The sequence below is a fragment of the Gemmatimonadota bacterium genome, from assembly GCA_022560615.1.
In the GTDB taxonomy this organism is placed as follows: Bacteria; Gemmatimonadota; Gemmatimonadetes; order Longimicrobiales; family Gaopeijiaceae; genus UBA1138.
On the sequence record JADFSR010000028.1, the window covers coordinates 1 to 57,671 of the forward strand.

Annotated in this window: 48 protein-coding genes, 1 tRNA gene and 2 pseudogenes (1 of these 51 running past the window's edge); 25 read left to right on the top strand and 26 right to left on the bottom strand. The window is 64.3% G+C overall.

Features of this window, described 5'->3' with window-relative positions:
- Together IIB36_14505 and IIB36_14510 are read left to right on the top strand one after the other, a co-directional pair.
- Nucleotides 1–137: hypothetical protein (locus IIB36_14505; GenBank protein MCH7532951.1), on the top strand; the 137-nt coding region annotated here is incomplete at its 5' end.
- 16 nt (nucleotides 138–153) lie between these two features.
- Nucleotides 154–456, top strand: coding sequence for a hypothetical protein (locus IIB36_14510; protein MCH7532952.1), 303 nt, complete (start codon nucleotides 154–156; stop codon nucleotides 454–456).
- 47 nt (nucleotides 457–503) lie between these two features.
- On the opposite strand, the gene IIB36_14515 is transcribed toward IIB36_14510, so the two are convergent.
- From IIB36_14515 to IIB36_14525, 3 genes are all read right to left on the bottom strand, one after another.
- On the bottom strand, nucleotides 504–3,221 hold the full coding sequence (locus tag IIB36_14515) for an ABC transporter permease (protein MCH7532953.1): 2,718 nt from the start codon (nucleotides 3,219–3,221) through the stop codon (nucleotides 504–506).
- Nucleotides 3,218–3,589, bottom strand: coding sequence for a PadR family transcriptional regulator (locus IIB36_14520; GenBank protein ID MCH7532954.1), 372 nt, complete (start codon nucleotides 3,587–3,589; stop codon nucleotides 3,218–3,220). The genes IIB36_14515 and IIB36_14520 overlap by 4 nt, the downstream gene beginning before the upstream one ends.
- Before the next feature lie 65 nt (nucleotides 3,590–3,654).
- Nucleotides 3,655–3,909 (bottom strand): hypothetical protein, encoded by a 255-nt coding sequence (locus IIB36_14525; GenBank protein ID MCH7532955.1) that lies wholly within the window; start codon nucleotides 3,907–3,909, stop codon nucleotides 3,655–3,657.
- A gap of 39 nt (nucleotides 3,910–3,948) precedes the next feature.
- Here IIB36_14525 and IIB36_14530 point away from each other — a divergent pair, with 39 nt between their 5' ends.
- From IIB36_14530 to IIB36_14540, 3 genes are all read left to right on the top strand, one after another.
- Nucleotides 3,949–4,272 carry a hypothetical protein gene (locus tag IIB36_14530; protein MCH7532956.1) on the top strand — a complete coding sequence of 108 codons (324 nt, stop codon included), beginning with the start codon at nucleotides 3,949–3,951 and terminating at the stop codon, nucleotides 4,270–4,272.
- A 347-nt stretch (nucleotides 4,273–4,619) separates the two neighbouring features.
- A complete protein-coding gene (locus IIB36_14535) occupies nucleotides 4,620–5,528 on the top strand; it encodes an alpha/beta hydrolase (GenBank protein ID MCH7532957.1) in 909 nt (302 codons plus the stop codon).
- A 118-nt stretch (nucleotides 5,529–5,646) separates the two neighbouring features.
- On the top strand, nucleotides 5,647–6,147 hold the full coding sequence (locus IIB36_14540) for a DinB family protein (GenBank protein ID MCH7532958.1): 501 nt from the start codon (nucleotides 5,647–5,649) through the stop codon (nucleotides 6,145–6,147).
- Nucleotides 6,148–6,297: 150 nt separating this feature from the next.
- On the opposite strand, the gene IIB36_14545 is transcribed toward IIB36_14540, so the two are convergent.
- Nucleotides 6,298–6,651: an energy transducer TonB gene (locus tag IIB36_14545; protein MCH7532959.1), complete on the bottom strand. Its 354-nt coding sequence runs from the start codon at nucleotides 6,649–6,651 to the stop codon at nucleotides 6,298–6,300.
- A 42-nt stretch (nucleotides 6,652–6,693) separates the two neighbouring features.
- Between IIB36_14545 and IIB36_14550 the strand changes: the two genes are divergently transcribed.
- Nucleotides 6,694–7,221 carry a hypothetical protein gene (locus tag IIB36_14550; protein MCH7532960.1) on the top strand — a complete coding sequence of 176 codons (528 nt, stop codon included), beginning with the start codon at nucleotides 6,694–6,696 and terminating at the stop codon, nucleotides 7,219–7,221.
- A gap of 1,621 nt (nucleotides 7,222–8,842) precedes the next feature.
- Complete coding sequence (locus IIB36_14555) at nucleotides 8,843–9,142, top strand: transposase (protein ID MCH7532961.1); 300 nt, start codon at nucleotides 8,843–8,845, stop codon at nucleotides 9,140–9,142.
- A 301-nt stretch (nucleotides 9,143–9,443) separates the two neighbouring features.
- Here IIB36_14555 and IIB36_14560 read toward each other — a convergent pair whose 3' ends face one another.
- Nucleotides 9,444–10,748: a hypothetical protein gene (locus IIB36_14560; GenBank protein ID MCH7532962.1), complete on the bottom strand. Its 1,305-nt coding sequence runs from the start codon at nucleotides 10,746–10,748 to the stop codon at nucleotides 9,444–9,446.
- A 370-nt stretch (nucleotides 10,749–11,118) separates the two neighbouring features.
- Here IIB36_14560 and IIB36_14565 point away from each other — a divergent pair, with 370 nt between their 5' ends.
- The 3 genes and pseudogenes from IIB36_14565 (at nucleotide 11,119) to IIB36_14575 (ending at nucleotide 14,047) form a co-directional block, all read left to right on the top strand.
- Nucleotides 11,119–12,159 carry a hypothetical protein gene (locus IIB36_14565; GenBank protein MCH7532963.1) on the top strand — a complete coding sequence of 347 codons (1,041 nt, stop codon included), beginning with the start codon at nucleotides 11,119–11,121 and terminating at the stop codon, nucleotides 12,157–12,159.
- 161 nt (nucleotides 12,160–12,320) lie between these two features.
- Entirely contained in the window at nucleotides 12,321–13,370 is a 1,050-nt protein-coding gene (locus IIB36_14570; GenBank protein MCH7532964.1) for a hypothetical protein, read from the top strand.
- Nucleotides 13,371–13,746: 376 nt separating this feature from the next.
- Nucleotides 13,747–14,047 (top strand): annotated as a pseudogene (locus tag IIB36_14575) (transposase).
- A gap of 749 nt (nucleotides 14,048–14,796) precedes the next feature.
- On the opposite strand, the gene IIB36_14580 reads toward IIB36_14575, so the two are convergent.
- Nucleotides 14,797–14,880: transfer RNA gene (locus tag IIB36_14580), tRNA-Leu, on the bottom strand.
- A 300-nt stretch (nucleotides 14,881–15,180) separates the two neighbouring features.
- Between IIB36_14580 and IIB36_14585 the strand changes: the two genes are divergently transcribed.
- The 3 genes from IIB36_14585 (at nucleotide 15,181) to IIB36_14595 (ending at nucleotide 16,434) form a co-directional block, all read left to right on the top strand.
- A complete protein-coding gene (locus IIB36_14585) occupies nucleotides 15,181–15,468 on the top strand; it encodes a hypothetical protein (GenBank protein ID MCH7532965.1) in 288 nt (95 codons plus the stop codon).
- A gap of 289 nt (nucleotides 15,469–15,757) precedes the next feature.
- On the top strand, nucleotides 15,758–16,180 hold the full coding sequence (locus IIB36_14590; GenBank protein MCH7532966.1) for a hypothetical protein: 423 nt from the start codon (nucleotides 15,758–15,760) through the stop codon (nucleotides 16,178–16,180).
- A 113-nt stretch (nucleotides 16,181–16,293) separates the two neighbouring features.
- Nucleotides 16,294–16,434 carry a helix-turn-helix domain-containing protein gene (locus tag IIB36_14595; protein ID MCH7532967.1) on the top strand — a complete coding sequence of 47 codons (141 nt, stop codon included), beginning with the start codon at nucleotides 16,294–16,296 and terminating at the stop codon, nucleotides 16,432–16,434.
- Between the two features lie 158 nt (nucleotides 16,435–16,592).
- On the opposite strand, the gene IIB36_14600 is transcribed toward IIB36_14595, so the two are convergent.
- Together IIB36_14600 and IIB36_14605 are read right to left on the bottom strand one after the other, a co-directional pair.
- Nucleotides 16,593–17,591 carry an ISAzo13 family transposase gene (locus tag IIB36_14600; GenBank protein MCH7532968.1) on the bottom strand — a complete coding sequence of 333 codons (999 nt, stop codon included), beginning with the start codon at nucleotides 17,589–17,591 and terminating at the stop codon, nucleotides 16,593–16,595.
- Nucleotides 17,488–18,285: a hypothetical protein gene (locus IIB36_14605; GenBank protein MCH7532969.1), complete on the bottom strand. Its 798-nt coding sequence runs from the start codon at nucleotides 18,283–18,285 to the stop codon at nucleotides 17,488–17,490. Before IIB36_14605 ends, IIB36_14600 begins: the two co-directional genes overlap by 104 nt.
- Before the next feature lie 394 nt (nucleotides 18,286–18,679).
- On the opposite strand from IIB36_14605, the gene IIB36_14610 reads away from it, so the two are divergent.
- From IIB36_14610 to IIB36_14630, 5 genes and pseudogenes are all read left to right on the top strand, one after another.
- Complete coding sequence (locus IIB36_14610; protein MCH7532970.1) at nucleotides 18,680–18,844, top strand: hypothetical protein; 165 nt, start codon at nucleotides 18,680–18,682, stop codon at nucleotides 18,842–18,844.
- Between the two features lie 270 nt (nucleotides 18,845–19,114).
- Nucleotides 19,115–19,429 (top strand): helix-turn-helix transcriptional regulator, encoded by a 315-nt coding sequence (locus IIB36_14615; protein ID MCH7532971.1) that lies wholly within the window; start codon nucleotides 19,115–19,117, stop codon nucleotides 19,427–19,429.
- 121 nt (nucleotides 19,430–19,550) lie between these two features.
- On the top strand, nucleotides 19,551–20,264 hold the full coding sequence (locus IIB36_14620; protein MCH7532972.1) for an ABC transporter permease: 714 nt from the start codon (nucleotides 19,551–19,553) through the stop codon (nucleotides 20,262–20,264).
- Between the two features lie 29 nt (nucleotides 20,265–20,293).
- The gene (locus tag IIB36_14625) at nucleotides 20,294–22,171 is read left to right on the top strand and encodes an FtsX-like permease family protein (GenBank protein MCH7532973.1); all 1,878 of its coding nucleotides are present in this window, start codon (nucleotides 20,294–20,296) and stop codon (nucleotides 22,169–22,171) included.
- A 94-nt stretch (nucleotides 22,172–22,265) separates the two neighbouring features.
- Nucleotides 22,266–23,238, top strand: a pseudogene (locus IIB36_14630) (IS1595 family transposase).
- 302 nt (nucleotides 23,239–23,540) lie between these two features.
- Here the strand turns inward: IIB36_14630 and IIB36_14635 are convergent.
- The 17 genes from IIB36_14635 to IIB36_14715 all read right to left on the bottom strand — a co-directional run bounded on the left by IIB36_14635 (nucleotide 23,541) and on the right by IIB36_14715 (nucleotide 47,164).
- The gene (locus IIB36_14635; GenBank protein ID MCH7532974.1) at nucleotides 23,541–23,909 is read right to left on the bottom strand and encodes a type II toxin-antitoxin system death-on-curing family toxin; all 369 of its coding nucleotides are present in this window, start codon (nucleotides 23,907–23,909) and stop codon (nucleotides 23,541–23,543) included.
- Nucleotides 23,910–23,947: 38 nt separating this feature from the next.
- Nucleotides 23,948–24,181, bottom strand: a complete 234-nt coding sequence (locus tag IIB36_14640) for a hypothetical protein (GenBank protein ID MCH7532975.1) — start codon at nucleotides 24,179–24,181, stop codon at nucleotides 23,948–23,950.
- Between the two features lie 265 nt (nucleotides 24,182–24,446).
- The gene (locus IIB36_14645) at nucleotides 24,447–27,497 is read right to left on the bottom strand and encodes an aminotransferase class III-fold pyridoxal phosphate-dependent enzyme (protein ID MCH7532976.1); all 3,051 of its coding nucleotides are present in this window, start codon (nucleotides 27,495–27,497) and stop codon (nucleotides 24,447–24,449) included.
- Between the two features lie 80 nt (nucleotides 27,498–27,577).
- Entirely contained in the window at nucleotides 27,578–28,093 is a 516-nt protein-coding gene (locus IIB36_14650; GenBank protein MCH7532977.1) for a hypothetical protein, read from the bottom strand.
- A complete protein-coding gene (locus tag IIB36_14655; protein MCH7532978.1) occupies nucleotides 28,090–28,623 on the bottom strand; it encodes a hypothetical protein in 534 nt (177 codons plus the stop codon). Before IIB36_14655 ends, IIB36_14650 begins: the two co-directional genes overlap by 4 nt.
- 1 nt (nucleotide 28,624) lies before the next feature.
- Entirely contained in the window at nucleotides 28,625–29,125 is a 501-nt protein-coding gene (locus IIB36_14660) for a hypothetical protein (GenBank protein ID MCH7532979.1), read from the bottom strand.
- A 38-nt stretch (nucleotides 29,126–29,163) separates the two neighbouring features.
- Nucleotides 29,164–29,679 carry a hypothetical protein gene (locus IIB36_14665; protein ID MCH7532980.1) on the bottom strand — a complete coding sequence of 172 codons (516 nt, stop codon included), beginning with the start codon at nucleotides 29,677–29,679 and terminating at the stop codon, nucleotides 29,164–29,166.
- 68 nt (nucleotides 29,680–29,747) lie between these two features.
- The gene (gene ettA, locus IIB36_14670) at nucleotides 29,748–31,430 is read right to left on the bottom strand and encodes an energy-dependent translational throttle protein EttA (protein ID MCH7532981.1); all 1,683 of its coding nucleotides are present in this window, start codon (nucleotides 31,428–31,430) and stop codon (nucleotides 29,748–29,750) included.
- A gap of 358 nt (nucleotides 31,431–31,788) precedes the next feature.
- A complete protein-coding gene (locus tag IIB36_14675) occupies nucleotides 31,789–35,310 on the bottom strand; it encodes a DUF4175 family protein (protein MCH7532982.1) in 3,522 nt (1,173 codons plus the stop codon).
- Between the two features lie 53 nt (nucleotides 35,311–35,363).
- Nucleotides 35,364–37,487 carry a BatA and WFA domain-containing protein gene (locus tag IIB36_14680; protein ID MCH7532983.1) on the bottom strand — a complete coding sequence of 708 codons (2,124 nt, stop codon included), beginning with the start codon at nucleotides 37,485–37,487 and terminating at the stop codon, nucleotides 35,364–35,366.
- Nucleotides 37,484–38,410 (bottom strand): DUF58 domain-containing protein, encoded by a 927-nt coding sequence (locus IIB36_14685; GenBank protein MCH7532984.1) that lies wholly within the window; start codon nucleotides 38,408–38,410, stop codon nucleotides 37,484–37,486. The genes IIB36_14680 and IIB36_14685 overlap by 4 nt, the downstream gene beginning before the upstream one ends.
- A 9-nt stretch (nucleotides 38,411–38,419) precedes the next feature.
- Entirely contained in the window at nucleotides 38,420–39,394 is a 975-nt protein-coding gene (locus tag IIB36_14690) for a MoxR family ATPase (protein ID MCH7532985.1), read from the bottom strand.
- Nucleotides 39,395–39,541: 147 nt separating this feature from the next.
- Nucleotides 39,542–40,351 (bottom strand): DUF4159 domain-containing protein, encoded by an 810-nt coding sequence (locus IIB36_14695; GenBank protein ID MCH7532986.1) that lies wholly within the window; start codon nucleotides 40,349–40,351, stop codon nucleotides 39,542–39,544.
- Nucleotides 40,348–42,969, bottom strand: a complete 2,622-nt coding sequence (locus tag IIB36_14700) for a tetratricopeptide repeat protein (GenBank protein MCH7532987.1) — start codon at nucleotides 42,967–42,969, stop codon at nucleotides 40,348–40,350. The genes IIB36_14695 and IIB36_14700 overlap by 4 nt, the downstream gene beginning before the upstream one ends.
- Nucleotides 42,966–43,994 carry a caspase family protein gene (locus IIB36_14705; protein MCH7532988.1) on the bottom strand — a complete coding sequence of 343 codons (1,029 nt, stop codon included), beginning with the start codon at nucleotides 43,992–43,994 and terminating at the stop codon, nucleotides 42,966–42,968. The genes IIB36_14700 and IIB36_14705 overlap by 4 nt, the downstream gene beginning before the upstream one ends.
- On the bottom strand, nucleotides 43,991–46,270 hold the full coding sequence (locus tag IIB36_14710; protein MCH7532989.1) for a hypothetical protein: 2,280 nt from the start codon (nucleotides 46,268–46,270) through the stop codon (nucleotides 43,991–43,993). The genes IIB36_14705 and IIB36_14710 overlap by 4 nt, the downstream gene beginning before the upstream one ends.
- Before the next feature lie 15 nt (nucleotides 46,271–46,285).
- Nucleotides 46,286–47,164: a DUF4159 domain-containing protein gene (locus IIB36_14715; protein MCH7532990.1), complete on the bottom strand. Its 879-nt coding sequence runs from the start codon at nucleotides 47,162–47,164 to the stop codon at nucleotides 46,286–46,288.
- A 187-nt stretch (nucleotides 47,165–47,351) separates the two neighbouring features.
- Here IIB36_14715 and IIB36_14720 point away from each other — a divergent pair, with 187 nt between their 5' ends.
- From IIB36_14720 to IIB36_14730, 3 genes are all read left to right on the top strand, one after another.
- Nucleotides 47,352–47,738, top strand: coding sequence for a hypothetical protein (locus IIB36_14720; protein ID MCH7532991.1), 387 nt, complete (start codon nucleotides 47,352–47,354; stop codon nucleotides 47,736–47,738).
- 239 nt (nucleotides 47,739–47,977) lie between these two features.
- Complete coding sequence (locus IIB36_14725) at nucleotides 47,978–48,406, top strand: hypothetical protein (GenBank protein ID MCH7532992.1); 429 nt, start codon at nucleotides 47,978–47,980, stop codon at nucleotides 48,404–48,406.
- Between the two features lie 145 nt (nucleotides 48,407–48,551).
- A complete protein-coding gene (locus IIB36_14730; protein ID MCH7532993.1) occupies nucleotides 48,552–50,861 on the top strand; it encodes a DPP IV N-terminal domain-containing protein in 2,310 nt (769 codons plus the stop codon).
- A 562-nt stretch (nucleotides 50,862–51,423) separates the two neighbouring features.
- Here the strand turns inward: IIB36_14730 and IIB36_14735 are convergent.
- Entirely contained in the window at nucleotides 51,424–51,912 is a 489-nt protein-coding gene (locus tag IIB36_14735; protein MCH7532994.1) for a peptidylprolyl isomerase, read from the bottom strand.
- A gap of 103 nt (nucleotides 51,913–52,015) precedes the next feature.
- Here IIB36_14735 and IIB36_14740 point away from each other — a divergent pair, with 103 nt between their 5' ends.
- The 4 genes in view from IIB36_14740 to IIB36_14755 are tightly spaced (at most 2 nt apart) and all read left to right on the top strand, a layout consistent with a single transcriptional unit that may run on beyond the window.
- Nucleotides 52,016–53,962: a hypothetical protein gene (locus tag IIB36_14740; GenBank protein ID MCH7532995.1), complete on the top strand. Its 1,947-nt coding sequence runs from the start codon at nucleotides 52,016–52,018 to the stop codon at nucleotides 53,960–53,962.
- Nucleotides 53,963–53,964: 2 nt separating this feature from the next.
- Nucleotides 53,965–55,299, top strand: a complete 1,335-nt coding sequence (locus IIB36_14745) for an asparagine synthetase B family protein (protein ID MCH7532996.1) — start codon at nucleotides 53,965–53,967, stop codon at nucleotides 55,297–55,299.
- Complete coding sequence (locus tag IIB36_14750) at nucleotides 55,299–56,255, top strand: radical SAM protein (GenBank protein ID MCH7532997.1); 957 nt, start codon at nucleotides 55,299–55,301, stop codon at nucleotides 56,253–56,255. Before IIB36_14745 ends, IIB36_14750 begins: the two co-directional genes overlap by 1 nt.
- On the top strand, nucleotides 56,227–57,671 hold the 5' portion of the coding sequence (locus IIB36_14755; protein MCH7532998.1) for an FAD-dependent oxidoreductase. Its footprint extends 70 nt past the window's final position; 1,445 of the gene's 1,515 nt are visible here — the first part of the coding sequence; it begins with the start codon at nucleotides 56,227–56,229; its stop codon lies beyond the right edge, outside the window. The genes IIB36_14750 and IIB36_14755 overlap by 29 nt, the downstream gene beginning before the upstream one ends.

The following is a 57,671-nucleotide window of genomic DNA, read 5'->3' on the forward strand; positions in this document are numbered from 1 at the left end:
CGAGCAGCCGAGCGCTGGACGACGAAGGAGGCCTGAATACCGGGGCCCCCGCCCACTTCATCGTGGCCGAGGACTCCGAGGGCCGCCGCATCCGCTTCCGCTTCGAGGGGGGGCCGCCGAAGCGGGAGGAGTCGTGACTTCTACTCGGACCTGATGGGCTGGGAGGTTCGCAACGACAACGGAGAAAACCAGGCGTCGCTCCGGATCGGTGACGTGGGCAACATCATCATCCGCAATAGCCGTCGACCCATCAGCGAGAGCCGACCCAACCGGCCTCCACTCACGGGCGTCATCAACCACATTTCATGGCGCATCGACAACTTCGACACCGACGAGGTGCGGGCCGAGCTCGAAGGTCGTGGCCTCAATCCTCGCCGCGATCAGGCCGGTGGGGCCGACTACGACAGCTACCACGTCCTCGACCCCGACGGCTGGGACCTGCAAATCGCCAAGTAGGGAGATGCTCCGCGCGGAGCACCCACACCTAGTCGGGAATCAGGTCTTCACTGCGCCCTCAGTGCTTCCGTCGGGTCGCCCCGAACCGCCCTTCTCGCGGGAATCCAACACGCCACGAGCGCGACGCTGACGAGCAGGAGAGGCACTGTCGTGAACGTGAGCGGGTCGAGCGGACGCACTCCGAAGAGAATCGTGTCGAGCACCTGCATGACCACGGTCGATGCGGCGAGCCCCACGATCGCGCCTGCCAGGACGGGGCGCATGCCGCTCGCCACGACCATGCCGACGACCCCTGCGCGCGGCGCGCCAAGCGCCACGCGGATGCCGATCTCGGGAATGCGGCGGCTCACGGAGTGGGACACGACACCGTAGATGCCTACGCTCGCCAGGAGGAGCGCGAGGACTGCGAAACTGGTGAGCAACAGGGAGAAGAACCGAGGCTGGGCGGTCGAGGAATACACCACGTCGTCCATGACGGCGAGGTGCTCGATGGGCTGGTCGGGGTCGATGGCATGGACCGCCGCACGCACTCGAGGGAGGAGCGACTCAGGATCGGACTCAGCCCGCACGATGAAAGCCATTCCTCGCCGGGGGTTCTGCGCTTGAGCAAGATAGAGCGTGGGACGTGGGTCCTCGGCCAGGCTCTGCTGGTGGATATCCCCGACGACTCCAACGATCTCGGCCGGCGTGCCCCCGAAGAGCAGGAAGCGGCCGACGGCCGTTCCACCGGGCCAGTATCGCCTCCGCAATGCGTCATTGATGATTACGACCGGCGCCACATCCATTCTGTCTTGCCTGGTGAAGTCCCTTCCGGCCACCAAAGGCACACCGGCTGCCCGGAAGAAGCCCGGGCTCACCTGGAGCAGGTCCGCTCGCTGTGGACCGCCGGCGATCGGCTCGGACCGGTCGGCTATGGAGAACTCCGTCGACTCCCCCGAGCGACGAAGAGGTAGATACCGAATCGAGCCTACGGACTCGACGCCAGGCAGACTCTCGAGACGCTCCATGAGGGCCTCATAGGCCGCCAGATAATCAGAGCGCTCAGGATAACGCGCGTCGTTGATCGTCAGGCTCAGAGCTACCAGCCGGTCGGACTCCATGCCCACGTCTACGCTCTGGAGCGCCCAAAGGCTGCGCAAGAGGAGACCGGAAGCGATCACGATGAGCATCGCGAGGCTCACCTGGCTCGCGACCAACACTGCCCATGTGCGTGACGCACCGGGTCGGCTGGCGCCCGCCCGCCCAGCCGCGCCACGGAGACGATCCGTACCGACGTGACGTGTGAGGTTCAGCGCCGGGAGCAAGCCGAATGCCAGCGCGGTGCCCACCGTCAGGGCGAGCGAAAACATCAGCACGGGGGCGTCGATTCCAATCTCACCCGACCTTGGCAGGAGACCTGCGCTCCGGCTCAGGAGCGCCTCCGTGCCCCAGAAGGCGAGGGCCACGCCTGACGCTCCACCGGCCACACTGAGGAGTACGCTCTCCGTCATCAGTTGGCGGATGAGGCGGCCCCTGCTCGCACCCAACGCCTGCCGGATAACCAGCTCGCCGCGGCGCTCGACGCCACGAGAGAGGAGGAGGTTGGCCACGTTGGCGCACGCGATGAGGAGGATGAGACCCACGGCACCCAGTAGGACGAACAGGGTCGGTTCGACCCCAGCGGTCATGCTCTCACGGAGCGGTACCAGCTCGGCTTCTTCCAGACCCTCGTTCTCATCCGGCAGCTCGGCCACCAGCGCGGCCGAGACCGCCGAAAGCTCCTGGGTCGCCTGCTCGAGCGTCGTGCCGGTCTCGATACGGCCGATCGCCTCGAGAAACCGAACCTCCCGGACGTCCAGCGGAATCGAGCTCGGTGGGATGATCGTGAGAAACACCCATACCTCCACATCCCTCGTCGGGTAGACGAAGTCGGGAGGCATGACCCCGGCCACCAGGAAGGCGGAGTCGTCGAGCCGGATGACGCCCCCGACGACGGTCTCGTCGGCCCCGAAACGTCTGACCCAGAAGTCGTGACTCAGAACTACGACGCGATTCTGGCCGCGCTCCTCAGAGTCGAGGAGCACGCGACCCAGATAAGCGTCGCGACCCAAGACGTCGAAGAAACCAGCCGAGACATACGCCGTTCTCACCTCGACCGCCTCGTCACCCCCGGTGAGCAAGAGCCCACTCGGCGAAGTGGAGTAAACGGCCACCGCGCTGAGCGGCGTGGTACGTGCCGCCCAGTCCTCACGATCGGGCAGGGAAAACGACCCGCGCCTGTTTCCGGTGCGTGCATTGACGTGGTAGAGCCGCACGAGTTGTTGCGACTCCTGAAAGGGCAGCGGGCGGAGCAACACCCCGTTCACCACGGAAAAGATGGCCGCGTTGGCGCCGATCCCCAGCGCCAGAGTTCCCACGGCCACGCTCGTGAAGACTGGTCGCGCGGCGAGCATGCGTATGCCCACCAGTGTGTCTCGAATCAACGTCCCCATCGCCTCACCACCTCCCTCTCGTTCATCGACGCGCCATCCGTGTTCGCCGGAGCCCACTCGGGCCTGCAGCGTTCCTCTCTCCGAGACCGCGGTCATCACATTGTCCAGCAGTGCTCGGGCCAGAAGAGCCATCACCCCGAAACGTCCTCGGGTACGAAACGCCTCCTCGGCGCGCAGAGTAAACGCCTCGACCAACTCGGCCCCGAACTCCCGTCGAAATTCGGAGGGATGCACGATCAGCGAAGCGCGGTGCAGGCCCCGCGCGATGCGAACGGCGCTCGGCAGGGCCGTCACGAGCCCAGATCGGCAACCGCTGAGTCGCGCGGCGCCGGGTTGGCCCGCGCCATGTCCAGGAGCGCAGCCATCCGCTCGGCCTCCAGAGCGGCGAGCTCCCGGCCCCGGTCGGTCATGCGATAGAGTCTACGTGGCCGTCCCGGCGCCGCATCCGATGCCTGGTCTCGCACCTCCTCGATCCAGCCCTCCATGAGCATCCGTTTGATGGTCGCGTAGAGCGAACTCGGTAGGAGAGACACCCTACCCGCGGTCCGCTCCTCCACTCTCTTCATGATCCCGTACCCGTGGAGCGTCTCGTCGCCGAGGGCAAACAGCATGCTGAGCACAGCGATGCTGGGGGGTCCTGATCGGTCGGCTCTGGTTCTCATGGCGTCCCGCTTGTATCAGTTATCCGATTATACGTTATAACATGATATATGGCCGAGCGGAACCTTCACGCCTCGAGCGCACGTCGCATGATCTCCATATCGCCGTCGAAGGAGCCGGGCTCGAGAGGCCCGAAGGAGAAACGGAAGAAGCGGTCGAGCGGAGACGCCGACCCACGGCGAGCCATGTCGCAGTCGGTACCCATCAGAACCGCCGCACCCTCGGGGAACAGTCGGTCGTTGAGATCGGCGGCGCTCTGCCCGCGGGGCAGCCTGCACCAGTGGTAAAACCCGCCTCCTCCTGAAAAGAGCTTCAGTCCCATCCGTTCGAAGGCCGCTCTTTGGCGCCCGGAAGCTTCCTCATGGGCCAGTTGCCGCTGTGGGGGTCGATCCTACTCGGCCTGTTGGGCGCGCTCGTCTGGCTTTTCTGTTTGCTAGAACTCGTGAGCGAGCGGCTCACCACGTTTTTCATTGTCGGACTCGTTTTGTTCGGCGGTTCCATTACCGGCTACTTTGCGAGTCGCGGCTACCTTGAAGAAGGGCTGTACATGGCGACCGCGTTTGACCTACGTGATGACCCCGATTCCGACTTTGTGCGTGGGACGAAGTTGATCGACACCTTCAGTCCCATCGTTAACTCGAGCCTTTATGGGCTCGTCCTCTCGGTCCTCGCTTCGTCTCCGTGATCATTGTGAGCGCGCTGTTCGCGCTGGGGCTGCCGTTGGTGGTGCTGTAGGAGGATCTGCTCGCGGTCTGGAGGAGGGTCAGGGCTCAGATCGAGCACGACCCCGCCCAACGCATCGGCGCGGCTCTAGGAAGCCCTCAGATTCTCGACCGCCGCTTCCTTGTGCGCCCAGCGTGCGCATCGGATGTTGACCCTCAGTGTTGACCCTCCCGTGCCGAGGACATCCCGATGTCTGCTCTCAGCTCGTGCCTCGATTTCACCCGTTGTCTCGGTCGGCCCTGGGTAGGCGCTTTGGTCGTGCCGCTGTTGTTGTCCGCTTGCATAGGGGACACGAACAGTGAGGCCAGGGTGAGTCAGTCACAGTTGCTGAGATCCATCCGGTCTCAGACCTACGCGTACAAGACCGTCGAAGGGCTCCAGATCAAGGCAGATGTTCATCGGTTCGACGACGATGTGACTCGTCCCGTGGTCATATGGATTCACGGTGGTGCATTGATCATGGGCAATCGCGGAGGGGTGTTTGGCGTCACCGAGATGATGCTGGAGGCCGGGTATGTGGTCGTATCGATCGATTATCGTCTCGCGCCGGAGACGAGGCTCCCCTCCATCATAGAAGACCTTGAGGACGCGTTCGCTTGGGTGCGCACACAGGGGCGTGAGCTATTCAATGCGGAAACGAGCAAGATCGCGGTAATGGGATCGTCGGCGGGTGGGTATCTGACGCTCGCCTCCGGGTTCCGCGTCGAGCCCCGACCAACGGTATTGGTCTCTTTCTGGGGCTATGGCGACCTCGTCGGGGACTGGTACAGCCAACCAAGCGAACATCCTCGACACAATCGGAGAGCGATCTCAGCGGAAGAAGCCTATGTGCAGGTCGGCGGGCCGCCGATCTCCGATGCCCGTGATCGAGACGGGAATGGAGGGATCTTCTACAACTACACGCGCCAGAAGGGGCTTTGGCCGAGAGAGGTGTCCGGGTGGGACCCGCACACGGAGACTGAGAAATTCTACCCGTTCATGGCTGTAAGGAACGTGACGGGTGACTATCCACCGACGATGCTCATTCACGGGACCGACGACACTGATGTGCCGTACGAACAATCGCTGATGATGGCCTCGGAGCTTGAAGAGCACGGTGTGTCCTACGAACTCGTCACGATTCAGGAAGCCGAGCACGGATTGGCAGGTGCGGACCCAGAACGCGTGGCCAGGACCTACGACCAGGCGTTGGCCTGGGTGAACCGATACATGCGCTAAGCAGACCGAGTGCCGAACTGATGGACCCCGTCACCCGCCTGAACGCAGCCCTAGAGGGCCGCTACCGCATCGAGCGTGAACTCGGTGAAGGTGGCATGACGACGGTCTACTTGGCCGGATGACCACCGAGGCGGCCCTTCGCGAGCACCTTGTGAAGCTCCTCACGAGCGCATGGGCGCACGTCACGGCGGAAGACGGCATTGCCGGTGTGCCCCCCGATCAGCGTGGCGCCCGCCCACCAGACCACCCGCACACCATCTGGCAGCTTCTGGAGCACCTTCGGATCTGTCAGGACGACCTGGTGGGGTACAGCCGAGATCCGAACCATGTCTCGCGGGACTTCCCGGAGGGATACTGGCCCGAGTCGGACGTGCCCGAGGATGAGGAAGCGTGGGAGGCGAGCGTGGTGGCCTTCATGAATGGTCTCCAGGAGATGGTCGCGCTCGTGTCCGATCCCTCGAGGGACCTCTTCGAGCCACTTGCGTGGAGCGACGAAGGCCACACGTTGCTCCGCGAGGCGTTGATCCTGGCGGACCACAACGCATACCACCTTGGACAGATCGTGCAGTTGAAGAAGGCGCTGGGGGTCGGCCAGAGCAATCCCTGGGAGATGCCCTGAGGCGTTCTCCGCGTCACCGACGTTGAGCGCCAGCCCTTCCGCTCGATGGGCTTCGTGAGCGTGATCATCGTGAGCGTGCTGTTCGCGCTGGGGCTGCCGTTGGTGGTGCTTGGAACAGAGGTCGAAACTAGGAAGCCTGTGCGGGACCCTCTAGCCGTTAATACGACGACGATAACGCAGGCAATGCGAAGTGAGTTGTCCCCGTTCGGTCGGGGCGTCAACCTCGTCGGGCGCTAACCGGAGCCCGCACCCCTGGACCGAGAAAGTGATCGGGAAGCTCGTCCACACAGGAACCGGTTCCCCACGGAGCATCACGGGGCTGAAGCGGAACACCTCCGCGAGCCTCATCGCCGCCTCGTCGAGCGGCGCGTGGCCGGACGACTGATAGACGCCCCAGACCACGACATCACCCTCGGTGTCGATGAAGAAGTGGACGAATACCGTGCCCTCGATCTCGGCGTCGCGAAGGAGCGGCGGATAGGCGGCCCCCATCGCCGTGACCACTTCTTGTCGGTAACCACCAAGGGCCCGAAGGAGAAACTACTCATGAGATTAACCCGAACCCTCATCGGCATCGCGGTGGCGGCGTGCTTGTTCGGGCAAAGCGCGGACGGTCAAGTCTTCGCGGCCGATGAAACCGCCCTGGCCGGTATTTCGGCAGTGGACCCAAAGCTCCTAGTGACTTGGGATGCACAGATTACCGCTAATGGTGGCAGGGAGTCGCAGTACACGATGAACGTCATGGATGCGTTCGAGTTGGGATTGCTGCGTGCCGGCGTGACAGTGAGCGGGGACGGCAGATTCCTTCGGTGCTCCGTTCAACTTCAGTACCGGGAAATAAGCACGTCGAGTAGCATAGTCGCATACAGTGTTAGCACCAACTTGCACGAGCTTATCGGAGCACCGGAGCAGATGCAGTGGGCCATCACATGGGATGTTAATGCGCTGGGAACTGTCGGTATCGACGAACTCGACGGCGCAAGCGTCGGACGGTGGTGCGCGGAGACGTTCGAGCTTGACTGGCGGCGGGCGAACCAGGGCGGAAGGGGACTCGCCGTGGAGCCAGTCCAGTAGGAGCGCCCGCACCGATCTCGGGACCGACCCTCGGGTCATGGGCACTAGTCAACAACGCTGCCAACTACCTGACATCGAGCGAGGCGACGGCATCTACCGCTTCGATGCTCGTCGCGTCTGGGCGGCGGAATATTGTGCAGCGTGATACGCCTTTATGTCCGACACTGAAACGCGTGGCTCCCACGGCTTCCTGCACAGATTGCGGGTCACGATATCTCCCCACATTTCTAAGGTCGCCTCCCACTCGTCATCAAGTGCCGGTTTCTGTTCGCGTCGTATCTCGCCCACCGTCACCTCTCCCGTTGTCGGGCTCCAGAGCACGAGCGCGTCGGGTAGCTCGGCTAGGGTCATCGGCGCTGCGTCTCTGCGGTTCATACCGTGGGCCCTCGCGGTGACGGGATTCGTGCCTTGGGCGAGTCCTAACCGCCACCAAAGATACGGCCGCGCGCAAGGATGTGCAGCTTGTACGCTAAACCGTACAATGTTGTACGCAATACCGTACAATCCGCGCAGGGAGAGCGTCGGGTCAAATGGGCAGGGCGCCGGAGCCGCCGAGTTGGGTCCGAGGTCGCCCGCCACTACTGAAGGCGTCCCGGGGAGACCGTTAGATTAGGGTCATGGACTTGACGTCTGAGGAGCAACCTGTCGTCCGTCGTGCCGTGGCCGCGTACAACGCGAAGAAAGGGTACGAGGGTCCATTCAAAGGGACGACTGCTGACGAGGTTCTCGAAGAATTGAAGCCGTCTCCCGTGCGTTGGACTGAACTCGCCGCGTACGTGATAGGAATGGCAGAAGGACCCGCACGAAGGAGTCGTTAACGTCGCTGTGGGTGGCGAAAACCTCATCTGCCGCGAAATTACTGGCCTTTCACGGTTCAGTGAAAGCAGGCGTCGATGTTGGATTGGGTACGTATCGTGTGGTGGAGTGTCGTTTCCGCGCTGAAGGGTCAACGGGATCTCACGCTTGAGAACGTAGCGCTCCGGCACCAACTGATGGTGCTCCAGCGGCAGTCTGGGAGGCCACGGCTCAGGGACCGTGACCGGCTCTTCTGGATCTGTCTGCGCCGTCGCTGGCCCGGTTGGCACCGGGCCCTCGTCCTGGTCCAGCCTGCCACAGTCGTGAACTGGCACCGCAACGGGTTCAGAGCCTATTGGCGTTGGAAGAGCCGGTCCAACGGTGGCCGTCCGAGAATCGATCGCGAAGTGCGAGAGTTGATCCGCGACATGTGGCGCTCGAATCCTACCTGGGGCAAGCCGCGCATCCAGGCCGAGTTGAACAAGATCGGCATCGAAGTCAGCGACTCCACGGTCTCGAAATATCGGCCGAGTCAAGACAGGCCACCCTCTCAAAGCTGGCGTGCGTTCTTGGACAACCACCTCAGGGACGTCGTAGCGATCGACGTCTTCGTGGTTCCAACGTTGACGTTTCGTGTCCTGTCGTTTTCCTCGTCATGTCCCACGACCGGCGTCGCATCCTGCACTTCAACGTCACGACCTCGCCTTCGGCTCGGTGGTCCGCCCAGCAGATGCGTGACGCCTTTCCCTACGATACCGCACCTCGCTATTTGCTTCGTGACCGTGACGGTATCTTCGGTACTGAGTTCGTCAGGTGTGTCGAGTCGATGGGCATCAAGGAAGTCGTCACGGCCCCCGCCTCGCCGTGGCAGAATCCTTTTTATGAACGTTTGATCGGATCGATCCGGCGAGAGTGCCTCGACCATGTCATCGTCCTGAACGAACGCCACCTCATGCGGGTTCTTCGCAGCTACGCGTGCTACTACCACTCGTCGCGAACTCATCGGTCATTGGACGACGACTGCCCTGATCCGCGTCCTGTGGAGCCGCCCGAGATGGGCGATGTCATAGCAATCGCCCAGGTTGGCGGGCTTCATCACCGCTACACCCGCCGGCTCGCTGCCTGATCCCTCGCCTCCCCGAGGCTGATTGATCCCACCGTCGCGTGCACATAGCGGGGGGAGGGCCATCCTTGCGTGCTCAAAGCCGGGTCATCATGTGCTCAAGTCTGAAAAGGCCCAGCCTGATGCCTACTCTACCTGACACCACCAACCGAATCGCCGGTTGATCCATCCGTGTGCCACTCTTGAGTCACCCGTCGTCCCTCGGATGAGGTTTTCGCCACCCACAGGATGAGGGTCGACGGGCGACCATGAGAGGGCCGCAACACAACCTGTATCAACGCTCGCCAGCGCTGGTCGGGCCCAATCAGCCCGGCAAATGCTTCCTGAGCGCCTGGATGGTCATGTTCACATGGCGTATTCCCGCGCCCTCATCGTAGACGATCAGCCCGGCCGCACGCCCGCGGAGCTGCTCGCCCTTCGAGCCCGCATAGTCCGCCAACGTGCGAGCGAGAGCTCCCCGAACATCTGGCTCTCCGTTCCAGTCTGCGACGAAGAGCGAGTCGAGTGGCAGCTCATGAGCCGACCCCTGGAGCAAGGCGGTCGTTACTACCGCGACGAGCGTGTTGGGTAGGAAATTGGTGTGGAAGCAGATCGGGGAAAACTTCCCCCGCTTCGGACGATGTCGATCGAATTCCGCCAGCAGGTCCTCCCGGTAACGGTTGAGGAGCCCGTATAGCTCCGCATGCTCGGCGGTGTGATCCGCCAGGGCGGGAGGCGCTTCGTCGACGAACGCCCAGGGGTCGGGCGTGAGGCCGTTCAACAGAGCGTCGACCACATTCTCGCGCACCGCTCCGTCGATCCCGGCTTCGTTCAACCGCGCGTACTCGCGCATCAGCGTCACGAGGCAGAACAGAAGCCACGGATAGTCCGCGACGTTGTCCTCTCGTAGGCGACCAAGATCTCGCTTGTACATGAGCGCGAGACCCCAGCGCAGGTGGCTCCCGAGAACGGCCGAGGCGATCAGCGTGAAGCGCAGCTGATGCGCCTCGGTGAGTCTCTGCACCCTTTCGATGAGGCCTTCGTAGCCCTGCTCCTCAGGGTGATAGTGAGAGACCGCGAGCACCAGAAGTGTCTCGGCGTTCTCGACAAACCGCTGGCCACTCCCCCACGGCCCCTGCAGATGGCCCACGAGCCGGGTCACGCGGTCGAGCGTGGCAATCGCGTCTCCTCCGTCCCACGCCCGCACCGCGCACAGCGCCAAGACGTGGAGGAAGTAGTAGTCCAGCAGAATGGCGAGCGAAGCCCGTGTCTTGAGCACCGCCGGCCCAAAAGAACTGCAGTGGTCGAGCATGAGCGTGGGCAGGTTGTCTTTGCTGAACCGATGGTCCGCAAACTCCCACGCGTGAAACACATGGAGCCCCTCTTCGCGCGTCCGGCTGTCGAGCTGGAAGATCATGTCTCGCAGCGAAAGCGGACCCGCGGCGGGGCGGAGGACGTGGGTCTTCATGCTGGAACGGAGGCGTTTCACTGCCGTGCCGAAGCTCCGCCCTTCGAGCGCCCAGTCGAGCATCTCACCGCGCGCGGGGCCGGCGAGCACGGTCTCGAGGACCGCGCACGCGTCGTCGCAGGTGACCTCGGATATCGATGGATGACGGTCGGGCTCGAGCATGGGCGGGCATCCACTGTTTGGCTGCAGGGATGGTACCCGGCCATCCGCCGCGGTGGCAAGGATGGCCCACCACATTCTCCCGTTCTATTCTTGCCAGACTGCCAACTCCCATAGCTCTTCCCGGGAGATCGGCCTCGCCGTAATCCGCACGTGACTTCTCCGACAAAGCAGGGAAATCGTGATACCGACAACGCAGCGGAGATACAGGCCCCGCACCCCTGGGCTGGCCGTGGCCAGCTTATGCGCCCTTGCGGTCGGTTGCTCTCCTCGCGCCGGAGGCACACCTGAGCCAGAGGGCCTCCCGAGCGGCTCGTACGAAGACTTTACGCCTGAAGAGCTGGTTCGCGTATTCAACCTTCGGGAGAGTGAGGTGCCCGTACGCCAAATGCCGGGCTGGGCCCCGCCGACCAAAGTCGTGGTCGTGTTGCCCGAGGAGTGGGAAATCCGAGAGGAGCGCATGGCGTTCCTCCAAGCCGTCGCGCCCGGGGTCGAGCTCGTCCCCGTGAGGGACCAGCGCGATGCAGTGGATCGCGGCGTGTTGGCCGACGCTCAGGTCGTCATGGGCCTTGGCTGCAGCGCGAGCACGGTAGCCGTGATCGGGCCGGAGACCCGCTGGATCCAGTCCGGTAGCGTGGGGGTCGATCGATGCTTCACCAACGGAGTCGATGCGCCAGCAACCAACGCGTTCCTACAGGAAAACGACATCCTCGCTACGTCCATCCGCAGCATGACCGCATCGGCTAGTGCCCAGCACTCCCTGACGATCATTCTGTCGCTGATCGGTGGGATGGACATCCACTTGGACCGGCAGAGAGCCCATGTATGGGGGCGGACGACCACCGATGTCGTGAAGGACGCGAACCTCGACCGGGAGTTCCAGGACAACACGCTCCTGCTCGTCGGCTTGGGTAGCATCGGGACCGAGGTGGGTCGCCTCGCGCACGCGCTGGGGATGAGGGTGATCGCGACGCGAAATACTCGCACGCGAGGGCCCGACTTCGTGGAGTACGTCGGACTGTCGGACGAGATGTACGAGCTCGCGGGCGAAGCCGATGTGGTGTTCGCCGCGGTACCGATGACGCCTGATACCGAGGGGATGTTCGACGCCAGGTTCTTCGACTCCATGAAGGAAACGGCCTACTTCGTCAGCGTGGTCCGCACACCTGTGATCAACTGGGACGACCTCAAGGCGGCCCTCGCCTCAGGGGCGATCGCCGGATATGGCACGGACGACCTGCCTCAGCGGGACTTCGAGCTCTGGGATATGCCGCGGGTTATCATGACACCTCACGTGTCGGACTACTCGAATCGATATCGCGACAACCAATTCCTTCTGTATCGTGAGAACCTGCGGCGGTACATCGCGGGAGACCGAATGCTGAACGTAGTGGACCTCACCCGGGGTTATTGATCCCGTCCTGTTCCAAACCCTGCCGAACGTGAATCATGGACTTCGCAGGGGTTGGGGCCAGCCGACGGACAGAGCTCTGGCACCCCTCCGCTCCGCCCATTGTCGGCGAGCCACCCTGCGAGTTCTCTTGCATGAGTATCCCATCGATCGGAGAAAGGGAGATGATCATGCGGCAATCGAGCCTTCTAGTTGGACTCTGCATCGCGATCGTCGCTGCAGGGCTGCTTTCTCCGGCCGCGGCCCAGCAGTGGCAAGTGCCGCGCACGCCTGATGGGCATCCCGACCTTCAAGGCAACTGGTCGAACCAGACAATGACGCCCGTCGAGCGGCCCGAGGGACAGGAGCCCGTGCTGACCTGGGAAGAGGTCGCTGAGCGCGAAGGGCGCGCCGCCGCCGCGTATGAGGCCGGGTCACGTCCGAGCGACCCGAACCGCCCCCCGCTCGAGGTGGGCAGCGCCGTCGGTGGGTACAACCGCGTGTACCTCGATCCCGGAATGCGCGTCGCCGTCGTCGAGGGAGAGCCGAGGAGCTCGCTCATCACCGACCCGCCCGACGGTCGCAGGCCGCCCCTCACCGCGGAGGCCCAGCGGATCCGCGACGAGGTCCAGGCCTTCATGGACTCCTTCGGCCCGTTCGACAACCCGGAGAACCGTACGCTGGCCGACCGCTGCATCGTCGGCTTCGGCGCCCACGGGGGCCCGCCGATGACGCCCAACTACGGGTACAACAGCAACTACACGATCGTGCAAACCGCCGATCATGTGATGATCCACACCGAGCAGGTCCACGACACCAGAATCATCCATCTGAGAGAGCCTGAGCCGGTGCCGGATCACGTCCGCCCGTGGTTCGGTGTCTCCTATGGCCGGTGGGAGGGCGACACGCTCGTGGTGGAGACCACGAACATCCACCCGTTGCAGCAGTACCGACCCCGAGGTTTCGTGGACGCCGGAGTGTGGGAGGTCCGGCCCTCGCCGAGCATGAAGATCACGGAGCGGCTCACGCGGGTCGACGAGGACACGATTCTCTACGAGTTCACGATCGAGGATCCGGAGACCTACACGCGCCCCTGGAGCGGACAGGTCCCGTTCTGGCGCTTCGACGACCTCCTGTACGAGTACAACTGCCACGAGGGGAACTACGCGATGTCCAACATCCTGAGTGGCGCGCGCTTCCAGGAGAGGGGGGCCAGTCATAACGAGCCCGAATAAGGGCGGGCCGATGGTCGCACCACACTCCCGCCACAGTGGGGTTCACACCCGCGCAGGTTGTGAAGGAGCTGCCGTCGACGATGAGCGCGTTGGTCTTGCCGTAGAGGACCGCTCGCGGTTTTCTGACCTGCGCCGCATCTTGAGCGCATGAGCGTCCCAGGGATAGGCGTTTCAACCGCCCTATCGGGAGGGGAAGCGCGGTAGGTGGTAGTGTGGCGTGGGACGGAGAGTAAGGGTCGGGCGAGTCGGGCGGAGAGCCGTTGCCGAGCGAGGCGCGGGTGACGCTCGGATGATGGAGAGGGACGTGGGGATGTTCAGACGGGCGGAAGGACGTGGCCGCATCTTCGGCGCCGATTTCGTCAGGTGCGTCGAGTCGATGGGCATCAGGAAAGTCGTCACAGCCCCGGGGCTCGCCGTGGCAGAATCCTTATTGTGAGCGTCTGATCGGATCGATCCGCCGCGAGTGCCTCGACCATGTCATCGTTCTCAGTGAACGACACCTCATGCGGGTTCTTCGAGGCTACGCGTCCTACTATCACTCATCGCGAACACACCAGTCATTGGACAACGACTGCCCTGATCCGCGTCCGGTGGAGCCGCCCGAGATGGGTGATGTGGTCGCCCTCGCTCAGGTCGGTGGGCTTCATCACCGCTACACGCGCCGGCTCGCTGCCTGATCTCCCGCCTTTCCGAGGCTGATTCTACCGTCCCGTGCACGTGGCGGGATGGGCCTCCTTGGGTGCTCAGATCCTGATTGTCACCCCACAAGCGTGCAACAGCCCACCCAGATGACCCAGCCCACCTGGTCCGGTCTCTCGCCGGCCCTTCACCCCTCGGCGTACCGCCTTTGAGCCGCCCGTAGTCCCGCGTCCCCAACTCGGATGGAGTTTTCGCCACCCACAGGGGTCGCCGAGAATTGGGAATCGACTCGCCTCAACGTATTTCACCCCTGTCCGGGGCACCAACGGTTGCCCTCCAGCATTGTGGGCGTTCGGCGGGTCTGTACGACAAGGGGGAAACGATCATGAGAACGCGCAGCACGCCGACTCCGGTAGCCATCCTCGTCATGACAGCTTGCGGGGTGCTGGCGCCCCCGGCCGTCGTCCGTGCGGCTCCACAGCAAGCCGCCCCGAGCACCCGTACCCCCGCGGTAGTGGGTCAGTTTGAATCGAGAAGGGGGTTGACGAACGATTCCTTCCGATCCTGACGGGTGATTCACTCGATACTGATCTTTACGCAGTAAATTTCAGCCGTGAATCGCACGGGCACCCGACTATGCACTGGTTTTGACTTGACTTTTGGTCGCGAGATTTCGATACTGTAAGCACTCAGACCGTGTGGGTGCACCGCTCGTTTGGTGAGCCCGTATCACGATTGGAAGGACCCCGGGCGATTGGATGCCCGGGGTTTTTTTTGCTTGGTAGCACGGAGGGGTGGGGAATTGAACCCTGCGCCGAAGCGCCCACGATTTCTCAGACCATGTGAGATAAACCAGTCTCGACACCCCTCCGCGCCGCATGGAGTGTCGCACTGATCGGCGGAAAACGCTAACCCCGTATTCCCGTACCGCGGTAGTGGTACAAACTGTACCACTACCTGGAAAAGGATTGACGATGCCCCAAGGGGGGCGTTAGGATCGTGCAAGCGAGCGCCGGCATTGTAGGCCGGAAACCGCTGTGACTACCGCCGGCACTGTTGGCCGGGAACCGTCACGGAGGAGACTCCGCCCGTTCTGAGGGAAGGCCCCCAGAGCGGGTTTTGTTGTTGTGGGGGCTTGGTTCGAGGAGAGATCGTCCGTACCTTCTAAGGTATGCCAAAGCGCTCAAGCAAGACACGGAAGCAGGAAGACGATGCGGACGACCCCAACGTCACCGCGTTCAACGTCATCCAACAGGTCATTGGTGAAGCTGAGCCCGCGCCGCTGGAGCCTGAGAAGCCCCAGCCCGAGAAGAACCCCGCCGCCGTCGCCCTGGGGCGTCTTGGGGGCCTCAAGGGCGGCAAGGCCAGGGCGAGGGCTCTGAGCGATGAGCGCAAGTCGGAGATCGCCAGAAAGGCTGCCCGCGCACGTTGGGCGAAGGAGCCAAACGACGACATGTAAGCGCCCTGTCTACACTGAGTAAGACAAAACGCCCTGACGCCAGTTGCGCGCGTCAGGGCGTTTGCTTATCGTGTCTGCTATGGAGTGCGTCGCACCCCAAAAACAAGGCGGCTCCGGGTGTGGTACCTGGGCAAGGTCCCCGGAGCCGCCGCAACCTACAAAGGACGGTGTTCAGTATGATAATCTGATCGCCCTTGGACGGGGTGAGGGGGTCGGGAAACTGGCCCCCAACGTCCCCGTCTGCGTGAGAACGTAGGTAAGATGTGAATTTTCGGCAAGGGGGAAAGTCATGTCAGGCGACATGAGATTGCTGCAATACGTTGCTGAGCTAGACAAGCAAGGGGCGCTGCTCAAGGAGAAATTGAAGGAGCTAGAGATCGCCAAGGCACACGCCGAAGCGGTACTCTCGGCCCAGGGCTCGGCAATCCTACCAACGGGAACCGAAGCGAGATCGAAGACGGCTGACGGGCCCTACGCCACCATGACCAACCCGAAAGCGATCCAAGCATTTCTCGCCACGGCAGCGAAACCACAGAAGACAGCCGAAATCGCGCGCGGCCTCCGACGAGGAGGTATAGGCAGCTCAGCCTCCAAGTTCGACAACACTGTCTATGGCACGCTCCGACGCTTGGTAGAGGCTGGGGTGGTCGAGAAGGTGGGGCCAGGGCTTTGGAGGCTTCCCGAGGAACCTTCTCCGGGGCTGAGAGCTTAGATTTGCATGACCCAAATAGGACCCGAAACAAGCAAACGTCCACTTTTTGTCTTGACTGCTTGAGCGCTCAAGCATAGATTAGGAGGTAAGCAAAACAGAACTTGGAGTAGACAATGAACGTGTCGAGCAAAGAGAAACAGGCCGCGATCCTCAGGGCACTCGTTGAGGGCAACTCGATCCGCGCTACATCTCGGATGGTCGGATGCTCCAAGAACACCGTCTCTCGGCTGCTCAGGATCATCGGTGACCCATAGGCCTCTCGTCCCCACCCACCCCCCCGAAGCGGCTCAGTTCAATGCGTTCTTCCCGGCATCCCGCTGCGCGCACGCCGAGAAGAACCCTCTTCATTATACGGCCTAAGGGGCTGCTCAAAAACAATTTGGCATTTGTGAGTCGGAAGGACACCGGGTGATCAAGGGGAGATGGTGTAGTTCCAGAGGGGCAGGGTGTCGTTGTGCGCGATGTGGATCTCCTTCATCTGGGCGTTGCTGACTTCGACACCGGTGGCGTAGTGCTGGGTGTGGAGGGAGGCGTTGACCTCGAGTCCGGAGCGGGTGGTGGTGGTGCGCAGGTAGTTGAGGATGGTCTCGTAGTCGCGCAAAGGCACACCGGCCCAGTTGAGGCTGATGAAGCTGAAGAGGCGGTGGTCGGCGGGATTCCACTTGGAAGCGCCCGGGGGATAGTGGCCGACGGTGACGGCGATGCCGTGCTCGCGGACGAGTTGGGAGAGGGCATACTTCCACAGACGGGTGCGGTAGCCGTTGCTGCCACCGGCATCACAGAGGATGAGCAGCTCGCTCATGTCGGGATAGGTGTGCCAGCCTGTGGAGTCGAGCCAGAGGCCGACGGAGTCGACGGCGAAGGCGGCAGTATCGTGGGAGGTGCCGACGATGATCGTGCCGTGGTTGCGGGCCAGGTCGTAGATCCCGTACGGCAGAGCGACGCCCTGAGCATTGGAGCGGAAGTCGTGGATGAGCACGTCGTGGGGCTCACGACGCCAGGCGCGTCCTGGGTTGCGGAAGGCGCCGACGAGTTCGCGTTTCTTGCTGTCGACGCTGATGACTGGGACTCCCCGATCGAGGAAGTCTTGCTTGACAGTGGCGAGGTGGCGGAACTGCAGGTCTCGGTCCGGATGGTGGGTGGAGGCGACGCTCTTGCGGTTGACGCGCAGCGAGTAGTGTTGCTCGCGCAGGGTGGCGGCCACCGTGTTGGGACAGGCCTCGACCCCTCGGGCTTTGAGTTCGTCGCTGAGCGTGCGGGGGTTCTTGCGCGACCACTTCACGCCTGAGATGGGATCACCCGCGGTCTCATCGGCCAGCAGTTCTTCGAGTTCTTTGAGAATAGCGGTTTTTTTTAACCGAGGGTCGACCGGCTCCGGGTGCGCGGACGCGATCAGGGTGAATGTCCACAGCCCCCAACTCTTTGCGGCCTCGGGCCACGGTCTTGACGTTGAGACCTGTGATTTCGGCGATCCGGATGTCGCCGCCGTGGCCCAGCTTCATCGACTCGAAGCCCGCGTAGAGCCGACGCTGCTTCTCGTTGAGGGTGGCCAAGAACCGACGCAGGCTCTCGGCGACCTCCGGTGCCTCGAACCCCGGTGGCCCCGGCGGGCTGGGGGTTTTCTGCACCTGCTGATGCTGCGCCGCGGCCCGACGGCGTCGTGCAAACTGACGGTCACCGCCGGTGAGGGACACATACAGGAAGGAACCGCCGATCTGGTGACGCCTCACCTGACTACGCCCATGAAGAGTCGGCAGCGCGTTGTGCACCCCCACGCCGACGCGTTCCTCGAGTTCCTGGGCATAGCAACCGGCCGGGGCCGTGTCGATCAAATACTGGAGCGTCGCCAACAGCGTCCCATGACGAGAGAAGCGGATGCCCTGGTGCACCCACAGCCCGTCGTCATCCCATTGGGCGCGCTCCGTCAACGTGTAGTACTTCCCGGCGTGTGAGTAGCTGGCGCGGTACTCCAGCCCACGCAGCTTGCGGAACACGGTCATCTTCGCGCTCGTCCCGAGCGCGTCCATCATCTCCGGCAACGTGAGCACGTCGTGGCGCCGGAAGGCCTCGACGAGTCGATCGACGTGGCATCGGATGGGTCGCATGAGGCGTTACCATTGGGTGAGAGTCTACCGTACACACCCAACAGTACCACCGCAGGCTTGGGAAGGATACGCCTGATGTCCGTACCTACGAGTAGGTTCAGAGATGACCAGCCTACAGATTATGGCTCGGTCAGGTATCTCTTGTTCTACTCAGTTCCCATTATTTCTTGAGCAGCCCCTTAGGTCTGTTGTATCCGGTAGATGGAACGCACACGGTCCACTCAGTCGATGTGGAGTCGGGGAGCTTCATGACAGTGGACGTGCGGGCCCGTATGCGTATCGGGGCAGCCGGCCGATGGCTGCTCGGGTTGGGGGTCGGTTGGGCGTCACCGAAGGACGTTCCATACCTGACGTCTAGCCTCGGAGTGAGGGGGGGAGCGGGGTCCGCTGGGGCGTGAACGTCGAAGTAGACGCGTACCGCGTGGCATGGCTTGCTCGCACGGCGGAATACGCGCAGGGTAGGACCATCAACGTACTTTCGGAGCGGCCCTACAAGGCGTGGGAGTCGGCGCTCGCGCTTCGCTTGGCCGTCGAAATTCCGGTGACGCGCGGGAGATAGCAGGGTACCCAGACACAAGTGAAGTGTGTAGCTGTTCTGCCCACACAGGGCCAAGACTTCAGTCTCACACCATTGAGAAGGACCGGGTCAAGGGGACGAAGAATTCCAGAGCAGTGGGCGAGGCCCGTCGCTTTGATTGCACAGCCGTAGCCCGGGTGTCTCCGATAGGAAAGACGGACTCTTGTAGCTTTTGTGGCATCTGACTAGTATGATGGTCCCTAGATTCCTAGGTACCCGCAGCGATGAGATGGACACCTGCGAGGAGGGCGCATGGGCCGACTTTTCAGCCTGACCTATCCCACCGCGACCGTGCTGCTGGCCATCCGGAACGGCCACCGCTACGGCTTCGACATCATGGACGCCACGGGGCTTCCCGACGGCACGGTCTATCCCCTCCTGCGGCGGCTGGAACGGAGGGGGGTATTGGAGGGGAAGTGGGAGGAGGAGGACGAGGCGAAGGCCGAGCGGCGGCCCCAGCGGAGGTATTACGAGCTGACGCCGGTGGGGGAGTTGTCCATGGCCGATGTCGAGGCCCGCTTTGGTGCCCTACCTCGTCTGTTCCAGCCGCGGTCAGAGCCGGCCTGAGGCGGGGAATATGATCGATCACCCTCGAGGACCCGTACCCGGAGCACGAATCCTTGGCTGGGCGGCGCGGCTCGTCCCACGCCCGAGACGGGACGCCTGGCGCCGCGAGTGGGAGGCCGAGATGGCCTACGCGTGGACGCGGATGAACCGACAGGGACCGCCCACCCGATTCGCGGTCTGGCGGCTACGCATGCGGGTCACGGCTTCCTGCATCGACGCACTCGCAGAGAGGGGGGCGACGATGACGATGACGGGACTCTGGAGCGATGGGCGATTCGCGCTGCGGGGACTTCTACGTGCTCCGGGCTTAGCGGTGATCACGATCGGCACGCTCGCGCTGGGCATCGGCGCCACCACCGCGATGTTCACCGTGGTCAACGCCGTCCTGCTGCGTCCGCTCCCGTATCACAACCCCGATCGAGTCGTCGCGGTGTATGAGACGTTACCGGGCTTCCCTCGCTTCTACGTCAGGCCGTCCCACTTCGTGGAGTACCAGCAGCACAACACGGTCTTCGAGTCTGTCGGGGCGCACCTAGGGCGCGGCGACGAGATCCTGACCGGGGGCGATGAGCCGTTGGTGGTTTGGACGGCCCGCGTCAGCGCCAATCTGTTCACGCTGCTCGGAGTCGCGCCGATTCACGGCCGCACGTTCTACCCCGAGGAGGATCAACCCGGCAACGACGATGTGATGATCTTGAGCCACGGATTCTGGCAACAGCACTTCGGGGCGGATCCGGATGTGATCGACCGGCAGCTTGTGCTGAGCGATCGGACGTTCACGATCGTCGGTGTCATGCCGTCCGGCTTCGAGTTACCCGAGCTAGGGGTGAGCTAGGGGAGGTCGACGCGTGGCGTCCCTGGGCGTTGAGCGCTCGTGAGCGTCAGCTCGGCCCGGCGGTCGGCCACATCATTCCTTATCTGACTGCACGTCTGAAACCCGGAGCGACGGTAGAGCAGGCGCGTCAGGAGCTCGGGGCCATCGCCGCCCGACTCGGCGAGGAGTATCCCGACGGGACGGGCTTCGGCATTCGCGTCGAGCCGATGCTGGACCACACCGTGGGCCGCGTCCGGGCGGCGCTGCTGATGCTTCTCGCAGCGGTCGGTCTGCTGCTGCTCATAGCCGTCACGAACGTGGCGGCCATGCTCTTGTCGAGGGCGATCGAACGACAGCGCGAGATGGCGATACGCCGCGCCCTGGGTGCCGGTCGCTTGCGGCTCCTCCGGCAGCTGCTGACCGAAGGCCTGATCTTGGGATTGGCCAGCGCCGCGACGGGCCTGGTGGCCGCGTACTGGGGAGTCCGTCTGTTGCTTGCGTTGACGCCCGAGAGCCTGCCGAGGACGGCCGACAGTTCCGTTGCTCCGTTCGGGACTAGGACCTACGAAGTGGCCATCGATGGCCAGGCCCTCGGCTTCGCGCTGGGCGTAGCCCTGTTGTCGGTCGTGATCTGTAGTCTCGTTCCTGCCCTGCGGGCCTCTGGCCTCAGTCCGGTCGAAGCTCTGAAGGGCGCGGCCGGCTCCCTGATGGGCGGTGGGCGCTCCATTGGACGGCGTGGACGACGCGTGCGACCGCACGACGTCATCGTGATCGCCCAAGTGGCACTCTCACTGCTCCTGTTGGTCGGGGCCGGGCTTTTGGTCCGAAGCTTTGCGCAGCTTCAGCGGGTCGATCCGGGCATTGAAGCCAAAAATCTGTTGATGGCTAACATTAGTCTGCCGGCCTCGAGGTACAACACACGCGTCCAGCAGGCAGAGTTCTTCAGAGAGCTTATCGAGCGCGTCTCGGGGCTGCCCCCCGTGCGCGCTGTTGCGCTCACAGTCTCTCGTCCCATCAGGGACGGGACCTACCATGTCAATGGGGAGATCGGGGGAGCGGCACCGGGCCAGCCCACTGTGATCGAGAGGTTCCGGTCACATGTGGTGACGCCGGAGTACTTCCGGGCGATGGGCATTCCTCTGTTGAGGGGCCGCATCTTCTCCGCAAGCGAGGGGCGTCAAGAGTGGATCGGGGAGTGGTGGAAAGACGGGTCCGGTCTGGCGGTCATCAACGAGACGATGGCGACACGCTATTTCCCTGATGGAAACGCCATCGGCAAGCGAATAAACTTCAGTGAAATCGTGGGCATCGTGGGCGACGTCACGCAGGACGGGCGCTTCAGGCAGGCTCCCGCACAGGTGTATTATTCGCTGCTGCAAATGCCAGTCGGAGCTGCGTGGCTGGCCGTCCGCACGGATGGAGACCCACTGAGCCTTGTTCCGGCCGTGCGCGCGCAAGTCTTGTCGATCGATCCTGACCAGCCCGTCGCGCGGTTCGCCACGATGGAGGCACTCCTTGCCGATTCCTTGGAGGAACAGCGCATTTCGATGTTTCTCATGTCCGTCTTCGGAGCGCTGGCGCTGATGCTGGTGGTCGGCGGGATCTACGGCGTGGCGTCATACTCCGTGGCTCGGCGAACGCACGAATTCGGCATCCGACGGGCGTTGGGTGGTGGAGCCCCGGCCGTCTTCTTCCTGGTGCTGCGCGAAGGGTTACGTCTCTGCCTCACCGGTATTGCTCTCGGACTGGTTGCGGCCCTGTCGCTCACCCGCATGATCTCCAGTCAGCTTTACGGAGTGACGGCCACCGATCCCTTGACCTTTGTGGCCGTCTGCGTCGGGCTGGTTGCGGTGGTGCTTGTCGCCGGCTACGTGCCTGCGCGCCGGGCAACGCGCGCGGATCCTATGGAGGCGCTGCGGTACGAGTGAGTTGGCTCCGGTACCCCTCAGCTGGAGGAACTGTCTCCGCGGGCTCACTCCCCAGTCGGTGAGCGCCGGCTACGAGCACAGCTGCGGGGTGACGATCGTGGGGACCGCCCGCAGTCTTCGAGCTGGCCGGGACTACCCGCCCAGCTACGCGGAGCTGCGGGCGTGATTCCCCGACGATGCGGCCTGCTGCGACTACCTCGAGCGGCTGCGCTGGCCCGACGGCTTCGTGTGCCCTCGCTGTGGTACTACCGGCGGTTGGCGGACGGACGACGGGCGGTTCTGGTGCGCGCCATGCCGGCGTCGTGTGTCGGTGACCGCGGGAACCATCTTCCACGGGACGCGGACGCCCCTCACGATCTGGTTCGCGGCAGCCTGGTACGTGACGTCCGCCAAGAACGGCGTCTCGGCCAAGACCCTGCACAGGCTCCTCGGTTTCGGCTCCTACCAGACCGCGTGGACCATGCTGCATCGCTTCCGGACGGCGATGGTGCGACCGGGTCGAGATCGGCTTGCGGGAGAGGTCGAGGTCGATGAGACCTTCATCGGCGGTGTCAAAGCTGGGAAGCGTGGTCGTGGCGCCCACGGCAAAGCGCTCGTGGCCGTGGTCGTTCTTGCTCGACTGCGTGGAGCCGGGCTCGGTGATCGTCACGGATGGCTTTGCGTCGTACCCGCCCGCCATCGGCGATGACTACGGGCACAGGCCCTTCCCCGTCGCCGGCTCCGGCATCCAAGCCCATGTGGTTCTGCCTGGAGTACACCGTGTTGCGAGCCTCGTGAAGCGATGGTTGCTGGGCACGCACCAAGGAGCTGTGGCGGGGGACCACCTCCAAGCGTACCTCGACGAGTTTGCCTTCCGCTTCAACCGGCGCCGCTCCGAGTTCCGCGGCCTCCTCTTCAGGCGACTCCTCGAACAGGCGGTCCAAGTGGGCCCCCTCACCTACCAGTCCCTCGTTGTGAACCCGTCCCCCAAGCGCACGAAGCCTCGTCCGCCCAGGGCACACCGCGTAGGACCGTCGTCGCTCTTGGTCCAGCTATCCGCACGCCCGTGGCGTGACCACAACCTGTAGTGGGTACCGCACTCAGATGGATACCCCCGTTACCGATTCGCCGCGTAGCTCAGATTCGTTCGCTGTCCTCGTAGCCAGCCCATGCGGGTCCCGTCCGATCTGGTCATGCCCCCGATGCCCGATTCTACTCTCGCCGGGCCCCGAGGTATCCCTCACCCTCGCCCGGTGACCCCGTTGGAGTCACGTCAGGAACATAGCTTCCACCGCGAAAGACCGACTAATTGCCCCAATAATCCCCGCGGATGAGATTTTCGCGGAGCACGCGAGGTTTTCGCCACCCACAACGGGTCTGGTGGCGCCAGCTACGGGCGTAGCGTCATCCGGTCGCGTAGATAAGCTGCGACCACCTGGTCATCGGCCTGATCGGTTGCCGCCTGCATGGAGAGCGCGTAGAGCTCCTTGGAGGGAACATGCAGCTCCTGGCTGTTCAAACTCAGAAAGACGAGAGCACAAGCGAGCCCCGCGCGTTTGTTGCCATCGCTGAAGCCCTGCGAACGAGTGAAGCCAACCAGATAGGACGCGGCAAGGTCAGCGAGGTCAGCGTCATCGTCGTACGCCCAACGTTGCTTGGGCCTCGCGAGAGCGGAGCGCACGACGTTCTCGTCAAGAACTCCGTGCGCCCCTCCGTACCGCTCGATCTGTTGAGCATGAATGGCCATCAGCATCGTCACCGTTAGCCATCGTGGTTCGTCCTGAGTCTCGGATTCGCTCACTTCGCCAACTTGCGAAACACGCCATCATACTCGGCCATGATCGTTTCATGCGCTTCCAGCGCCTCCGTGAGCTCCGGCGTGTGGGGGACGACCCGGAAACCTCCCAGCCCATCCTCGATCCAGTCGAGTTCCTGGCCGGCCGGGATACCAAGGCGACGCACGACCTCGGCTGGCAGGGTGGTGACGATGGAAGCGCCCTGTGCTCGAGTCCTGCTGGTCAACGTGGTCATGTGTGCGCCTCCGTGCGCTAGGTTCCATTATAGTGACACTTACAAGTGTAGCTCGGTTCCCTCGTTGACGCCACGTTTCGCCCCGACCGCGAAACGTCAATGATGTCGGGGCAGACAGAGTTTTCGCCACCCACAGCGATCAAGTGCCTATCCATGGTCTTCCCGGGTCGCGCTCCAGCTCCTTCACCAGCGCGTACCCATGCCGCTCACCTGCCTCTTCGGGCGCCTCGGGAGAATCGTGACCGGCCTTCGGGAAGCACGCGGCTCAGACGCCGGTGACCGCCCTCACGACGTCGTGAGCCAGCACCCCGTCCAGCTCGCGCACCAGGCGCTCGGCGTCTGCCGCGCAGAACGGCATAGGCGGCTTGATCTTGATCACGTTGTGGTCGGGTCCGTCTGTGCTCAGCAGGATCCCCCGGTCCTTCATGCGCGCCACCGCATAGCTGGCGACGTCAGCCGCGGGCTCCAGTGATTGACGATCGCGCACGAACTCGATGCCGAGGAAGAGCCCACGGCCGCGCACGTCGCCGATCACCTCGTGTGTGCCTGCGAGCATGCCCAGGCCGGCCTTCAGCTTTCCCCCCACTTCAGCCGCGTGAGCCTGCAATCCCTCGTCATCGATCACATCCAAGACCGCGAGACCGATCGCCGCGGATACCGGATTCCCGCCGAAGGTGCTGAAGAACTCCATGCCGTTGGCGAACGAAGCAGCGATCTCCGGGGTGGTCACCACTGCGCCTAGCGGGTGTCCGTTTCCGATCGGCTTTCCAAGGGTGACGATGTCAGGCACGACCCCCTGGGTCTCGAAGCCCCACATGTGGCTTCCGACGCGCCCGAAGCCGACCTGGATTTCGTCCGCGATGCACACTGCGCCGTTCGCGCGCGCCTGCTCGTACGCGGCGGCCAAGTACCCCTCTGGCGGCTCGATCTGACCGCCACACGAGAGGATGCTCTCCGCGAGGAACGCGGATGCGGCGTAGCCCGTGGCGGCCAGCCGTTCGAAGCCTTCGCCCACATGCGCGGCGTACCGGCTCGCACGTGCGGGGTCGTCCGAGCGGTACAGACCGCGGAAAGCGTCCGGCATCGGCGCCGCGGCCACCCAGGGGCGCGCGCCACCGCCACCCCGTCCCGCGAACTTGTAGTGGCTCACGTCGATACACGCCTGGGTACTGCCGTGGTAGCCGCCCTCGAGCGATACCACCGCTTCGCCTCCGGTGTGGGCCCGCGCCAGGCGCAGCGCGAGCTCGTTGGCCTCGCTGCCGGAGTTCACCAGGAAGCAGACCGAGAGCGGGTCGGGGAAGAGCGCCGAGAGCCGCTCCGCGTACTGTAGGATCGTCTCGTGCAGGTACCGGGTATTCGTATTCAGCACGCCCATCTGACGCTGGCCCGCCCGTACGACGACGGGGTGCTCGTGCCCTACGTGCGCGACGTTGTTGACGCCGTCCAGGTACTCCCGCCCCAGCGAGTCGTAGAGGTAGGCGCCGCGGCCGCGCGCGACGTGGATGGGTTCGTCGTACGAAAGACTCAGGTTCAGGCCGAGGGCGCCCTTTCGCCGCTGCTCGAGACCGCTGGGCTCCACGTACGTCGTCTCTCCGGGCAGCCGGAGAACGAGATTCGGGTCCGGCGAAAACGACGCCCAAACCGAGCGCTCTCTCGGAAGTGCAACGCCGGGAAACTCGCCCTCGAAAGAGAGCAGATCCGTCATGATCTGGAAGTGCAGATGCGGCGGCCAATCTCCGTTCTCCGGGTACGGGCCTACGCGTGCGATCGTCTGCCCCGCCTCGACCGGATCCCCGGGGTCGAGGTTGCCGACAGAGGTGCGCTGCAGGTGGCCGTACAACGTCCAGAACGGCCCAGCGGGCCCGTCGTGCTCGAGGATCACCGTAGGTCCGTAGTCGAGCCGAGCGTCGTTGTCCCGAACGCTTTTCACGCGGCCCGCGAGCGGCGCCCGCACCAGCGCGCCCGGCTCGTGGAATAGATCGATGCCGAGGTGGATCGTCCGGCGTTCGCGGGGATCGCCCTCGCGCCCGGCGAACGCGTCTGTCAGATAGAACGCGCGCGGCTCCAGGAAGCGCCCGATCCCGAGCGTGATTCCCTGCTCGCGCATGCGAGCGAAGAGCCGCTCTGTGAAGTCGCTCGTGTCGTCGGTATCGCGACCGGTCAGATTGGGACTGCCTACGCTCAGGTCGAGCACACCGATCGCGCGCTCGTCCTCGGGCTCTTCCATTACGGAGCTGAAGTTCTGCGTCGCCAGCCACTTCTTTAGCGGTGCGCTCCGCGGACAAGCGTCGAGGCCGCAGGCGTCTCGGAGAATGCCGGTGGCGATCGCTTCGGGCACCGAATCGAGCCTTCGCAGCATATGCCACGCCGGCTCCTCGGACACCAGATGGTACTCGTCGGCCTTGCCCTCTTCGCGTCGCCATGCCGCGATGCACACGCTCTGACCCAGCCGCGCCCGGACGAGCGACATCGTGACATCGAGCTCCTGCTCGAGCAGTGGCAAGGTCCCATGGTACCCGCGGGTCAGCGCGGCCGCGGCGGCGAATGGGTCTGGAGTCCCGAGGATCGAGTACGCGATCGCGATCGCGAGGTCGAAGGCGCGTGGCGCGGAGTGCGCGTCGCCCAGATCGATGATTCCCGTGACGCGGTGTTCGCCTCCGTCCGTGGGCGACACCAACACGTTGTGATCGTTGACGTCCCCGTGGATCATCTGAGAGCCGAGCCCGAGGAATTCTGATTCCTTGCCGCGGAACGAAGCGATCGCTCGTTCGATCAGGGCTCTCTGCTCGCCCTCGAGCAGAGAGAGCCCGCGCTCCATGACGTCGCCGGCGTGTCCCAGCGCCCAGTCGAAGTCGACGCGCGCCGGGGGGTGGTCGGGGAGCGCTCCGAGTGCGCTGTCCAGGTCGGCCATGCGTCGCCCGATATCTACCAGGAGTGCTTCGCTACGAGGACGAACCGTGGCGAGTAGCGTACCCGGCAGGAAGTGGAGGATTCGGATGCGGTGCCTAGCGCCTGCTGGGTCCACGTGCTCGACGAGCGTCGCGCCGGAGCGTGCCGCGACGAGTCCGGGGACGAGACCGTTCGTGTCCGCGGTCAGCCGCTCGATCATGCGGTTCTCGAACTCGAGGATCGCCTGAGGCTCGTCGGGAGAACTCACTTTGACGACGTAGCGCACCCCGCTGTCGACCTCGAGCAGGAAGTTGCGATCCCGCTCCCCAGGCAACGGCGTGAGGGTGCCGTCGAGACCGTAGTGCTCGCGGACTGCGTCGAGGGCTACGGCTTCGTCGAGATCGGGACGGCTGTGGATGCGGATCATCTCGAGAGGATACGGGCGCCCGACACCGCCGGCGACCTCAGTCCGCTTGCAGAGCCTCGCGTGGATCGACCCGGCTCGCGCTACATACGCTCAACTACGAAGGTGTAGCTCGTGCCAAGAGTGTAGTGAGCCATCGTGCCGCCCAGGAAATCGACCACGGCGTAGCCCAGCTCGGCGTCCTCCGTCACGATCGAAATGCCCAGCAATATACCGGTCTCGGGGTGTTGGGGCAGCCCACTTGGCAAGACCCAGTTCTCCCAGTCCAGCCGATAGCCCGCTCCGCTGAAGTCGAAGTTCTCCGGCAGGAACTCGGCGAGCCCACTCGGGATCTGTCCGACATAGGCGTCTTCAGGCCACCGTAGGTGTTCGGCGTGATAGTTGTGCATCGCGCTGCGCACGGCCTCGAACTCAGCGACCACTTCGGCCGCGCGGGCCTTGAGAAGCACGTCGTGGAAGGACGGCAGCGCGATGCGCACGAGCGTGACCATGACCACAGCTAGGGTGATCACTTCGACCATCGTGAAGCCGGCAGCTTCGCGCGGCGCCTTCTCAGGTCGCGCAGGACGGTCCCGATCGAACCACGACGGGAGCCTCACCGTTCACCGCGGGGATGGGGGTCTTCAGCCAGCGAGGCGGCTTCACCCACGAACGCCAGCGGGGACTGGCGCGAGTGGTACTGCAGTTCGACTCGGTCCGTGCGCCCGGTGATCTGGTATTGACTGTTATCGCGTCGTCGGTACTCCATGCCCCGAAAGCGTGGGCCGGCCTCGTCGAGTACGTAGGGTAGACGACCGCGTTCGGCGCGATAGGCCTCGACGCGCTGAGATTGGAGGTAGAGGTTGAAGCGGAGCGCGTTCGACTCATCCGCGACCGTCGGTACCGGTGGCGGCTCGACGGTGAGCCACCCAGGTGTGCCCACCCAGATATAGGCGACACCGATCCACGTCGCGCCCACGGCTATTCTGCGAGCTCTCCTGATGCGCCGACGGCGTGCGGCTCGTTTGAGCGCCTTCTTCCGGCGCTCGTCCTGATCCCTCAGGAAGGCAGAGACGGCCTGAGCGCGTTCGTTCTCGTCGCTGACTTCCCGGGTGAAATCGTCTGAACGGGTGCGGCGGTCGTCTATCATCTTACCGGGGGATCACGAGGGTCCAAGTGGTATCTCTCACGAAGGAAAGGCGCGTTCCGTAGTGTTCCAGCAGACCAGCGAGAAGCGCAGAATTACCTGAGTAGACCGTGAGTCCGCCCATCGTGCGGAAGAGGGTCGTCGGTCCCGCGGGCACGCTGTCTCCTGGCGAGTCTCCCTGCGAAAGCGCCACGGGTTCGGGCGGCAAGACGACTTCGGCGCGGTCGACGATCTCCCAGCGGTTCCATTCGAGCGCATAGCCCGCCACCGCGAGGCGTTGCTCCGCGGGGAACGCCGAAACGAGCTCAGGCGGCGTCACTCCCGCCGGGCTGGGCGCCGGCCAATCGCGGTTTTGGTTCAGGAAAGCGGAGGCGGCCGCGCGAAGAGTCTCGATCGCCGACACCGCACCATCCAACTGCTGCTCGAAGGCGCGTTCCTGCAGTCGCGGATACGCGAGCGCGAAGCCGAGCGTCAGGATCGAAAGAAAGACGAGGATGTCGCCCATACTCGCGCCGGACCGTTCGGTGTCCTTCCGGGAAGGTATCACGACCCGGGTCCGCGATCCCAGCCGTTCTCGACCTCCTCGAACTTCGGGTCCGGCTTCGCGGAATCGTAGACGAGAGCCCGTCCGTCTGGACGCGCTGCCACCAACTGGTAGACTCGGCTATTCGAGCGCACGAAGCGGACGCCGGGGATTCGAACCGGGACTTCGTCCAAGGTGCGAGGTAGGCGACCGTGCCGGGCCTGGAACACCTCGATCTGCCGTGCTTGCATCTGTAGCGCTGCGACTACGCCACGCCCGCGCTCCGCGCTCGAAACCTGCGGAAGTGGTCCTCCGGCGAGCCACGCGGGCGGGGCGAGACCGATGTAGCCGGCGAGCATGAGCACGATGAATGCCAGGAGCACCTTCCATTGGCCTCCTCGGCGGCGCACCGGCGGGAGTTGCCGGTATCGGGCCTCTCGGTTCTCGGCGTGCGCGATCGCCTCAGCCAGGAGTCGACTTCGGTCCTCTGGCGAGCTGATCCGTTCAGTTGGCGGGTCCAGATCTTCGATTTCCACAGGCGACCCCCCGGCATGCGTTCCTTCGCCAAACCACCCTCAATAATACGCTTCTGGGTGGATCCCGCTCAGTCTCGGACCAATTTGCGGTACTTCAATCGATGCGGTTGCACCGCCGCCTCGCCCAATCGACGGCGACGGTCGTCCTCGTACTCGGTGTGGTTTCCTTCGAACCAGGTGACTTGAGAGTCACCCTCGAACGCGAGGATGTGCGTCGCGACCCGGTCCAGGAACCATCGGTCGTGAGAGATCACCAGCACGCAGCCCGCAAAGTCCAGGATGGCGTTTTCAAGCGCGCGCAGAGTATCGACATCCAGGTCGTTGGTGGGCTCGTCCAGAAGCAACACGTTACCGCCCGACTTGAGCAGCTTGGCGAGGTGCAGGCGGTTGCGTTCTCCTCCCGACAGCACGCCGGTCCTCTTCTGTTGATCCGCGCCCCGAAAGGCGAACCACGACAGGTAGGCGCGAGCGTTCACCTCCGCGCGCCCGAAGTAAAGGATGTCATGGCCCCCACTGACTTCATCGAAGACGCTCTTCTCGGGGTCGAGCTCCTCGCGGGACTGATCGACGTACGCGAGCTCTACGGTCTGGCCCAATTCGAGCGTTCCCGAGTCGGGCTGTTCTTCGCCGACGATCATCCGGAAGAGGGTCGTCTTGCCCGCGCCGTTGCCACCGACGATTCCGACGATCGCGCCCGCCGGCACGTCGAACGAGAGGTCGTCGATGAGCAGCTGATCGCCGAAGCCCTTCCGCAGGCCGCTCGCGTTGATCACCGTGCGCCCAAGTCGGGGTCCCTTTGGGATCAATATCTCGGCGGTGCGCGCCTGTTCGCGCTCGTCGCGATCGAGTAGCTCCGCGTATGCATTGATGCGGGCCTTCCCCTTGGCTTGCCGCGCGCGGGGGGACATTCGGATCCACTCCAGCTCGCGCTCCAAGGTCTTCTGACGAGCGGACTCGCTCTTCTCCTCCACGCGCAGCCGCTCCCTCTTCTGCTCGAGCCATGACGTGTAGTTGCCCTTCCAAGGAATGCCTTGCCCGCGGTCGAGCTCCAGGATCCACTGCGCCACGTTGTCCAGGAAGTACCGGTCGTGGGTGATCGCCACGATCGTCCCCGGGAATGCGGCTAGGTGATGCTCGAGCCAGGCGACCGATTCTGCATCCAGGTGATTGGTCGGCTCGTCGAGCAGCAGTAAGTCGGGCTGCTCGAGCAAGACGCGGCAGAGTGCTACCCGCCGGCGCTCACCGCCCGAGAGCGTGGTGACGTCCGCGTCCCCGGGAGGCAGGCGCAGCGCGTCCATCGCGATCTCGACCTTCCGGTCCAACTCCCATGCACCCACCGCCTCGATTCGATCCTGCAGCCTCGACTGCTCTTCAATGAGCGCGTTCATCTCCTCGTCGGTCGAGATCTCACCAAACTTGAGGCTCACCTCCTCGAACTTCCGGAGAAGGTCGTGGATTTCGGAGACCGCCAGCTCGACGTTTCCCTTCACGTTGAGGGACTCGTCGAGTTCTGGTTCCTGGGCCAAATAGCTGATGCGCGTGCCCTTCGCGGCCCAGGCCTCGCCGAGGAAGTCGGTATCGATGCCTGCCATGATGTGCAGGAGCGAGCTCTTTCCCGAACCGTTCGCGCCTACGACACCGATCTTCGCGCCGGGATAGAACGAGAGGTTGATGTTCTTGAGGATCTCCCGCTTGGGCGGGACGATCTTCGAGAGCCGGTGCATATGGTAGATGAACTGCGGTCCAGACATACGACGGCGGGGTCTAGTATCCCGTCCCAGAAGTTCGCCGGCATTCGGGCACCGATGTATCCACCCTGGCTGCGTTGCTTCTCCTCAAAATAGCCATGCTATTCCTCGTCGTCGCGCCTTACCAGGGCGGCACCTCGGCACCCTCGGTGCTCGCCGAACCTCTGGGACGGGAACTAGACTAGACTAGAAGCTGTGGAAGAACTACAGCGTGGCGCGCAGAATGTAACGCTGCACGCTGTCCCTTATCCCCACCGTGCGGGGCCTGAGAGACAAGGTCCGACAGGTGCTCAATCGGACCGACGAAAAGCGATTGACTTGTCTGCCGCGTCTGGGAGCACCGAACACGGCTTAACGACAGCTAATTCCCACCCCCGCCCGGACGCCCTCGCGCGAGCGCCCTGTAGTACTCTTCGACAAGTTCGCGATACCCGTCGGGCACCTCATCGGAGCCGGTGAGCGTTGCGCCTTGCTCGGGCTCTCCCTCCACCTCACGGCGTAGCCCGAACTCGAGGCGCTTCAGGCTGTTGAGAATGTCCTCGTTGAGTCCCGCGACCTGGGCGGGATCAGCATAGATGCCTTCGCGCTCCAGCCTGGCCATGGCCTCCAGCACCGCCTGGAGATCCCGGGCGGATCCCTGCCCTGCCTCGCGCAGCCGCTCCTGAAGCGCCCGGACCTGATCGATGCGTTGGCCGAACTCGCTACGCAGCTGTCGGATCTCCTCATCGGAGAACGGCCGCGGGTCTCCGCGCACGGCTCCACCGTAGTACGAGCCACCCAGTCGGTCTGACGCCAAACCGTCGGGCCCGCCGCCGCCTGCCTGGTTGCTCTGGTCTCCGCGCTGGCCACCTTGGCCCTGCTGACCGCCCTGACCGTCTTGGCCCTGCTGGCCGCCTTGACCGTCTTGGCCCTGCTGACCTTGGCCTTGCTGGCCTTCTTGGCCTTGCTGACCGGCCTGGCGCTGGCTCTGGTCGAGGCGCCGGTCCATCGCTTCCATGCCGCGGACTAGCTCGCGGGCCTCCTCGAGTGCTTCTTCGAGCGGGTTCACCTGACGCTCACTGGAAGCGCTTGCCGCCCGCTCGAGTTGATCGTGCAGCGCTTGAAGGTCTGACTCGATGTCGAGCTCGAGAGTGACCGCGGACTGAGGGTCCCACTGCTCGATGGTACCGCGAGAGTACCGCAGCTTCTCCTTCAGCTTGGAATCTTGGATCTGTTTCGCGGCGGCTTCGAGTGCACGCGCAGCTGCCGGATTGTCGGCACGACTGTTCGCGGCGGCCTGGTGGAGCTCGCGCTCGAGGTCCTCGAGCGTTTCCGTCATCTGGTCCTTGCGTTCGCGGAGTCGGTTGATCGTCTCCGCTCGCTCGGCGCCGGTCGCTGGAAGCCCACGGACCTCCCGCTGAACCTCTCTCTGTTGCCGCTGCAGCTCCTCGACTCGCTCGATCGCGTTCTCCGCGTCACGCCGTGCCCGGTCCGCGCGTGCCTCTTCGAGTTGCCGACGCACGTCCTCCAGCCTCCGCTGCGCCGCCGCCGCTTCGCTCTGCCCGGCGCTACCGCCTTGCGCCGCGGACCGACGCATCGACTCCGCGGCCTGTTGCAGGTCACGCGCGGTCTGTTCGAGTTGGGCGTCGTTGTTCTCTCTCGCGAGGCGCTGAAGCTGCCGGGCGGCCTCTTCGACCTGTTCCGCCAGATCCCGCTGAGCCTGGCCGCCACCTGCCGAACCTTGCTGCGCTTGCGCCCGTCGACGCTGCCTCTCGGCCTCCTGCTCCTGACGGCGCGCGAGCTCCTTCAACTGCTCGATCAGCTCGTCGACGTCGTTGTCGGACTGCTGTTGCTGCCCGCGACGGACGGTCTCGTATTGATTCTTGAGCTTGTCGAGCTCGAGCTCGAACAGGTCGGCAAGATCCTCGGCCGCCTGTTGCCCACCACCGCCACCGCCACCCTGCTGATCCTGCTGCTGGGTTACGTATCGCTCGTACGTCTCCTCAGCCTGCTGAAGGAAGCGCAACGCGGTCTGCTCGTCGGGCAACGCGTCGCGCAACTCCTCCGACGCGAGGTCCTCCTCCGCCTTGGACATCGCCTCGACCGCCTGCGGCAGGATGGCGGACACGTCCCGGAAGCCGGGATCGGTTCGCGTCAGCCCCCGGTTCTGCATGCGTTGCAGGAGTGTCGCGACTTGTTCCTTCAGTCGTCCCTGCGCGAGCGATACGCTGACCACGTTCTCGCTGAACTCGCCCGGGCCGTAGCTGTCCTCCTGGCGGATGAGATTGAAAGTGGCTGAGATCACCATCCGCTGCATCTCGGACAGCGCTGTCTCCTCCTGCTGGCCACCTCCACCACCGCCACCGCCCTGCTGTTCAGCCTGGCGATACGCGCGCTCGAACGGGCGCACGCTCAGGAAGAACATGTCGCTCGAGACCGGCTTGCCGCCGTCGCGCGTGCGGTTGTCCCGCACGAGGGCGTAGTAGGCCACCAAGTCGCCGGGCTCCAGTTCCCACTCCTCGAGGAAGAGCGTGTGGCCCGTAGAGACCTCTCGCAGCGAGGCACCCGATCCTTCGAAGATTACCAAGGTGTCTTCTTCACCGCCGTTGACCGAGTAGACGAGCCGGATGTCTCCGATGCCGTAGTCGTCGTCGGCCCGCACCTCGAGGTACACTTCCTCGATCGGCGACGCCGTGATGTCTCTTCCCGGGTCGGAGAACCGGATCGAAGGTGCCTGGTCCTCGAGCAGGTCGATGATGTACTCGGGCGAGGCGGGCACCATCTCGCCGTTGTCCCGCGCGAGCTCGATCGAGTAGAAGCCGCGCTCAGTGACGGTGAACGAAGCGAGCAGCGTACCGTCCGCCTCGAGCGCGAGGTCCGCCACGGGCTCCCCGTCCATGATCAGTTGGCCCGCGGTGGTCGCCATGGTGGGGTGAATGCGCACCTCGACGAGCGTGCCTGCGAGCGCCGCGATATCACCGCCGTCCTCCTGCGTCCGGGGGTCGAGGCCCGTGTACCGCGGGAAGTAGTAGGTGAGGTCGAGTCGATCCACGTAGGGAAGGTCCGCGACGTCGATCGAGAAAGTGGAGGACCGGATGCCCGCGGCCTCGACGAAGTACTCGGTGCGGTCGTCTACGGCCAACAGCATGACTTCGAAGCCGTTGGCCTGGTCTGGCAGCATGCTCAGTCGCTGGAACGTCTCATCGGATCCGGAACGCGTGAACACCGAGACGTCTGCGACGTCGAAGCCCTGAAGCGTCGCCGTGACCATCTGATCGGAGCCTCGAGAGATCGTCGTATCCCCCGGCAGCACGCCGATCGAATACGGGTTCACCGAGGCCGCGTCCGTCATGGGGAACAACAGTGCCGTTACCCCGTGCCGGAGGTGGGATGGGCCCATGAGGGCGAAAGCCAAACCGAACACGGCGACCGCCGTCAGCGCACCGGCGAACCGGTAGAGTGCGGACTGCTCCACGCGACGCCCGAACTCCACCTTCCGTGCGCGATCGAGCGCGCTTTGCACCAACTGATCTCCCAGAGCAGGCGAGAAGCTGGCGTTGCCCGCGTCGAGCGCTGAAACCACCGCGTGCTCGAGCGCCGGCTCATGCTCTTCGAGGTAGAGCGCCACCTGCTCGTCCGTAACGCGTCTGAACAACGGTCGCACGATGAACCAGATGGTGGTGAAGCCGAGGGTGCCCCATGTGAGCAGCCGCAGCCAGACTACAGCTTCGGCTGAAAAGCGCATCTGTTCCAGACCGATGGCCGACAGGAAGAGAACGGCGCCCGAAAGCGCTCCGACCCAGGTGAGTCCCCGCAGAAAGATCCGCGTGCGCCAGCGCCACCGAATGCTGGCGACCAGCTCGATGAGCCTGTGGTTCGTCATCCGTCTGTCAGAGCCCTTCATCTTCCACTCCTTCCGCAGCCCATTTCCAAAGCACTACAAGACAACGTGGCGATTCAGCCCGTGGCCACGCCAGGGACTCCTGCCTTTCTGGATACCCAATTCGAGAGCAGTGTTTCGCTCACGAACAGAGAGAACGCAGCGATGAGAATCCATCGCCACAGCGACTGCCGCCGTTCCAGATCCTCCATGCGCATCTCGGTCGCCTGCTCGAAGTCCGGTCCACCGTCGGGCCCGGCCGCCGCGGTGCCCACCTGTGCCACCAACTCCTCTGCGTCGATCCTCGCCAGGTTCGACTCCTCGAGCTCGACATTCACGGCAATCACGAAGGGCCGGTCCGGATCCGATCCGGGAGCGCGCACCGTGTAGAAGCCGTGCTCATCGAGGAGCAAATAGCGCGGCCCGTCCCCAGCGGGAAGCCGCACCGACTGCCCGGAAGGTGTCACTGCCACCTGATCGAGTCCCGCCACCAGGCCCGCGGCTTCCGCAGAAACCAATCCGGCCATCTCCAGAGCCTCCGGGTCCGCGAGGTCCACGACCTGGCCAGCGACGAACCACGGCAGCGGCTCTGTCCGTCCGCCCACGTATTCGGAGATCCGGTGTACGAACGGCAAGTAGACCGGCTGAAGAGCGAGATCATTCCAGAAGTTGTCCAACGCCGACGTCCAGACCAGCACCGTGCCCCTCCCGTATCGCAACTCCGCGAGTGCGACCGAGCCGTCGTCGAAGCGAGCGAGCACGGTTGCGGAGTCCGCGGGCGTGAAGTCCCGGGCCCGGAAAAAACGTGCACCAGTGAAGTCGCCGCTGCGCGGGCCCGAGAACGCCTCGAAGATCGGGTGTCCGTACTCGAGGAATCCGAGTCGGCCGCCGCGACCCTGTTGACGATCCTGAACCTGGCCGATGGTACCGGGCAGCATGTCCGCGGCGGAGTTCGGCCAGCCTGACGATTGGCCCAGCACGAGCAGCAGGCCGCCGCCCGCCTCGACGAAGCGGCGCAGACGTTCCGCCGAACCGCCGTCGACGTTTGCGTCGTTTATGATGACGCCATCGGTCCCCTCGAGATCCTGCGGCCGCACCGTGTCGCTTCGACGGAAGGCGACGTCGAAGCGTCTGCCTTCTGAGATAGCCAACGCGCGTCGCAGGTACAGGCTGGCATCGCTCGCGGCAGAGCCACCTTCGACGATGAGCATCGAGAGCGCGGTTCCCGGAGAGACGACGAAGTGGCGCGCATCATCCGCTGGCAGTTCGTCGCCTGGCACACGCACTGAACCACGGGTGTGTGGCTGCGAGAGCGTGAACGGTTGGAACGTGACCGTCGCGGACCCGTTCGGCGGGATGGTCACCGAGCGCGACTGGAGTTCCTGGCCGTCGACTTCGAGGGACACCATCACCTCTCTGGCCTGCTCCCCTCCGCGGCGAGCGAGTCGCGCCGTAGGGGTCACCCTCTCCCGGCCCGAAACCGCCTCACGCGCCAGAGCGACATCAGTGACTTGGATGTTGTCCAAAGTCTTCTCACCGAGCTGGACGGGGGTGACCTTCGAGCCAGGCGGCAGCCGGATCCCCTCGTCTCCGGTCCAGCCGTTGCGCTGGAAGTCGGTGAGCAAGAAGACTTCGCCGTTGGGCAGCTCGGACTCCTCCAGAATCGTCTGAGCGACCTTGAGAGCCGGACCGAAGCGCGTGATGGACGAACTGACCTGAATGGTGTCGAGGGCGCGACTGAGCTGCGAACGATCCGCTGTCGAGCGCGCAACGACGCGGGCGCCCCGCCCGAACATCACCAGGCTGGCGCGATCCAGCGGACCGAGCTCGTTGAAGATCCTGCGTGCTTCGTCCCGCGCGCGGTCGAATTGATCGCCGATCTCCATGCTGTACGATTGGTCGATCAGGACGACGACCTCACGCGGGCCGGAGGACGCTCCCACACCGACGGTGTCCTGCTCGAAGAATGGGCGCGCGAACGCGACGGCCACCAGTGCGAGCGCGAGCGCACGCAGTGAGAGCAGGAACCAATAGTGAATCCGCCTTCTCCGCTGCTCCTGGTAGGGAATACGCTCGAGGAACATGAGCGACGGGAAGTGCACCAGGTTCCGCCGTTGGCGGCGTGTGAGGTGTAGGACGATCGGCACCACGACGCCTGCGACCCCGAGCAGGAAGAGCGGGACGAGCAGCGCCAAGCTCATCGTTTTCGACTCGAGTGTTCGCGCGCCAACAGGTACCGGAACAGTGCCAGGTCGAGCGGCTTCGACGTATCGAGCAGCGTGTAGTCGATCCGGTTGTCGGTGAAGCGACGCTCGAGTTCTTCGAGGTGGTTCTTCACGAGTCGGATGTAGTCTTCCTTCAACCGATTCGGAATCACCGGGATCTGTTCCCCGGTCTCGAGATCCTCGAAACCAGACGGATGCTCGAAGGGGAAACCGAGCTCGTCCGGGTCCATGACGTGAAAGACGATCACGTCGTGGCCGCGGGCCCGGAGCGGCGCGATCGACGCGAGGACGGTGTCTGGCTGCTCATAGAAGTCCGAGATGACGACGAGGATGCCCTTTCGCCCGAGCAGCTCCGCCATCTGCATCGCGGGCGCCTGGAGGCTGCCAGCGCGTCCGGCCTCGGCCTGATCGAGCACGTGCAGAATCGTGTCCATCCGCTTCATGGACGGGGGCACGTACTCTACGATCTCATGATCGAACGTGACCAGGCCCACTCGGTCACGCTGGCGATGCGAGAAGAAGGTCAGGCATGCCGCGAGGTACCTCGCGTAGTCGAGCTTCGAGACCTCGTGGCTGCTGTAGCTCATCGACTTCGAGACATCGAGCAACACCATGAAGTTCGCGTTGGTCTCGGCCTCGAAGAGCTTGATGTAGTGACGGTCCGAGCGCGCGAAGAGTTTCCAGTCGATGCGCCGCACGTCGTCGCCGGGCATGTATTGCCGATGCTCGGCGAAGTCCGTGCTGAATCCGAGGTAGGGCGAGCGATGCAGCCCGGTCAGGAAGCCGTCGACGACTGTCCTGGCCAGCAACTCGAGGTTGCTGATGCGAGCGAGGACTGCGGGGTCGAGGAACTGGCTTCCGCCTCTCGCAGTTGCCGGGGCTCGCGCGTGCGCCGTCACGAGCGCCTCCTACATCCCCGACGAAGGTACCGGCACGGCCTCGAGCAGCATGTCGACCAGTTGGCTGGCGGTCTTGCCTTCGGATTCCGCGTGGAAGTTCGTTAGCACGCGGTGGCGCATCACCGGCTGCGCGAGCGCTCGGATGTCCTCGAACGAGACGTGGTAGCGTCCCTGCGTGATCGCACGGGCCTTCGAGCCCAGCACCATGTACTGCGCCGCTCGGACCGAAGCACCGTATGCGACCCACTTGTTCACGAAGTCGAGTGCGTCCCCGTTGGGGTTGGGCCTGCTCGCGCGGGTCAGCGCCACTGCGTACTTGAGTACCGACTCAGACACCGGAACACGCCGAACGAGCGCCTGGAACGCGACGAGGTCCGCGCCGCTTACCGCGTGGCTGAACTTCGGATCGAGGGTACTGGTCGTCGTGCGCACGACCTCCATCTCCTCGTCCTCCGGCATGTGATCGATGATGATCTTGAACATGAAGCGGTCGAGCTGTGCCTCGGGAAGCGAGTAGGTGCCCTCGAGCTCGATCGGGTTCTGCGTGGCGAACACGTAGAACGGCTCCTCGAGAGTGTACGTTCGGCCCTGCACCGTAACACGGTGTTCCTGCATCGCCTCGAGCAGAGCGGACTGCGTCTTCGGCGGCGTGCGGTTGATCTCGTCGGCGAGCAGGATGTTCGTGAAGACCGGTCCCGGCGCGAAGACCATCTCGCGGCGTCCAGTCTCCCCGTCTTCCTGGAGGATGTCCGTGCCGGTGATGTCCGACGGCATCAGGTCCGGTGTGAACTGGATGCGCGAGAAGTTGAGATCCACGACCTGCGCGATCGTGTGGATCAGGAGCGTTTTCGCCAAACCGGGCACACCCACGATCAGGCTGTTGCCGCCGACGAAGAGCGTGAGCAAGACCTGCTCGATCACGTCCTCCTGACCGATGATCAGCTTGCGCAGCTCGCTGAGGATTTGCTCGCGGCCGTTCTTCATCTTATCCGCGAGTGCTACATCGTCTGGGCTGTCGAGCACAACCGTTCCGATCGCGTCATCCACCAAGATGTTTCTCCGGGGTCAGGGGGCGTTGGGGGCCCGCATTAGTCGTTCAGAGATGGGTTCTGCGCAACGCCTGAGCTGCTCCTAGTGCGTGTGCGCGTACACGATATAGTTGACTCCTAGCTTGAACGCTTCGTTCGTGAGGTCGATGGAATACCAGCCCACATCGCTGAACTCCCAGTACTCGGCGATGTCGTTGTTGAAGTTGAACACGACCATCATCCGCTTCTCCGGGTCGTTGTCCTCGAAGATCGCGTAATACTGCACGTCGCGTGGTCCGTAGAGCGGGATTACCGCCAGCGGATCGACGCGGAAGAAAGAGTCGAAGATGTCGTGGTCGTGCGCGAGAGGAACGAGTGATAGCCCGGGGAGCGCCCGTTCCATGTGAGAGGCGAAGTTCCGGTACTCGAAGCCACGCTCGCCGCGCGTGTCGTCGACGATCAGGAAGCCGCCCTTCAAGAGGTACTCGCCGAGCGCCCGTACCTCTTCGTCGCTCGGGTGCCAGTAGCCGACCTCCACGATGTACGCGATCGGGTACTTGAGTAACTCCGGGTCGTCAAACGTCAGGACGTTGGAGCCCTCCGCCTGCGTTCCCACGTACGTCGTCTCCTTGAGGATCTGCAGGAAGTTACGCTCGGCACGGGGATAGTCGTGCGACCACGTTCCGCCGCGACGCCCGCGTCGGAATCCTCCGAAGCCACCACCGCCCCCGTCGTATCGGACGCGCACGAAGTGGTACTTGCTGTCGTACGGGGTGTTGAAGTCGTCGTGCCACTGCGTTGCGGCGGCCGGGGCGAGCCCACTCGGGGCTGACGAGGGTTCGCCAACCGCCACGCGCCACGCCATGGCGGAGCCGACGAAGAGCAGGGCGATCAGGGCCTTCGCACTTCTCATCGAGCCGCTCTCGTTCGCGCCCGTATCTCGAGCAGCAGTTCCAGAGCCTCTTCGTAGTTGGGGGCTACGTCGAGCGCTTGCAGCACCGCTCGACGCGCGCTCACCAGGTCGCCTGCGTCCCGGTGAGCCACCGCGAGCAGATAGAGCGCATTCGCCATGTCCGTGGGTTTGAGCGCAACGACTGCTTCGCGCTCGCGGACCGCTCCTTCGAAGAATCTCACCTGGCTGTGCAGCTCGGCGAGGCGCAGGTGCAGGTCGATGTCGTACGGCCAGATGAGCGCCGCCTTGTCCAACGCGCGCGCCGCCTCCTCGGGGCGACCGAGTTCCTCGAGTACGTCGGCCTGCAGCACGAAGGCGTGGTAATTCGACTCTGAGAAGTCAGTCAGACGCGCGAGCGCGGCGGCTGCACGCTCCAAGTCGCCCTCCGCTCGGTGGATCTGGGCCAAATACCAATACGGGCTGTCAGCTCCGCCGTTCTCGGGAAAAATGCGCAGCGCTGCGTCGAGATGAGGCTTGGCGTCGTCGAACCGCTCCTCATTGGTCAGCGCAGCGCCGAGCCGGAGCCGCCCGACCAAGTCACCCGGATTGCCCCGCACGAAGTCCTGTAGATCGCGAGTACTCGCCGCTGGGCCCGGCAGGTCACCGATTTCGACGAGTCCCCGGAGCGGCCCGCTGAAGCGTGTCTTCATGTAGTCGTCGAACTCGTCGTCGAACTCGTCGAGCGGCTTGTCCAGAACAGACTCGAAGAGATCCACCGTCGTCTCCCCGCGGCGGTACCCGTCGAGCATGTCGCGGATGGCGTCGAAGCCATATCGATCCTCGATGACCTGAAAGACGAGCGATGCCTGGTAGTACGAGAAAATCACCTGCTGCGGATAGTCGGGCCGCATGAAACCGTCGTCCAGATCGCTCACCTTCTTGAGGTCGCCGTCCCGGAGCGCGCGCAGGAACGGGACGTTCGGCTGGTGACCCCATCCGGCGCGGGCCTTGCGCTGTTCGTGCACCGCGAGGCCTTCGGAGAACCAACGCGGGACACGGTGGTCGGTCATGGCCAGGTGGAACGTGTGCGCGAGCTCGTGCCAGAAGACCGACGCCCAGTTGTAGTCACCGAGCTCGCGGGCGCTGGGAGAGTCCATGACGAGCACGCTGCCGAAGCTCACACCGAGCGCGCCCAGCCCTGTCTCACCGAGAGTGCGTACCGAGAAGTCCGCGTGGCTCGGGAAGAGCTCAGCGCGAATGGGTAGCGGCGGTTCGACTCCGTACCGGCGGGAGAGGCTGTCGTACGCCTCTTCGGCAATGGGAGCGAGGTACGTCGCGAGCAAGTCCGACTCGGTGCCGTGCAAGAAGAGCTCGAAGTGCTCCGTCGAGATCGACTCGAAGCGCTCGAAGGTGTCGAGCAGGTCGAGGGTGTTCTTGAACCACGGGTTGTAAGGGTCACCCTTGAAGGCGCGCTCGAGGTCGGCGCGCCCCTGTTCGATATCGCCCACTCTCAACTCGTTCAGTCCGAGCAGGCCCCACGCCTCCCAAGACGCCGAGTCGAGCTGGATAGCTGCCTCGGCGCGCGTCACAGCCTGTGCATATCGGCGGGTCTGGACGGACAGCTCCGCGAGGGTCACGTCGAGTGCGGCGTAGCGTGGGTTGATCGCCAGAGCTCGCGAGCGAACCCGTCGAAATTCGGCGAGCTCTCCGGCCAGCAAGTGCGAGCCCGCGAGCACCGTCAGCGCCGGCAGCGCGTTGGGGTTCACCTCCAATGCCTTCTCCGCCTCTTCGCGCGCCTCTGCGTGTCCCTCGCGCGTGAGGTGCTGTCGGGCGACGATCGCCCGCGCCTCCACATGGTTCGGGTTCACTTCGAGCAGCCGACTCAGCACGTCGCTCGCCCCCGACGTACCGTCGAACTCGAGAGCCTCCGCGAGCCCGAGCAGCGCGCCCGGGTGACGCGGGTTCATGGCGAGCACTTTCTGAAACTCGGCCTGTGCCGAGGGGCTCTCGTACTTCCCGAGGAAGAGTGACCCAGCCCGGACGAGCGGTTCCGGCCATCCAGGGTCGGCGCTCGACGCCTCGTCGAAGGCCCGAAGCGCGTCGTGGAAGAGATCCGGCTCGGACCGCCCGAGGAAGCTCATCGCCCGCCCTACCGCGACGAGATCCGCCGCACGCAGCCGACCATCCGCGTCGTTGTAAACGTCGAAGAACCGGTCGAAGCTCCGCATCGCCTCGTCGATGTCGCCTCGGTTGAACAGCAACTCCGCGAGGTTGACCTCCGCCGTCAGTGCGTCGGCCGCGCGGTCGTCGATCGCGCGCTGAAAGGCCGTTGCGGCCTCGTCCAGTCTCCCCTTGAGGACGAGCACCTCTCCCATCGCATTCGCGACCTCGACGGGTTCCGGAGCCTCGAGCGCGACGCTTTGTGCTTCGTCGTATTCACCCCTCGTCGTGAGTACCTCGATCAAGCCGAGGCGCGCCCTGAGCGAGGTGGCGTCTCCTCTCAGGACGCGCCGGAACGTGCGTTCCGCGTCCTCATATTCGCCGCTGCGCAACTCTACGTACGCGTCGGCTACGGTCTGGCCGGTGGCGGGCGCCGCCCACAGCAACAAGAAGACCGGAAGCGACCCGGCCGGTCTCAAGCGTCGCCTCCTTCGATCGCTCGGATCTCACGCGCCTTGAGCGCCAATTCGACGAGCAGGTCTTCCATCTCCGCGAGGTACGCGTCCTCTTCGATGACGTCGCGCACCGCACGCAATTGACCGATGCGCTCCTGGATCTCGATGCGCTCTGCGTACAGGCGAGCGAGTTCCGGATCGTCGGGCACCTGAGCCGCTGTGCCGGCGATTCCGCCGAATTGGAACGTCGCCGCGAGCATACCGTCGGGTCCCGTGAGCCCCGCATCGTAACTGCCTTCGCCATCGCCGTTGTCGTCGAGCATCGCGTGCTCCGTCAGGATCTCGTTCTGTTCCTCGTACAGCCGCTCGACCTCCTGGCGGGCGTACAGAAACGCCTCGAGCAGAGAGATACGCTCGTCGTGGTCCAGGTCCGCACCTTCCTGGGTAAACGCCTCGACGAAGAACTGGGGGAATTCGGTAGCGTTGCGCTCTCGCCCCGTGCGCGTCGCGGTGATGATGATCCGGTTCGGACCCGAGAGCGGAGTCAGGAAGCCCCCGCTCGCGCTGCCCGTGTGCACGAGCGCCAGGGTTTGCGTCGGGAAGGGGATGAGCCCGGTCTGCAGGTCCGAAGGCGTGAGGTCGGGGCCTGGAAGGTTGAACTGAGCTTCGTTGCGATCCGACGTCCCGTGCCCAATGAGGACCAAGAGCAGGCGATCCATCGGCTGTGAGCGTCCACCAACCTCGCCCAAGACCTTGAAAAGGTTGGCTCGTGTCGACTTGTACGCGATGACGTCGGGCGCGTCCTCCGGTCGCTCGCCCAGATAGACGACGTTCTCCGCCGGGATGCCGTGCCGTTCCGTGAGCGCGGCCTTCAGCGCGACGGCCTGGCTGTGAAAGCGCTCCCGGTATTCGACGCTGCCACCCAGTCCGACGACGATGATCGCGTGCGTTCTCCCCTGCGCCTGCAGACCAAGCGGAAACGCCACACTCGCCAGAAGCGCGGCGAAAAGAACGCCCGAGCTCGCATTGGGCACGCGACCCTGGATCAAACCAAGCCCCTCAAACGGCGGAAGCCCCACTCCGCGCCCATGAGTGTGAGCATCAGGAAGAAGAGGAACGGCATGTCCCACAGGGCCATCTGTTCGACGAGGGTCACGCCCGCACCGGTGATGGTGATGTCGTCCGGAAGCGTCCCGACGTCCTCTGGAGTGTAGAACCGACCACCCGTCTCATCGGCGATACGCCGCAGCGTCTGTGTGTGGCGGTTCGCGCCGAAGTATTCCTCGTCGCTGGGGGCCGTGTACAGGTAGGTCCGGTCGGAGCCGAGCGTCCTGCCGTCTCGCTCGGCGGTGATTTCGACCTCGTACTCACCGAGCTCGCTCGGGCGAAACTCGAGCACGTATTCGCCGTCGCGTTCGACGGTCCACTCTACCGGAACCTCCTCGACGAGCCCACTCGGACTCGTGATGCGCGCGGTCACAGACGCGTCGTTCACCTCGATGTAGGTGGAGTCGCCGACCGTCGCGATGAGCCGCACGCTCTCCCCAGGCTCCACCTGATCTTGGTCCATGACCACCTCGACGGCCTCTGGCACACCGTCGATGAGCCACCGCAGTAGCTGCTTCCAGAAGATCTCGTGGCTCTGATCTTCGAGCGCCGGAATCATCTGCCACAGCCACGAGTCCTGGACAGTCATCGCTATGGACTTGCCCCGCCCGTATCGCTGGAAGGCCAGTACCACCTGGTCGTCAGGCAGGTCCGGGCTCGTTCCGGTCAGCAACTCGGTCGCGCCGGGCCTGACTTCCGAGATCGGGTTGACGATCGTGACCGGAGGGAGCGAGTCCCAGCGCGCGCTCACGGCTTCGCCTTCCAGGCCGAGCTGAACCGCGGCGTGTGCCAACCCCGCTAGCGTAGGCCTTACGGCGATCTCCGCGAAAAAACCGTCTTCGCCGCCAGCGGGCTCGCCCAGCACCACGGGCATTACCTCCTCGACCACCGTACCCGCCCAGCCGCCTTCAGCGAAGGCGCTGCGGCCACCGAGCATGAGCAGGCCGCCCCCGCGCTCGGAGACGAAGTCCGCGATCATCTGAAGCTGATCGTGCGCGAAGAACGATGCCTCGACGCTTCCGATGATCAGGGAGCGATAGTGGTATAACTCCTCGCGGCTGGCGGGAAAGCCGAACTGAAGCTCGGTGCTGTCGCTGATCTCGAGGCGCAGGAACTTGCCTTCAGCGGTGCGCTGCAAGATCACGAGCTGGATATTCTCGTCGTCCGTTACGGCTCGGCGCATGAACTTCAGCTCGAAGCGGGGCTCGCCCTCCAGATAGAGGATCTTCTCCCGTTCCCCGCGAACTTCGATCTGCACCGTGCGGGTGTTGTTTCGCTCGACGCGTTCCCCGGGTTGCGGCGGGATGCGGAAGTGAATGCGCCGCGGGCCTTCGCCTTCCAGCTTTAGGCTGATGCGTGCGACGACCGGCTCTCCGTCCGGACCGAGCTCGACGGTTTCCTCAGCCAGGATCTTCAGGTCGTCTTCAACGATGATCGGCACGGTCCTCCGTCCGAACCCGGTCTGCGTCACCACTACGTCCACGACGAGGGCAGAGCCCTCGAGCACGGCTCGCGGCATCTCCACCCGTCCGATCTCGATGTCGGGGCGGATCACTTCTTCGCCGAGTCCCACTGTGAAGACCGGAATGCCCGCGGCTTGGAGCGGGACCAAGGCCTCGGTCAGGGGCCGGTCGGCGTTGTGCGCGCCGTCGGTGATCAGGATGAGGCCCGACAGCGGTACACCCGACAGCTCCTCACGCGCGGCGTCGAGGGCGGCTGCGAGGTTCGTGTGTGTGCCCTCGAAGGTCAGGTCGCTCGGCCCGTCGATGCGACTGGCGACGTCGGAGAAGCGGAAGAAGCGGAGCACGAAGCGATCGGACAAGGCGGCGAGCAACTCGCTCTCGTCCGGCGTGAACGCCTCCTGCAGAAAAGACGTGCGGGGGGTGCCGTCCTCGTCTGGCAGCAGCATGCTCTGGGAGTCGTCGATGAGCACGCCGACGAAGTTCTGCTGCGGGACCACAGTCGAGAGAATGAGCGCCGGCTGCAAGAGACAGAAGACGAGCAGCGCGAGCAGAGCGACGCGCAACCCGGCCATGATCCCGCGATCGACCACCGTGCTCTTGCCTCGGGCGATCGTGTAGCTCGCGACGGCGGCGGCTCCGACCACTCCGGCGGCGACCAGCCACAGCCGCACCGTGCCGGGGGCCGCGAACGTGAAGTCGCCCTGCTCGAAGACGAGCGGTCGGTACTTGAACAGAAGCTCGAAGATGCGTTCCATGGTCGCCCGGAGTTCCTAGTGGCTCATCGCGTAGACGATCATGTTCGCACCCATTTCGTAGGCGTACGTCGAATACTTGAGGGGGTATCGGGGATCCTCGGCCCATTCCCAGGCGTCGCCCAGATCGGTGTTGAAGTTGATGATGACCATGAGCCGGCCTTCATCGTCGTACATGCCTTTGACCTGGGGGTCGCAGGGCCAATATCGGCACTCGGCGGTGTAGCCGTAGATCGCGTTGTTGAGGGCGGGCACCTGCATGACTTGCTCGATGTCGTAGTACGCGGAGTAGATGTTGTGGTCGAGCGTGATATCGACGATCGCCTTGTCCGGGTACACGCGCCGGATGTTGTACTCGAACTGGTCCCATTCACGCGTGCCCCAGAAGTCGTCCACGATCAGGAAGCCGCCCGCGTCGAGATAGCCCCGCAGCCCATCCACCTCAGCCTCGGTCATGTCCATGTAGCCGGGCTCGACCATATAGATGACCGGGAACCGCCGGAGCTTTGGGTCGGCGAGGCTGATCGCGTTCTCCCAGTCGTACGCGTCGAGGCGCACGAGGCGCTTGAGCACAAAGAGGAACTGTCGGTCACCCTTCGGAAAGTCGATCGCCCAACTGCCGTAGCCACCCCAGCCGCGGCGGTAACCCGAGTAGATGGCCCGCGTCCAGTAGAACGGCCAGCGACCGGAGACCTCCGAAGGGTCCATACGGGGCCCGCGCGCACCCGTGAACGTCGGGCGCTGGACCTGCGGCGCCTGCTGGGCCATGAGCTCCGAACCCGGTGAGACGACCTGCGCAGGCTCCTCTACTGCTTCAGCGCGCGGCTCGCATGCCCCGAAGAACGCGGAGACGGCGACAACGGCCAGGACTGAGCTGGCTTGGGAGGAGAACCTCATCGGCAAATTGTTCCGGATTGTCAGGCGCGGCGGGTTTCTTTCCTACGACCCCCTCAGGGGAAGGTTCCTGACCGCTCCTAGTCGACACCTGCCGCAACGGTGCCGCTGAACTCTTGGGTCTGAACCTCCTTCCCCACCGTGACGTAAGGGCCTGTCACAACACACGCAAACATGATCCCTTGTAAACATGTCTCGAAAAAAGCCTTTGACCGTCGCCACGCGCGGTGTGACACTCCGCGACTTCGCGATCTTCCAGCTCAAGCTGGTGCTTGACGGCGGCATCGACTTCGTAGCGCTCTGGCTGTCCATTCCGGCGATCATCCTCGACGTATTCGCCGGGCGAGGTAAGCGTCCCCGGCTGTTCTACTCGGTAGTGCGCATGAGCGAGCGAGCCGACAAGTGGCTCAATCTGCACGGTGTCGTCCAGCGGATGGACGAAATGGAGACCGAGGACGGCCTGTTCGGTGGCACGGGCGATGCGGATGACGACAACCTGGTCAGCGAGATCGAGCGATTGGTGCGGCGTGGAGGCAGCGCGCGCGCTCAGGTGAAGCCTCCGCGCCAGCCGCTCTAGCACGATTCGGAGGCGAGGCTGCTCGCTCACGCCGCGGTAGCCTGCTCTCTCATGCTGATCAAGATCTGTTGCGTCCAGAGCGAGGCCGAAGTCGAGATGGCTGCGGCGGCCGTCGATCTGTGCCCAGGGTTACGGGACCCGCGAGGAGCTTCCCTTGCGCAGACGCTCCCTAACAAACAATCCCTTTCTCGTGTCTTTCCTACAGGAAGGCAGCTCTTCGCACAGGACAGGAGTCCTCCATGAATTATCGTACAGTCGGGGCCGCGCTCGTCGCGGTAGCGGCCCTCTCCGCGGCACCGGTTGCAGCCCAGAACCTTACGGGAACGTGGGAGCTCTCGCAGGAGACACAGCGTGGGCCTCGGACCTCGACGCTCGCGCTCGTGCAGGACGGCACCACGCTCACGGGTACCCTCACCCTCACCCTCGGTGGTCGACGCGGCGGCGGTGGCGGCGGCGGTGGTGGTCCCAGGGAGTTCGAGATCGAGGACGGGACGGTCGAGGGGAACAGCTTCAGTTTCACGATGACGCTGAGCTTCGGAGACAACTCCTTCACGCAGGAGTACTCGGGTACCTTCGACGGTGACTCTATGGAGGGTGAGATCGCCGGCGGCGGTCGCCGCGGCGGCGGCGGCGGCCCTCGGCCGTTCACCGGCAAGCGGGGCAGCTGACGTCCTGACGCCAGGGTGACGCGGCTTCGGCCGCGTCACCCCTGCCGGCCTCGATTTGCCCGTCGGCAGGTCCCCTTCCGATCTTGTACGATCTTGATGCGCGCCACTCCCGTCTGATCGCTGTCTCGTATCGTGGAGGAAGACCATGCGGCTTCCCGCCGCCCTTTTCGCTCTTGTCGCATTCGCTGCTCCGGGTGCGGCTCAAGACACGATCCGCCAGCTCACCGCGGATGACTATGCTCGCTCCGAACGACTTCTGAGCGAGCACACCGAAGCGCTCGTTTACGGTGCTTCGGTGACGCCGCACTGGCTCGTGGACGGCCGCTTCTGGTACGAGAACCGCATTCGCGAAGGCATCGAATTCATACTCGTCGACCCCCGCGCTCGAACGCGCGAGCAGGCGTTCGATCACGGACGATTGGCCGCCGCGTTGGCGGCGGCCGGCGGCGGCACTTTCACCGCGCAGGCACTCCCCATCCAGAGCATGACGTTCGAGGGAGAGACGTTGATCGTGGAGTTGGCGGAGCTCGGCCGCTACGCCTGCGCCATGTCGTCTTACCGGTGTGAGCAGGCTGAGTCGTTTGAGGAGCCGAGCGCCTCGCGCCTCCTGGTCGTTTCGCCCGACGGCAGCCTCGTAGTGTTCATTCGCGACTACGACCTGTGGGTGCGCAACGTCGAGACGGACGAGGAGACGCGCCTCACCACGGATGGCCGGGAAGACTTCGGCTATGCGACCGATAACGCGGGATGGACCAAGAGCGACGAGGCGGTCGTGAAGTGGTCCCCCGACTCGCGGAAGATCGCAACGTTCCAGCACGACGCGCGTGGCGTCGGAATGATGTACTTGGTGAACACCCAGGTCGGTCACCCCGAACTCCAGGCGTGGAAATATCCGTTGCCGGAGGACTCGGTGATCTTTCGCATCTCGAGGATCGTGATCGACCTGGACCGCCCGACGGGCGACCGTGTCGTTCGCTTCGACATGCCTCCGGATCAACACCGTTCGACGTGCAGCGATCACATCAGGTGTGGTCGGAGCTTCGGCGACGTCGAGTGGGCTGCCAACAGCGAGACGCTCGCCTTCGTATCGACCTCGCGGGATCACAAGAGCGCCAAGGTACGCCTCGCCGACGTCTCCACCGGTCAAGTGACGGACCTCTTCGAGGAGGTCGAGCAGACCTTCTTCGAGTCGAACGGCTGGCGGTATCTCTCGGAGTCGAACGAGATCCTCTGGTTCAGCCAGCGCGAGGACTGGGGGCACCTGTACCTCTACGACTCGCGGACCGGTGTCCTCGAGAGCCAAGTCACCACGGGTGACTGGAATGTTCTTGACATCATCGAGGTCGACGAGTCGTCGCGCACGGTCACGGTCCTAGGCAACGAGCGCGAAGCGGGCGATCCCTACTTCCAATACTTCTACGAGATCGACCTAGACGATGGGGACGTCACGCTGTTGACTCCCGACAGCGCGAATCACACCGCCTCCTTCTCACCGGACGGCGAGTACCTCGTCGATACCTATTCGACGCCCGTGGTGCCGTCTGTGACGGTGCTGCGCGACCGCCGTGGCCGCCCACTCATGACGCTCGAGGAGGCGGATATTTCTGACTTGGTCGACTCCGGTTGGCAACCACCCATGCCGTTCAGCGTGAAGGCCAGAGACGGCGCGACCGACCTGTACGGCCTTCTCTTCCGTCCGATGGACTTCGACGAGAATGCCAAGTACCCGGTGGTGAACTACCTGTACCCGGGGCCACAGAGCGGGAGCGTGGGAAGCCGCAGCTTTCGGGCGTCGCACCGAGACCTCCAGTCGATCGCCGAGCTTGGCTTCGTAGTCATCGAGCTCGACGCGATGGGGACGCCGGGGCGCTCGAAAGAGTTCCACGAGGCGTACTACGGCAACATGGGCGACAACGGACTGCCCGATCAGATCGCCGGCATTCGGCAGCTGGCCGAGCGTTATTCGTGGATCGATGTCGACAACGTCGGGATTTTCGGACACTCGGGCGGCGGGTTTGCCGCGGCGGGCGCTATCATGCGCTACCCGGACTTCTACCGCGTGGCGGTATCGCAGGCGGGCAACCACGACAACCGTAACTACGAGGACGACTGGGGCGAGAAGTGGCAGGGGTTGCTGGAGGTCAACCCGGACGGAACGACCACCTACGACAATCAGGCCAACCAGCTGCTCGCGGAAAACCTCGAAGGCAAGCTGCTCATCGCCCACGGCACGATGGACTCGAACGTGCCACCCTCGAACACCATGCTCGTCGTGAACGCGCTCATCGACGCGAACAAGGACTTTGATCTGATCCTGATGCCAAACCGCGGCCACGGCTTCGGAAACGAGCCGTACATGATGCGACGCCGCTGGGACTATTTCGTGAGACATCTGCTCGGCGCCGAACCCCCCAAGGGGTACGAGATCGGCCAGCTTCAACCCCCGATCGGCTGAGGGTCCCGAGCGTGCATATCACCACTGGCCCGGCGAGTCTCAGAGCCAAGCCGACCGACGACCAGATCGACATCTACGCGCTGACGCATCAAGGCAAGTTGCGCACGCAGAACCTCGTCGTCCTTCCTACTCTTGAACTCGCGAGACCCCCGGGTACCCGCTTGCGGGTGGCGGCCCACTGTACTTCTGCCACGGGCTGCTAGAAGGGTGATCGGAAAGGGGGGTGGGCCGCGCACATGGTGCTTGCGCGCGTTCAGGCAAGGAACGACGAGGAGTCGTAGCCGAGCGGGCACCGCCGCCGAAGGCGGTGGTCCGACGAGGAGAGACGCAGGATCAACCGCGCAACCGCCATGTGCCCAACATCATGGTTGATATGATCTTACGCCTCTGTGGGTTGGGGTGCACGGCCCCATCTCCGTCGTTGGAGCGTCTCGGAGGAGCTACGGCTACGCCTTCGCCCCTCCGCGACCCGCGCAATGCGCGGGTGCCCTCTGGGGCCGTGGCACCCGGGGACCCGTGCGACAGCACGGGTGGCGGCCCGCCCCCCTTTCCGATCACCCTTCTAGGCTTCCTCGGCAGGCGCACCATTGTTGACCGTCACCTTCTCCATCACGACGTCTTCGCGCGGCCGATCACCGGGGTTCGTGTCAACGACGCCGATCGCTTCCACGATGTCGAGTCCGGTCGTCACTTTTCCGAAGATCGCGTGCTTGCCGTCTAGCCACGGGGTCGCGGCCAGAGTGATGAAGAACTGGGAGCCGCCGGTGTCGGCGCCAGAGTTCGCCATCGAGAGGATTCCCGTGTGGGTGTGGGCGAGCCCTGGAGCGAACTCATCGGGAATATTGTAGCCCGGACCACCGGTGCCGGTCCCCGTCGGGTCGCCGCCCTGGATCATGAATCCGCTGATCACGCGGTGGAAGATGATGCCGTCGTAGTAGCCTTTTCGCGCGAGCTTGAGGAAGTTGCCGGCCGTCTTGGGCGCGACATCCTCGAACATCTCCGCTGTGAACGTTCCGTGGTTCGTCTCAAACGTGACCATGGGGTTGGCCATCATGTCTCCGGAGCGGGGCTTGGAGCGCTACGCTAGCCGTGGCGCCGTCGAGCGGGAAGTCCCAGGTTCTTGCTTCCACGCTTACTCCCGGTAGCGACCCGCAATGACAAGACTGGTCCGCTGTTGGGCGGTCGCCGCGATGTTCGCGAGCGCCTGCACGCCAGCCCTCAGGCTGACCCCCAGTGACGCCTCGGTGGTCCTCTCCCATCAAGTGCTCGACGCAGCGGATCCAGGTCAGCCCGGTCCGCGTGAGGTGCGCACGCTCTACTACGGCAGCGGCACTGACAAGAACCGGCCCGAGTACCGTGACTCGGTCGCGATCACGACAGAGCCTGTCGACGCCTCCAAGCTCGTCAGCCTCGGGGGTTCCGCGAGCAGTCGGAACTCTTACTGGGGCTTCACGCCCAAGGAGATGCCGCTCAACGCACGCGTCTGGTATCCGGAGGGTGACGGTCCTTTTCCGCTCGTCCTCGTGGTGCACGGCAACCACAACATGCGTGATTTCTCGGACCCGGGTTACGACTACCTCGGGGAGTTACTCGCCAGCCGTGGGTACATCCTCGCGAGCGTGGACGAGAACTTCATCAACGGTGGCATCCGGGGAGAGAACGACGCGCGCGGCTGGTTCCTTCTGAAGCACCTGGAGCTGTTCAAGGGCTTCAACGAGGAGGAGGGCAATGCGTTCGAGGGAAAGGTCGACATGAGCAACATCGCGCTCATGGGCCATTCTCGGGGCGGCGAAGCCGTGGCGAATGCCGCCGCTTTCAACAAGCTCACGCACTATCCCGACGATGCATCGCTGAGGTTCGACTTCGACTTCGACATCAAGGGCATCGTCTCGATCGCGCCCGTCGACGGCCAGTACTTGCCCACCGGTCGCAAGGTCGTCGTCGAGGACATGAGCTATCTCACGTTTCACGGCTCGCACGATGGGGACGTGACGAGCTTCCACGGGTTGCGCATCTACGACCGGCTGAAGTTCAACGAATCGGACGACTTCCACTTCAAGTCGGCGGTCTACGTGTACCGCGCGAACCACGGACAGTGGAACAGCGTCTGGGGATCGGGCGACAGCGGTCCGCGTAGCGCGCGCACGCTCGACCTGCGTGGCCTGATCCCGGAAGAGGATCAGCGCCGCTTCGCCGAGATCTACATCTCGGCGTTCCTGGAGGTGGTGCTGAAGGGCAACAAGGAGTATCTGCCCATCTTCCGAGACCACCGGGTCATCGGGCAGTGGTTGCCCAATACGATGTACATCACGCGCTTCGAGACGAACGCCTTCCGGCCACTCGCGACGTTCGAAGAGGACATCGACGTGACCCGAGGCACCGAGGATGGCGTGACGCTGCGGGGAGACTCACTAGCGACGTGGAAGGAGTCGACGCTGCTGCTCCGCTCCTCGAACCGGGAGAACACATCGAGCTCACAGGAGAACCAGGCGGTGACGCTCGGTTGGAACAACCGTATCACCGGTTCCGACACCACGCGCCATGGCCCGGCCGCGTCGTACACGGTCGAGTTGAATGGGCGCCTCGCGGCGCGATGGGCGCTCGGGCGGCAGCATTCGCTCGAGTTCATGCTCGGTCCCACGAACTCGATGCCGGGACCGCGTCGAGATCCCTCGCCGGACACGGCATCCACGGCGGACGAGGAGGACCGCGATGAGCCCGACGATCGAGGAGGTCGCGGCAGCGATGATGACGGCGACAAGCCGCCCGTCGACCTCAGCATCGAGCTCGCAGACGCTGCGGGAAGAGTCGCGAGCGTCAGACTAGGCGACTATGGTGCGATACGTCGCCCGCTGGAGACGTACATACTGCGGCGAGGCGACCAGGAGGCCTCACGCTTCAGGGATCACTGGGAGTTGATCCTCCAGACGTACTCCATTCCGCTTGCGGACTTCGTCGAGGAGAACGAGTCGCTCGATCTCCGGCAGCTCACCGAGATTCGGTTCGTGTTCGACCGTGTGCATGCCGGCGAGGTGGTCGTGGACCAGATCGGCATCAGTGAGTTGGAGCCAGGCTTTCTGAGTGCACGAGTAGAGCGCTGACCATGACCACACGCCTAGTCCCGCTCAACCGCGTCGTCGACCTGACCGACCACGACAAGAACGCCATCTTCAACATGACGGTCGACGAGGCCCGTGAGCTCCTGCGCTCCGGCCCCGCGCAGGCCGTAGAGACGATCGACGGATCGTTCGCGCTCGTGAGCGTCGACGGCAGTACCGTTCGCCTCGCCCGCTCGATGGACCGCCCTCTCAGGCACTTCATCGCGAAGCTGGTCGACGGTCCGTGCCTCGTCGTTGCCGACCGCATCGACGCGATCCACGCCTGGCTCGCTGACAACGGCATGGAGAACCAGTTCCATCCGTACTACACGCGAATGGTGCCAGCGCATTACGTGACGCAGCTTCGGCTCGTCGGGTGTCCCGATCCGACCCCGACCTTCGAGCGCTTCTTCGATCCGCCGTGCGGCACGTCGACCGACGACCTCGAGACCCTGGGCGAGGCGTACGTACGCGCCGCGTACGACGAAATCGAGAAGTGGATCGACCACCGTGCGCCCGAAGGTCCGCTCGGTGTGTGCTTCTCGGGCGGCATCGACTCCGGAGCCGTCTTCCTGCTCACTCTGCACGCGCTGCTCGAGCGCGGCGACGTGCCGACGCGTCTCAAGGCGTTCACATTGGCCGTGAACGGTGGCGGAGCCGACGTCGAACGCGCTCGCACGTTTCTGAAGCGACTGGATCTCGATCTGTACCACGAGACGATCGAGGTGAGCAGCGCCGATCTCGACTGGCGCGCGACCGTGCGCGCGGTGGAGGACTACAAGCCCCTCGACATCGAAGCCGCGACGATGGGGCTCGCGCTCGTGCGAGGCATCCGGGAACGGTATCCCGAGTGGAAGTATCTGCTCGATGGTGACGGCGGGGACGAGAACCTCAAGGACTATCCCATCGAGGATAATCCGGAGCTCACGATCCACAGCGTGCTCAACAACTCCATGCTGTACCAGGAGGGGTGGGGTGTGCACAGCATCAAGCACTCGCTCACCTACAGCGGCGGCCTGAGCCGCAGCTACGCCCGCACCTACGCGCCCGCCGCGCTGAACGGCTTCGTCGGCTTCAGCCCGTTCACACGGCCTGGGGTCATCCGGGTCGCTGAGTCGATCCCGTTCATCGAGTGGACCGACTGGGATCACGCCGAGCTGTACGACTTGAAGGGTCGCCTGGTATCGGCTGGCATCCGAGCGCTGACCGGTCAGGAGATGCCCGTATTCGAGAAGTGCCGGTTCCAGCGTGGCGCCGTCGAGAGCGATGTGTTCTCGTCTGCGTTCCCGACCGACGCGATGGAGTACCGCCAGGCGTTCAACGCGATCTACGTGTCGTAGTGGGTCCGGCCACGCTCGTCGATACCAATGCGTGGATCCGGAGCCTGAGGGCGCCCAAGCCCTCGTTCGATCCTTGGGTCCCTCAGGCGCTACAGGTTGAGGACGAGCGCGCACGCGACGGCTCGACCGCGTCCGTGGGCACGGTCTTCATCACGAACCGTGAATGCCCGTTCACCTGTCTGATGTGTGATCTGTGGAAATACACCACGGACGAGTCGGTACCGGCCGGGGCCGTGGACCGCCAGGTCGAAGTTGCGCTCGGACAGATGGGTGGCATCCGACAGGTGAAGCTGTACAACGCAGGGAACTTCTTCGACGACCGCGCGATCGCCCCGGAGGATCGTGAGCGCATCGCGAGGCGGCTGGGGCATTTGGACGTCGTGATCGTCGAGAACCACCCCAAGCTGGTCGACGACCGTGTTTCGGCGTTCTGCGACGCGGTCGCAACCGAGGTGGATGTCGCGATGGGGCTCGAGACCGTACATCCCGAAATCTTGCCTCGGCTCAACAAGCGAATGACCCTGGCGGACTTCGAAGCAGCGACGCGGCGATTGCGCGCCATGGGCCTGCAGGTTCGTGCGTTCATCCTCCTTCGAGCTCCCTTCATGTCGGAGGCAGAGGGTGTGGAGTGGGCGTGCCGCTCGATCGACTTTGCGTTCTCGGTTGGCGTCGAGTGCTGCTCGGTCATCCCGACGCGGGCCGGCAACGGCGCGCTCGACGCATTGGCGGCCGAGGGTCATTTCCTGCCACCGACGCTCGACTCTCTCGAGATCGTTGCCGCGTACGGCGTGGGCCTCGAACAGGGCCGGGTCTTCGCCGACCTATGGGACGTCGAGCGTATCGCGACGTGTGACCGTTGCGCGGCCGCGCGCGTGGAGCGTCTTCGCAAGCTCAACCTCACGCAAACGACTCCCCAACGCGTGCCATGTGACTGTCGCGAGACCCGTGCGGTGTGAGGTCGCGGTCATCGGTGGAGGATTCGGCGGTACGCTCGTGGCCATGTGCCTCGCCGCGCAGGGCCGTGACGTCATCGTGCTCGAACGTGATCGGCACCCACGCTTCGCGATCGGCGAGTCGTCCACACCGCTCGCGAACCTCGTGCTCGAAGACATCAGCAGACGGTACTCGCTCGATGCGTTGATCCCGCTCTGCCGTTACGGGACATGGAAGCGGAGTTATCCCGAAGTCCGCTGTGGGCCGAAGCGTGGATTCAGCTTCTTCGCGCACGAGCCGGGGCGCCCTTTCGAGTGGTTCACCGACCATCGCACCGAGCTGCTGGTTACAGCTAACCCGTCCGAAGACGTCGCCGACACGCAGTGGCTGCGCTCCGACGTCGACTCGCTCTTCGCCAAGACCGCCAAAGAACACGGAGTGCGTGTTCTCGAGGGTGTGCACGTGGTCGGCGCTGAACGGGGGAAGGGCTGGCGGCTGACGCTCTCGCAGGAGGACACGGCCGAGTTGTCCCCCGAGACCACCGGCGGGTCGTTGTCCCTCCGCGCCGACTTCGTGATCGACGCCTCGGGAGGTGCCTCTCCCCTCCCCGCGGCAGTGGGGCTCACCGATGCCAGCCAGAGCCTCGCCACACGGTCGCGCGCGCTTTTCTCGCACTTCGAAGGCGTTGCCCCCTGGCACACGATCTGCTCGGCGGCTGGAGGGACGCTCGCAGACCATCCGTTCCCGGCAGACGACGCGGCGCTCCACCACGTAACGCCCGACGGCTGGTTCTGGATGCTGCGCTTCGACCACGGTGTGACGAGCGTCGGAGCTGTGGTCACCGACGAGGGAAAGAGTGGATCGGTCAGCGGGGAGTGGCAGGCGCTGCTCGAGCGATATCCGTCGGTGGCGGCCCAGATGTCAGCTGCAGAGCCGGTAAGACCGTTGGTGCGCACGGGCCGCTTGCAGCGACGCCTCCGTCCGGCGGCGGGACCGGACTGGGCACTGCTACCGGGAGCCGCCTACTTCATCGACCCATTCTTGAGCCCTGGCAACGCGCACACCATGCACGGCGTGGAGCGACTCTCTCGGATCTTCGAGTCGTGGCCGGACCGAGGCGCGATGGGCGTCCAGCTCGCTGAGTACGACCGCCGATTGCAGGCGGAGATCGACTTCCTCGACGCTCTCATCCACGGGTGCTACCTGGCGCTCGCCTCGCTCCCTCTGCTGGCCGCGTTCACGATGTACTACTTCGCGGGAGCGATCTACAGCGAGGAGCGGCGGCGAAACGGCACGGCGGAAGACGGTGACGGCTTCCTCCACTCGCATGACGTCGCGTTCCGCGGGCGGATGTTGGGGGCGTACCGCGATCTCGTTGGCATGACGGGTGGGTCCGTGCACTCCGACGTCGTTGAAGCGTTCGCGAGTCGAGTCGCGAC

Excerpts from the sequence above, each read along its gene's own strand:
- IIB36_14520 (MCH7532954.1), bottom strand. The coding sequence starts at position 3,589 with ATGAGAACCAGAGCCGACCGATCAGGACCCCCCAGCATCGCTGTGCTC.
- IIB36_14590 (MCH7532966.1), top strand. The coding sequence starts at position 15,758 with ATGTCAGGCGACATGAGATTGCTGCAATACGTTGCTGAGCTAGACAAG.
- IIB36_14710 (MCH7532989.1), bottom strand. The coding sequence starts at position 46,270 with ATGGAACGCATCTTCGAGCTTCTGTTCAAGTACCGACCGCTCGTCTTC.
- IIB36_14510 (MCH7532952.1), top strand. The coding sequence starts at position 154 with ATGGGCTGGGAGGTTCGCAACGACAACGGAGAAAACCAGGCGTCGCTC.
- IIB36_14745 (MCH7532996.1), top strand. The coding sequence starts at position 53,965 with ATGACCACACGCCTAGTCCCGCTCAACCGCGTCGTCGACCTGACCGAC.
- IIB36_14605 (MCH7532969.1), bottom strand. The coding sequence starts at position 18,285 with ATGCGACCCATCCGATGCCACGTCGATCGACTCGTCGAGGCCTTCCGG.
- IIB36_14675 (MCH7532982.1), bottom strand. The coding sequence starts at position 35,310 with ATGAAGGGCTCTGACAGACGGATGACGAACCACAGGCTCATCGAGCTG.
- IIB36_14730 (MCH7532993.1), top strand. The coding sequence starts at position 48,552 with ATGCGGCTTCCCGCCGCCCTTTTCGCTCTTGTCGCATTCGCTGCTCCG.
- IIB36_14740 (MCH7532995.1), top strand. The coding sequence starts at position 52,016 with ATGACAAGACTGGTCCGCTGTTGGGCGGTCGCCGCGATGTTCGCGAGC.
- IIB36_14690 (MCH7532985.1), bottom strand. The coding sequence starts at position 39,394 with ATGAAGAACGGCCGCGAGCAAATCCTCAGCGAGCTGCGCAAGCTGATC.
- IIB36_14585 (MCH7532965.1), top strand. The coding sequence starts at position 15,181 with ATGCCAAAGCGCTCAAGCAAGACACGGAAGCAGGAAGACGATGCGGAC.
- IIB36_14525 (MCH7532955.1), bottom strand. The coding sequence starts at position 3,909 with ATGGGACTGAAGCTCTTTTCAGGAGGAGGCGGGTTTTACCACTGGTGC.
- IIB36_14595 (MCH7532967.1), top strand. The coding sequence starts at position 16,294 with ATGAACGTGTCGAGCAAAGAGAAACAGGCCGCGATCCTCAGGGCACTC.
- IIB36_14530 (MCH7532956.1), top strand. The coding sequence starts at position 3,949 with ATGGGCCAGTTGCCGCTGTGGGGGTCGATCCTACTCGGCCTGTTGGGC.
- ettA (MCH7532981.1), bottom strand. The coding sequence starts at position 31,430 with ATGTCTGGACCGCAGTTCATCTACCATATGCACCGGCTCTCGAAGATC.
- IIB36_14615 (MCH7532971.1), top strand. The coding sequence starts at position 19,115 with ATGGGCCGACTTTTCAGCCTGACCTATCCCACCGCGACCGTGCTGCTG.
- IIB36_14640 (MCH7532975.1), bottom strand. The coding sequence starts at position 24,181 with ATGACCACGTTGACCAGCAGGACTCGAGCACAGGGCGCTTCCATCGTC.
- IIB36_14715 (MCH7532990.1), bottom strand. The coding sequence starts at position 47,164 with ATGAGGTTCTCCTCCCAAGCCAGCTCAGTCCTGGCCGTTGTCGCCGTC.
- IIB36_14725 (MCH7532992.1), top strand. The coding sequence starts at position 47,978 with ATGAATTATCGTACAGTCGGGGCCGCGCTCGTCGCGGTAGCGGCCCTC.
- IIB36_14540 (MCH7532958.1), top strand. The coding sequence starts at position 5,647 with ATGACCACCGAGGCGGCCCTTCGCGAGCACCTTGTGAAGCTCCTCACG.
- IIB36_14680 (MCH7532983.1), bottom strand. The coding sequence starts at position 37,487 with ATGAGCTTGGCGCTGCTCGTCCCGCTCTTCCTGCTCGGGGTCGCAGGC.
- IIB36_14645 (MCH7532976.1), bottom strand. The coding sequence starts at position 27,497 with ATGATCCGCATCCACAGCCGTCCCGATCTCGACGAAGCCGTAGCCCTC.
- IIB36_14550 (MCH7532960.1), top strand. The coding sequence starts at position 6,694 with ATGAGATTAACCCGAACCCTCATCGGCATCGCGGTGGCGGCGTGCTTG.
- IIB36_14655 (MCH7532978.1), bottom strand. The coding sequence starts at position 28,623 with ATGATAGACGACCGCCGCACCCGTTCAGACGATTTCACCCGGGAAGTC.
- IIB36_14555 (MCH7532961.1), top strand. The coding sequence starts at position 8,843 with ATGGGCATCAAGGAAGTCGTCACGGCCCCCGCCTCGCCGTGGCAGAAT.
- IIB36_14620 (MCH7532972.1), top strand. The coding sequence starts at position 19,551 with ATGGCCTACGCGTGGACGCGGATGAACCGACAGGGACCGCCCACCCGA.
- IIB36_14570 (MCH7532964.1), top strand. The coding sequence starts at position 12,321 with ATGATCATGCGGCAATCGAGCCTTCTAGTTGGACTCTGCATCGCGATC.
- IIB36_14720 (MCH7532991.1), top strand. The coding sequence starts at position 47,352 with ATGTCTCGAAAAAAGCCTTTGACCGTCGCCACGCGCGGTGTGACACTC.
- IIB36_14735 (MCH7532994.1), bottom strand. The coding sequence starts at position 51,912 with ATGGCCAACCCCATGGTCACGTTTGAGACGAACCACGGAACGTTCACA.
- IIB36_14695 (MCH7532986.1), bottom strand. The coding sequence starts at position 40,351 with ATGAGAAGTGCGAAGGCCCTGATCGCCCTGCTCTTCGTCGGCTCCGCC.
- IIB36_14660 (MCH7532979.1), bottom strand. The coding sequence starts at position 29,125 with ATGGGCGACATCCTCGTCTTTCTTTCGATCCTGACGCTCGGCTTCGCG.
- IIB36_14560 (MCH7532962.1), bottom strand. The coding sequence starts at position 10,748 with ATGCTCGAGCCCGACCGTCATCCATCGATATCCGAGGTCACCTGCGAC.